This is a genomic window from Mesorhizobium sp. M0227 (assembly GCF_040321855.1).
In the GTDB taxonomy this organism is placed as follows: Bacteria; Pseudomonadota; Alphaproteobacteria; order Rhizobiales; family Rhizobiaceae; genus Mesorhizobium.
Map to the genome: position 1 here is coordinate 109,955 of NZ_JAMYSJ010000012.1, position 56,239 is coordinate 166,193.

Genomic DNA, 56,239 nt, shown 5'->3' on the forward strand with positions numbered 1-56,239 from the left:
AGTGGTGGCAGAAACGCATACGCGTGGAAAGTCTCGACATCGGCACCGCAAACAAGGACATTGGCCACGTGTCGAAGATGCTGACCACTGTCGACATGGCACATCAGCTGAATTTGCCGCCGGTGTTCAAGAAATTGCGGCTATCGGGACAGGTCGCGGTCCAACGAGCGGCTTTCGAAGCGGCTTTCGTCCAAGACAAGATCCTTGCCGACCGCGCGCTGGCGGAACTCAACGAGGAGGCCCGTCACCTTGTGCTGCTGATAGCGGACACCGGCATGCGTTTGTCGGAGGCGGCGAACCTTCTGCCGCACCGCATCTTGCTAGATCACGCGGTGCCACATGTGCAGGTGAGGCCCGATGGACGCGTGTTGAAGACAGACCACTCCCTGCGCGACATTCCGCTCGTGGGTTGCGCGCTCGCCGTAATGAAGCTCCACCCCAAAGGGTTTCCGCGCTATCTCGACAAGGCCGACTCGCTCTCTGCCTTGGTCAACAAGTTTCTTGACAATGCGAATCTCCTGCCGACTGATGACCACTCTCTCTACAGCCTGCGGCACACATACGAGGATCGGCTGACGGCCGTGGAGGCGCCCGAAAACGTCGTGGCCATGCTGATGGGCCACAAATGGCATCGGCCAAAATACGGTTCTGGCCCGACGCTCGAGCAAAAGCAGTTCTGGCTGAAGAAGATCGCGTTCAAACCGCCGGCGCATCTTTGACCTCCCGCGCATCATTGCGGTGAGGACCGCCGCGTTATCATCGTGGCGCGCTTGAGCTCGACGGCGCGCTCCAGATGCTCGAACAACGGCACGTATGCGCTCTCAGGGGTACAGTCACGCTTGTATATGCGGTGCTCTCCGATTAATGGCCGTGAGCCGAGAACAAATCCGAGAGGCCGAAGGATGTATGGCGATGTCGTTAGGGAAGAACTCAATCTCCAGCCTTCGGCCCTCATCCGCTCCGAAGCTGAGTACATCCTCGACTTCCGTGATGCTGACGCCCTCTGAGCTCGACTTGCTTCGGCAACAGTCGAAAGAGACGGGCGACTTCGCGCGAAAAGCCTTCGAGGGTCTACGCCCCAAGGCAGCGAAATCGGCCTATGCGGCTGGGGTGCCGTCGACGGTGACACCGAGCAGACGCGCCTGAGTTTGGAGCGACCGGACGGACACCGCCGGCGGCTACTACACGCCTAGAGACGCAATCGTACCGCGCTGGACAGCGGCCGGCCCAATGCGGCCTACCACGAGGCGTTCCACCGCCTGCAGGCGCTGTTTCTCACCGATGCCGAGCCTCGGCTAAGATTTCTACGACGCTGGACGGGATCGAAGCGGCCCGTGCTTTTGCCAGCTCTGGAGAGCCACCATTTTTACGTTTACCTGCTTACGTCTCCGTACCAGACCAGTGGGGGCTGCTGTCAGCTCCCCGATGCTCATGCCATTGCAGAGAGCCGCCTAAATGAAAAACAGCTGTCATTGGCTCGAACTGTCCTTATCGAAGATCGTTTTGTCATCTACGATCCAAAGACTGAAGAATATTTCATTATCGACTGGTTCAAAGATAACCCGCCGTGAAAAACATCGGCTTGGCGTGATAATGCAAATCGACAAGATTGTAAGCAAGCGAGTTCGTGGAGCGGCGCTATCCGAGCTTGAGCGGCTTTGCCCAGTAAAGCTAAAAGATGAATCAGAGGTACTCCCATTCAAATCGGGTATTCATAATACCGCAATCGTCCGAAATGCTGGGTCTTTGAAACGCTCTCAGTGAGCCATCCTATCGAGACCCTGTCGCTGCCCTACCCTATCGATACCTTATCCATACCCCATCGATACCCTATCGATACCCTATCGACACAGAGACAGAGATAGAGACCATACAAGACGGAAATCCAACGAAACAAAAAATCTTACCTAAACCATTTTGAAAAATGTTTGCCGCGAGCGGCGAAGCTACCCTGTTCCGCGTTGGAGCGAAGGATCGAACATGGAGGACAGAACCAGTTGGCCCAAGACTACACCGAGACATGCGAAGCTAAAACTAGGAGGGGGACGGAATGCAGAAACGCAGCTGTGCCTGGAAAGCTCAGATGTCGGTTTCATGGTGGGCTGAGTACAGGCCCCACATCCCAAGGAGGAAAGGATAGGATAGCCGAAGCGCAGCGGTATCGTTGGGAGAGGTGGAGAGCTGCGGCTGATTCCTAGCAAATTGGCTTGGCAATCGTCGGCGCTCAACGAATGACTTGACTCCTCAACGGACATATTCGGACGGGTTTGAATGGGTCAACAATCCGCTTGAATGAATCAAGATGCAAACGGTGCCGCTCCATGGGGTGTTACGATTATGTTGACTTTTGTTGACCTGAAAATCGTTTCGGTGAACGGGTTTCCAGGCACATGCTGAAGCGCACGTAGTGGCCAGGGGGCATTGAGGCGCGTGAGGCTTGCCCGGCGCAGCCAGGGCAAACCAGGCTCACGGACGTTTTGCACGGCAGACCAGGTCTCAATCATCTGCTGCTTTCGCGCGCTATGCCTTTGAATTGACCAACGATGGGGTTGGGGGTCAAAGCGAGATGGATCCCAAGCGCGGCCTTAGGGCCTCATAGAACTATCACCCTCATCTTTGTTGGGGTTTTGGCCAACTAAGCGAAGATCGGGCTAGGCCGAAGACGGCCGATCGAGGTCGACTCGCGCGACGGCGTAGGCGTCAAGCGAGATGAATTGGTCATCCAGCGGTCTTGCGGAAATTTCCATGAAGTTGGGATCGGTTGCCGCCTGCTCGAACTGCTCGGCGCCGAGAAGAGCAATACGGGCGCTGCTCGGCGCATCCGAAAGCCGCACAGATTGCGTCTTGGCGGTGAGGTTAGCGACCCACAGGGTCACGCCCCGATCGTTTTCAGCTGCGATCGTCACAACGCCGTCAGCGCCGAAAGTTCCTACGGACAGCAAGGTGGCTCCGCCGAGCTTTGAGAGACCAGCCAAGACATGGAAAGCGGGATAGACCGTTCGGGAATCCTGCTGGTCAAACCATGGCTGCACGAAATCAGCCTTCCTATGGATTTGGCCAAATGGACCGGTGAAGTCACCGAAGACGACGGCCTCGATGCCCTCGCGAGCGCATGCGGCGAAATAGCCGACGATCCAGGCCGCATTGAACAGCCCGCGCTGACGAGGATCGATGCGCGATAGGCAGACGCGACCATTCGCTTCGTTCTGCGCCGTGGAGGCACCGTAAGGGTTCTCGCGGCAGCCGAGCTGACTGGGACCCACACGCAGCGGCAACCCGCCCATGAAGGAACGGGCAGAGCGGATCAGGTGGGGAATGGCCTCAAGCGTCTCCATCACTGACACATCGTCGGCAGCGTGCACGCTTGGACAGGTGGTAAAGGTCGCGTAGTCGAGCGCCTCGCTTGGCGGGCGCTTGCGATTGAGCTCGGTGAAGTACGCGGCCATGCCGCCGCCGACCGGTACACCCGGGAAAGCCCGGCGCGCTGCCGAGTAGCTTTCCTGGAAGCTCGGCATGGCCGGCCATGCTGCTCCCGGCTGTACCGATTTCATGTCCTGCGCCGGAAAGACGCAGATAGCTTCTAGATTGAGGCCGAGGCGACGGACAGCATCCGCGACCGGCTTCAACTCGCCGAAGGGATCCAGCGTTCCCCTGGTTATGATCTCCAGCACGACGCTTGCACCAATCAACCGGGTCAGCGCTGCGTACCGTTCAAGTTCATCGTGGCCGTGCCCGAGACGGAGATCGACCTGGCAGGCTATCCACTGCGGAGCCAATTGCCGAATTAGATCGGAGTTTCCAAGGGCGTGCCTGGCCTCGTCGGCGGCGACGCCGACGCCAATGCGAGGCACTCGGCCGGCCGGTCCGCCAATCGTCACTTTGATCGGCGGGTCAGGATTTTCAGACATCGGCGCAAGAAGCGTCCCCGACATATGCAGCCGGACGGCCTGGGTGAATTTCTGGCCCTTGGGCAGTCTGTAGGGCCACGGGCGACGCAAGGGACGAACATAGGTTTTATAGGATGCGTCAGACCAATTGCGTTGATCCTCCATCTCAAAGGCATCACCATCCATGGTGCAGGTGGCCCAGATCCCAGGCGCGATCTCATGTGACAACGCGCGCACGTCGGTGAACGGACATTCCGGATCAATAAAGTCCGGAAAATGCGAAAGCCTTTCGAGACCATCTTGATGCAGGACCCGCACCGGCTTGCCGGCCAAATCTGCTATGGGATGCAGCACGACGAAGCCGGTCCGGTTGGTCAAAAGGTCGGTCTCAGGCTCTGCTTCTGTCACAAACGACAGCGCACCATCGCTACTGCCCGAGACGCGTGCCCGGTAAACCAGGCGGCCGGATGTTGCGGCACATGTTGCACGGTATTCAATGGCGAACGCATCCGGCCTCTCGTCGATCCGCAGATCATCGAGAACGGGGGTACATGTTCCCCAGTTTTCGTCCCGTACAAGAAACGAGATTCCGCGCAAGATCTCGATCGTCCCGATGCGGATGTAGCGCAACGCCCCATTGTCGAACGCGACCGACAAGGATCCGGCGCGCAGTGTGCGCAGCGGTGCCTCGTGCTGTTCGGTGCCACATAAGCGGACTGCCAGGGAAGCTGTCGAGGTCAAATTGCCCGCTCCGTCGTGGCGTCGAAGATCGAGGCCCGGTTCATGTTGATGTCGATCGCAAGCTTCTCGCCCGGACGGCTGACGTCGTGCGCCTGCAGCTCAGCCATCACCGGCGCGCCAGCCAGTCGGAATGTCGCGTAGCTGCGCGAGCCGGTCGGCTGCAGCAGGTCGATCGTTGCCTCATAGCGAAACGTGCCCTGCTCCGGTGTGGCAGTGTGCGCCCGAGTGAGATGTTCTGGCCTCAACCCGAGCAGCACCTGCTGTCCGTCTGCGACGCCCTTCAGCCCCCTGCCCGGCGCTAAGGGCAGCAGCGCGTCCGCGAGCCGGATGGCGGCGGCGCTTCCGTCCAAGGCAAGGTTGCCTGGCAGGAAGCTCATCCGCGGCGAACCCAGAAACCCAGCGACGAAGGTTGAGGCCGGGTGCTCGAACAACTCGAGTGGCGCGCCCTGCTGCTCTATCAACCCGTCGCGCATCAGCACGATGCGGTCAGCCAACGTCATCGCTTCGATCTGGTCATGGGTGACGTAGATCATCGTTGTGGCAATGTCCTGGTGAAGGCGTTTGATTTCGCCGCGCATTTCGTCGCGAAGCTGTGCGTCGAGATTGGACAGTGGCTCGTCGAACAAAAAGATGAGGGGGTTGCGGACTATGGCGCGGCCGATGGCGACGCGCTGACGCTGGCCACCGGACAGCTGACGCGGAAAACGCCCCAGCAAGGGAGTGATGCCAAGCATGCGTGCCGCCTCGGCCACGCGCACCTCGACCTCTGGCTTCGGCATCTTGCGAGCCTTGAGGCCGAAGCCAATGTTCTTGGCCACGCTCATATGCGGATAGAGCGCATAATCTTGAAACACCATTGCCACGTCGCGATCGCGCGGCCGGAAATCATTGACCACTTCGCCGCCAATCTCGATCGTGCCTTGTGAGCTCTCCTCCAGTCCTGCGATGGTCCTCAGCAGAGTGCTCTTGCCGCATCCGGAGGGTCCAACCAGGACAGTGAACTCGCCGTCGGGGATGTGGAGGTCAATGCCGCGCACCGCATGGAAGGCGCCGTAGCGCTTGTGCAAGCCGGTGATTCTGACTTCGGCCATGCCTTCCCTTCCTATCCGCGAACGGCGCCGAGCGTCAGCCCGCGCACGAGATGTCGTTGAGCAAGCACTCCAAGGGCGATCGATGGCACAAGGGAGACAATGGCAAGGGCTGCGGCTTCACCATATTGTGCGCCCTGGAAGCCGATGAAGGCTCGGAAGACCGTTGGCAGCGTAAAGGCAGTTCGGCTGGTCAAAATCAGAGCGAAGAAGAACTCCGTCCAGCAGGCAATGAAGGCGAAGACAGCCGCCGCGACGATGCCTGGTGCTGCGAGCGGCACGGCAACGCGCCAGAACGCCTCCCATCTCGTGCAGCCATCGACGAGGGCCGCCTCCTCCATCGACTTCGGCATGCCGCGGAAATAGGCAAACATCATCCAAACCGACACCGGTAGCGTGAAGACCGTGTAAGCTAGGATCAGCCCGATATGGGTGTCGTACAGCCCGACGCCACGATAGATAAGGAATACCGGCAGGACGATGCCTATCGGTGGCAGGAAGCGCTGCGACAGGACCCAGAAGGACAGATGCCGGCCGCCCGTGTTGTAGCGCGCCAGACTATAAGCCATCAGCGTGCCGATCAGTGCCGAAAGCACCGTCGCCGAAAGCGAAATAATCAGGCTGTTGATAAGCCCGTCGAGACCGCGATAGGTGAACAGCGCAGCTTCGTAGTGGACAAGCGTCGGTGCGGCAGGGAACCAGACAGGCGGTACGGTGAGGTAGTCGTCGCTGGGCTTGATGGAGGTGTTGAACATCCAGTAGAGCGGCCACAGCACAAACACCAGGAAGAACCCCAGCAGCAGAATTCGGCCGATCGGCAACGACCGGCGTTTCCTGCGGCGGGCGGGCGCGACGGCGGCCATTAGACCGGTTCTACCTTCAAGAGCCGACGCACCAGCAACGTCACGATGAGCGCCGTAAAGATCAGGAACAGCCAACTTCCTGCTGTTGCTTGCGATAGATGAAACTGCGTGAAGCCGACGGTATAGAGATAATAGGAGGCCGTGTAAGTTTGTGTTCCCGGGCCACCGCCTGTCATGATGAAAATGGTATCGAACATACGGATTGCGTCGAGCAGACGGAAGGTCAGGGCCAGCAGCATCATCGGCCCGAGATGCGGGAGCGTGATCGCCCAAAAAGCCTGCCAGGCGTTGACGCCGTCAAGTTCTGCCGCCTCATAGAGATTGGGTGGGATTGCGGTCAGCCCAGCGAGCAGGATGACGAACATGAACGGCGTCCACTGCCAGACATCGGCGATGATCAGCGAGATATAGAGCCACGGGCGCTCCGTCATCCATCCTATCGTAACCTCCTGCCCCAATAGTTGCGTCAGGATATAGTTGGTCGGTCCGAAAGGCCGCTGTAAAAGCAGCGTCCAGGCCTGGCCGACGATGACCGGGCTGATGAACAGCGGCACGATCAGGATCGACATGATCACACCGCGGCCCGGAAAGCTGCGCACCATTGTCAGCGCCACCAGGAGACCGAGCACGAATTCGATAGCGACGCTGATGCCCGACAGCCATGCTGTCAGCAACAGCGACCAACGTGCTACTGGATCGAACACGACCCGCTCAAAGTTCTTCAATCCGACAAAGGCGTGGCCCGGCACCTGGAAGTCGTAGTTGATGAAAGATACCACCAGCGAGAACAGAAGCGGATAGATCGAGAGCGCCAATATCAGCAGCACCGCGGGCGCCACCAGCAGCCACTTGAAGTGACGGTCTGCCCATTGGGCAAAGGCAGACAGCCGGGGCGGTGCGCCGGCGGCCTTCAAGCGACGGATCGTGGCGGTGGGCTGCATAGGCGTATCCAAAAATCGCCGCTTAGCGGGGAGGTGTTGCGAGCCAAGCGCCCGCAACACCAATTGCTCCAGACAGCATGCCTCCCCTCAGAGGGTGACCGCCATGCCAAGTTTTTCCACCGTGTTGTCGGCAGTGGCGCCAGGCAGTTTCAAGAACTCGGTGTAGAAGCCTTTCTGCGAATCCACACCCAGTCGGTCGGTCGTCTCGTTCCACTCGGCGGCGGCCGTTTCAAGCGACGCCTTCGCATCCGCCCCAGCCCACACCGCGGTGCACATGCGGTCGATGCTCAAGAAGTAGTCCTGCGCGCCTGGCATGATCGGATCGAGCAGACCGACATTTGCCGAGTTGTTGAGGTTGGCAAGGTACTCCTTGGCACTGGGGAAGAGCGCGCCGTAGAGCTCGGACTTGAAGTGCGAGATGCGGTATGGGTCGCGTAGCGCATAGGGCAGCATGCAACGTGCCAGCGAGACGGGTGGCGAGCATACCCATTGCATGAACAGATACGCCGCCTCTGGGTTGGGCGAATCCGCGGACAGTGCCTTGTTGTAGCCGGTCGCATGTTCCGGATTTCCCGGAACGACGGCATAGCCGACCTTGCCAGCGATCTGCGACTGCGGAATGAAGTTGATTGCCGTGGCGGATTGCGAATAGTTCGCCGCCATACGGCCGCTAGGAGGCCAGGAATAGATCATCGCGACTTTGCCGGTCAGGAAAGCCGCCCACAAGGAAACGGCGTCGAGCTCGTTGTTGCCGGGGATCGAGGCCTTGTTTGCGGCGAGCATGTTTGTCAGCGTCTTGACGCCGGCATCCGACACCAAGCCGGCCTTCATGTCGTCTCCGAACAGTTTTCCGCCGTTGGCGCGGTACTGCTGCAGAAAGTCGAACTGATTGCCAGGGCTGCCCGCCTTGCGGAAATGTCCCGCGCCATAAACCTTTGGCGCCATCTGGTCGGTAATGAACTGGGCGATCTGGGCATATTCTTCCCAGGTCTTCGGCGGTCCAAGCTTGGCGTTGAACTTCGCCTGGTAAGCCTCCACCATTTTCGGATCCTCGAAGATGTCCTTGCGGTAGTAGAGAGCGAACATGTCGCCGTCGTCGAAGAACCCCCAGATCTTTCCCTTGTAGGTCGGCAGCGCCTTGTACAGGGGATGATAGTCCTCGAGGTCTGCCGGGTTCATGTATTTGGCGATGTAGTCGTCTAGAGGGGCAATGACGCCGCCATCGGCAAGCGACGGTGTCCAGGCCGGCGAGATGTCGAGAACGTCATAGGCACCCGAGCCGGCGATGTGCTCGGCGACTGCCTTGGAGTACTGGTCAGGGTTCGACAGTTCGACGACATTCGACTTCATCCCGGTAAGCTGCTCCCACATCGGCCCACTGAAATTGCGCGGATCGAGTGCCTGCAGGCCAGCCTCGTAGGTCATGTTGAGGGTGACGCCCGAATGCGCCTTGGCCGCCTCCGCCGCGCGAAAGGCGGAACCGTCCGCCGGCCCTTCCTTCGATGCTTTTAGGGCTGCGGCCTGCGCCTGGCCGAGCGGCGACGTGGCGTCCGCCAATTCCAATGTTTGCTGCGCCATCGCCCAATCCGTCATCATCCCCAGCATCGGGCCGGACACGGCCAACATGCCGGTCATCTGACCGAAGCGGGTGATGAAAGTTCGGCGGGTGGTTTCGCCGCTCATGAAGGCGTCGACCTCTGCTTCGAGACCTGCCTGAAAGTCACGTTTTTCACGATCGTTCATAGTGCTTGGTCCTCCCATTTCCATTTGCTTCACTCGTCCGCCGGCGCTGCGGTCAAGCATTTCCTCCCGTAAGGTCGCCGCAAAGGGGCCGCGGCGGCGCGCCCAAAAATCAGTGTCCTCCTAGGTTCCGAAGCGGGCGGCGAGCCCCGACAGCCTGGTCTTCCACAGCTCGCTCGAAAGAACCTCGCGATTGACCACGCCGCGCGGCTCCCGACCGCGCTGCACCTCCATTACCGCTTTGACGTCGGCGGCACCGTTGCCGGCAAAGCACTGGTCGGTCCAGCAAAGTGCGTGCGGCGCCAGGATCACATTGTCGAGTTTGAGGATCGCATCGTCTGCGTCGGGAGGCTCTTGTTCCAGCACGTCGAGACCGGCGCCGGCGATGCGGCGCTCCTGCAGCGCTTGCGTCAGCGCTTTCTGGTCGACGATCGGGCCGCGCGCGGTGTTGATCAGGTAAGCTGTCGGCTTCATCAGGGCGATCCGCTCAGCGTTGACTATGTGGTGGGTCTGAGGCGACAGGGGGCAACTGACCGACAGCACGTCGGCGCGGCGAAACAGATCCTCCAGCCCGACCAGCTCGACGCCCAGGTCGGCAGCAACCCTCTTGTCGGCAAACGGGTCATGGGCAATGAATTGCATGTCAAAGGGCTTCGCCAAGCGGAAGACCTCGGCACCGATGTTGCCGATGCCCAGTGACCCAAGCGAACGCCCGACGAGGCCGACCCCCATGTGATCGGAGCGCTTCTCGAAACCAACAGACCCTTTGCGGGTGAGCGCGTCCTTTGTCAGCAGTTTGCCGGTCAGTGCCAGCATGAAGGTGATGACGGATACGGCGACGGGGCGTCGCACGCCATCGGGCGTGATGACCAAGGCAATGCCGGCTGCGGTGCAGGCCTCAACGTCGACAGTGTCGTAGCCGACCCCGAAGCGGGCAACGACGGCCAGGCGTCCGCTCCTGGGGACACTCGTGGCATCGAAGCGATGGGTGAGGAGGATCAGCGCATCGAAATCCTCAAGTTGGTCGGCGCGAAGCGGACTGTTTGACTCCAGGAACACCATCTCGACGCCCGTCGCATTGCGCAGTGGCACCAGATCGAAATCTGGGTAGGTCGGCGAGCCGTCCGGCTTGCGGAAATCACCGGAAAGCGCCACCCTGAATTTTACGCTGTCCATCGTCTCCTCCGCTCCTATTCGCACCCGGCGCGGATCTTGGAAACCGCGTCGGCGATCGCGTCGTGCAGAATCCAAACGTCGCCTGAATAACAAATAAAATCAAAGCCTTGTGCGTAGAAGTCGTGTCCCTGCGCGACGTTGGGAACCAAGCGTCCAAGCGATTTGTTGTGCTTCTTGGCGGCGGCAACGATTTTGGCCATTGCAGCAGAGAAAGTGGGGTGGGCGAAGTCGCCAGGAATGCCGAGCGAGACGGACAGGTCGAAATGTCCGACCCACAGACAATCGACCCCGTCCAGTCCCGCGATGCCGTCAATGTTCTTGACGCCGTCGGCGGTCTCGATCAGGCAGATGAATGTCGAGCGCTTGTTGGCGGCTGAGAATTTATCAGCGACCGAGCCCGGACGGTAGCGGTCATGAGCGATCTGCAGCGCGACGCCGCGGACGCCGGCAGGGTGATATTTCATGGAATTGATGATGTGCTGCGCCTGCTCGACGGTACTCACCATCGGGGCGATCAGGCCTTCGGCCCCCATGTCCATGGCGCGGGCAAGGAAATGGTAGTCCTGCGATGGCACACGCACCATAACCGGCAGGTCGGCCGCTTCGAAATAGCGGATCGCACTCTTCACCGTTTCCAGGCTGAAGCCCGAATGCTCCATATCGAAAAAGACGAAGTCACAGCCAGCGGACTTCAGGATGTGACCTATACCCGGCGTCGCGAACTCGGCGACGAGCGTACCAAGTTTGACCCGCCTGTGAGAAGTTAACGCCCTGAGACTTGGCTCTGACATGCACTTCCTCCCGTTCGCCCAAAAGGGCCAATCCGCCTAGTTCTCGTCAATGTGTGGCCTCAAGAACGAGGTCGCAGGTCATCACCAACTTGGTCACGACGAGCGGCGCGCTCTGCGTATTGAATTCGTCGAAGTGAGCGGTGCGGCAGTGCTCCTCGAATGCGGCCTCGCTATCGTAAATCTCATAGAGCAGGACCCGGTCCGGTTCGCCGCGCGCCTCCGTCACGTCAAAGCGGCGGCAGCCGGCCTCGCTGCGCATCGACGCGGTTGCATTGGCGTCCACAAGTTCGCGGAATCTGCCCCGGGCACCCGGCTTGAGGCGGAAATCGACCCAGACCACGAAGCCCCTCATCACTTGGCACCTGCAATTTCCAGATAGCGCCTGGACACATATTCCAGATGCCTGCGCATAGCCGCTTCGGAGGCGTCTGGATCGCGCGCGGCGACGGCATCAAAGATTTCGCGATGAGCCTCATAGGCCTTGCGGTCTTCACCTTTGGCCAAAGTCGTGCGCCGCTGTTCGAGCAGCCATTCGGCCAACGCCGCGTGGATAGCTGTGAAGATTCGATTGCGGGTGATCACCGCCAGCACGTAGTGGAAGTCCACGTCGGTGCGCTCGAAGCGCGTCAGGTCCCCGATCGACTGTCGGTTGATTTCAAGCGCCTCTTTGAGACTTTCAATATCTTCTGGGGTGGCATTGATGGCGGCGTTGCGGGCAAGACCGACTTCGAAAAACAAACGCGCGCTCTGGAAGTCATGAACCCCGCCGGGGGCCGAAATCATGTGACGCGCCGGCCCCGAGAGGGCGTCGATCACGAATTGGGGCGTTGGCCGAGTGACGCGGGCGCGCTCGCCGGATTTCACCTCGACAAGGCCCATCTTGCTCAGATGCAGCAGGGCTTCGCGGATTGAAGGGCGCCCGACCCCAAACTGCCGCATGAGTTCCCGTTCGGATGGGAGCCGGTCGGCTTCGGCCAGCTCTCCCTCGCGGATCATCCGCTCAAGGTGCGCTGCAACCTCGTCCGAAAGCTTCCGCGGCTTGATCAGAACTCCGATCATTGGCATACCTGTTATACCAATACGCTATGGCCCCAGAGCGCCTCTGTCAACGATCCTTCTACCAACAGACGCTCGGGACCAAGTGAGAACGGTCATTGTTCTTCCTGTCAAACGAGTATCTATCGGCGTTCGCCCAACTGAGACGCCGCACAAAGTTGGAACGAATCTGGCGTAAAATTGGCTGGGCGCATCGACGCCGGCATCGAGGAGGCGCTCGCCCGCTTTGGCATCGATACTCGTGGCGCAGCAGACGGCTGGGGAGCGACACTCGACAGCGTATATGACGGAGCGATTGAGGCGCTGACCTCCCTTGATGCTAGCTTTGCAAAGGCACTAGCGATCATCGCCGAGGGCTGAGCATGGCAGACATCGATGCTACACAGCGCGTCATCGAACATCTTTTGACGCATTTCGCCTGACCAAAAGCGGGCGCAAGCAGTCCGGCGGCAACGGCTGTAACCGACTGTCAGGTCTCGGCAGGCATTTGAGATAGCTGCCGTTCTCCATACGATCCCCAGTTGGACGATAAGACCAAGCGTCCCAACAGCCAGAAGCGGACATCGTCAACGAGTTTAATTTACGCAGCCAGGATCGACCTCGCAGTTCGGGCCGATGCGACACCCATCCGGAACGCCATAGCTCAAAACCCCTCAAGCGCTTCAGCGCAGCGTTGCAAAAGGTCAAGCTGCGTTGCGGACCTCGGGTCTGCCGTTCGTTCTCCTCCGTCACGGCTGGTATACGGAGAACCACACGCCTTCCGTGATCCCTGACCTCTCTGGGCAGCATGATCCCGACCGCTTCCTGCAACGGAGGGCGATCATTTCCACTAAATCCAATGCTTTATGAGGAAAGCCGGTGGTACCGTTGGCTGGGATCAGTTCGCCCATCAACCAACTGTTTTTGTCACGTTTTTCCTTCCTGCGGGGTGTTGTTTGTATCACAATATGTATCACAGCAGGCAGCACAATCTCGCCGCGGATATTCCGCCGGCGACACGGACAGACGGCAACTTGCATCGGCGTACGAGGGGGCTGCGCAATTTTTTGCAGAAGCAGGAACATAGCTGCATCGCCCAAGTTAAATACCGACGGCATTGGATCACGGCTTCATTCTCGCATTTCCAGTCTGCCAGAGTGCTCCGGGATTCTTTGATGCTCGAACGAATGGGCAGGACAATGTATCGCTGTCAGCTTTTGCTATCAGCCTTTGGTCTGGTGTTGTTGACGGGTGGCCTGTTCCCACAGGGCCAAGCCATGGCACAGGCGCCCTGCCCGGCCGACCACGATAAGCTGCTCGCTGTCCTCAAGGCCAATGTGAAAGCAAGCGGCGGACCTGCCAACGGTGGCTTTGAGACCAACGAATGGGCCGCTATCGTCGCCCGCGACGGCGCCGTATGCGCGATCGCTTTCAGCGGTCCCACCGCCGATTCGCAATGGCCAGGCAGTCGCCTCGTCGCGGCAGAGAAGGCCAACACGGCCAATGGACTCAGCCTGGCGCAGATGGCCCTATCGACGGCCAATCTCTACGCGGGGGCGCAGCCGGGCGGGCCGCTTTTCGGCTTGCAGGAGACCAATCCGGTCAACCAGGCCGCGGCCTATGCGGGCGATCCCAAAACGTTCGGAAGCGCCAGCGATCCCCTCGTCGGCAAGCCGATTGGAGGCGTCGTTGTGTTTGGCGGCGGGCTTGCCCTCTATGACGGCAAGAGCATCGTCGGAGGCATCGGAGTCTCCGGAGATTCCTCATGCGCCGATCACAATGTCGCCTGGCGTGTTCGCGCGGCGCTCGGCCTCGACAAGGTTCCAGCCGGGGTCAATCCCAATCGCAAGGACGCCATCGTCTACGATCTCGATCCCGGGGGCAAAAGCGCATCGGGCTGGGGCCATCCGCTTTGTGCCGGCACCGAGGCTGACATCGCGGCGGAGCTAGGCGCCGGCGTGGGAGGCTCGATCCACAAATGAAAGGCATGCTGCACCCGGCACCGGCGCGCGTTGACGCAGGACGAGGCGCCCGCGCATTGGCGATCTGGAATTCTTTTCGCACCTGCATATTCTCGGTGATGCTGCTGGCATGCGGCCCATTCCTGAGTGGTGCCTCGGAGCCCCCATCGGCAGCGGCTATTGCGCCGCCCGCCGCCGCAGCGCCACCCGACGACGGGCAATGGACGATGCCAGCCAAGAACTACGCGTCGACCCGCTTCAGCGACCTGACCGAGATCAACGAAGGCAATGTCAAGAACCTGCAGGTCGCCTTTACCTTCTCGACCGGCGTGAACAAGGGCCAGGAAGCAGCGCCGCTGGTTGTCGGCAACATCATGTACATCGTCACGCCCTTTCCCAACATCGTCTACGCGCTCGACCTTTCCAGGCCCGGCGCGCCGATGAAGTGGAAGTACGAGCCCAACCCCGAGCCGGCGGCACAAGGGGTGGCCTGCTGCGATGTCGTCAACCGCGGCGCGGCCTTCGCCGACGGGCGCATCTTCTTCAACACGCTGGACGGCCACACGATCGCGCTCGATGCCGATACGGGCAAGCCGATCTGGAACGCTCATATCGGCAACATCAACATCGGCGAGACAATCACCATGGCGCCGCTGGTGGTGAAGGGAAAAGTTCTGGTCGGCAATTCCGGTGGCGAAATGGGCGTCCGCGGCTGGGTGAAGGCGCTGGATGCCGGAAACGGGCATGTTGTCTGGACGGCTTATGGCACTGGACCCGACAAGGATGTGCTGATCGGCCCGGACTTCAAGCCCCACTATGACATGGACAAGGGCACAGACCTTGGCGTGACGACATGGCCGCCGGAAGCCTGGAAGATCGGCGGCGGCAATATGTGGGGCTGGATCTCCTACGATCCGGACTTGAACTTGATCTTCCACGGCACAGGCAATCCAGGACCGTGGAATCCGGATTTGCGGCCCGGCGACAACAAATGGACGTCCGGTATTTTCGCGCGTGATCCCGATACCGGAGCGGCGAAGTGGTTCTACCAGTGGAGCCCGCATGACCTCCATGACTATGACGGCATCAACGAGCAGATCCTTCTGGACATGACCTGGCAAGGCAAGCCGCGCAAGGTCCTGGTCCGACCGGAACGCAATGGCTACCTCTATATCCTCGATCGAACCACTGGCGAAGTGCTGTCTGCCACAGCCTATGGCCCGGTCAATTCCAGCAAGGGTGTCGATTTGAAGACCGGCCGGCTGATTGCAAACCCCGACAAGAGAACCGGCACCGGCAAGGTGGTCCGAGATATTTGCCCGACAGCGTCCGGCCTCAAGGACTGGCAACCATCGGCCTTTTCGCCGAAGACCGGCCTGCTCTACATCCCCCACAACAATCTCTGCATGGACGAAGAAGGCGTCGAGGTAAACTACATCGCAGGCACACCCTATGTCGGCATGAACGTACGCATGATCCCCGGGCCGGGGGGCAATCGGGGTGCCTTTACCGCTTGGGATGTTGCCGCGGCCAAGCCGGCCTGGGTCCTGAAAGAAAACTTCCCGGTGTGGAGTGGCACCGTCGTCACTGCCGGCGATGTCGTCTTTTACGGCACCATGGAAGGCTGGTTCAAGGCCGTCAGCGCCAGGACTGGCGATCTGCTTTGGCAGTTCAAGACATCGTCCGGCATCATCGGCCAGCCGATCACCTATCGCGGCCCCGATGGGCACCAATATGTCGCAATTCTGTCGGGCGTCGGTGGCTGGGCCGGCGCCATCGTTTCGGGCGACCTCGACCCACGCGATGCCACCGCGGCACTTGGCTTCGTCAACGCGATGAAGGATCTGAAGAACGCTACCACGGCGGGAGGCACGCTTTATGTGTTCCGGCTTCCTTGATGGATTGGACTTGACCGTCCGTCCGACGCGCAAGGCGTTCCAACGGGTGGCGATCGGCATGGCCGGGCTCGCCTTATTGCTCTTGCCGGCTATTGCCAATGCACGTGAGTTGAGAGTGTGCGCCGACCCGAACAACATGCCGTTTTCCAACGCGGCCGGTCAAGGCTTCGAGAACAGGATCGCGGAAATTATCGCCACTGATCTCGGCGCCAAGCTGACGTATACTTGGTGGGCGCAGCGCCGTGGCTTCATCCGCAACACGCTGAAGGCAGGTCTTTGCGATCTCGTGCCCGGCACGCCTGCCAATCTCGAAATGCTGCGCACCACCACGCCTTACTACCGTTCGTCCTATGTCTTCGTGACCCGCCAGGACGGCCCGGACGTGGCCTCATTCAACGACCCGCGGTTGCGAGAATTGCGCATCGGTGTTCAGCTCATCGGCGACGATGGCGCCAACTCGCCGCCTGTCCAAGCGCTTGGCCGCCGCGGCATCGTCGGACATCTGATCGGCTATCCCGTCTATGGCGACTACTCCGCTCCCAACCCTCCGGCGCGCATCGTCGAAGCTGTCGCGAACGGTGAGATTGATCTTGCCGTGGTCTGGGGTCCGCTCGCCGGCTATTTCGCCCAGAGGCAAAAGGTGTCGCTCCGGATCACGCCGGTCACGCCTCGCATCGACGGACCGCAACTGCCGCTGATGTACGACATCTCAATGGGTGTTCGGCGCGAGGACGATGCGCTGCATGGCGATGTGAATAGCGCGCTTGCCAGACACAAGGCGGAGATCGACGCGGTTCTGGCGCAATACGGCGTACCGCGTCTGGACATGGCCGGGAGTCCGGCGCGATGAGGCAGGCTCTGGCGATGTTGCTGCCCTTGACGCTGGCCCTGGTCGCCTGCCAGCGTGAGGAGCGCGATACCCGGCCACAATCGGCGCTCGGCTCAGGCGAACAGCCGACACCGGTGACCGCGCTTGAGCCCGGCGGCCAGCGGCCTTCCGCCAGTGACAACAAGGCGGCGAGCTTCGAGGCGAACGCCTTTCACCTTAGCGAGGGCAAGCGCCTGTTCGGCTGGTTCAACTGCTCGGGCTGTCACGCCAATGGCGGTGGCGGCATGGGCCCGGCGCTGATGGACGAAAAGTGGCTCTACGGCAGCTCGATCGAAAGCATCCATGCCACGATCCGCGACGGGCGACCAAACGGGATGCCGAGCTTCCGCCAGAAGATACCCGACGACCAAATCTGGGAACTTGCGGCCTTCGTACGCGCACTGAGCGGCAACGCGCCCTCCTCCGCCGCGCCGCAGCGCAACGACGATATGATGGTGCACCCGTCTGAAAACCGCCTGCCGGATGCCGCGACGCTGGGAAAGTCGCCGTGAAACGGCTCGCCTTCATGGCGCTTGCCCCCTTGTGTGTCCTGCTTCTGCAGGGATGCGCAGGCTGGCAGTCGGCGCTGGACCCGAAAGGCCCCGCGGCCGGCGAGTTGGCCTGGCTGATCTGGTTCTTCACCGCGCTTTGCGCGGTTGTGTGGGTGCTGGTGATGATCGCGCTCGCAGCACCGCTGGTCATGCGATCGCGTCCCGGCGATGAGCCGCTCTTACTCGACGAAGGGGCCGAACGCCGCAAGATGCGCGTGGTTGTCACCGCTGTTGGGCTGACCGCCATAATCCTGATCGGACTTACGCTGCTGAGCTTTTTCGCCAACAGGACGCTTGCCGCCATTGGCTCGGACGCCGCGCTGACAATCAGGGTAACCGGGCATCAGTGGTGGTGGGAGGTGCGTTACGAGAATGCTACGCCGAGCCGCATCCTGACGACGGCGAATGAGGTCCACATCCCCGCCGGCGAGCCGGTGAGGCTTCTTTTGACCTCGACGGATGTGATCCATTCGTTCTGGATTCCAAGCTTGGCCGGTAAGCTCGACCTTATACCGGGTCACATGAACGTGCTGGACATCAAGGCGGACAAGCCGGGCGTCTACCGTGGTCAATGCGCTGAATTCTGCGGCCCGCAGCATGCCAATATGGGCACCTTCATCATCGCTGAGCCGCGTCCGAAATTCGATGCCTGGCTGAACGACCAGTTGCAGCCGGCCGGCGCGCCGGCGAGCGGCGAAGCCAAGGCCGGCGCGGACCTGTTCCTCAAACGCCCCTGCGTGATGTGCCACAGGATCGGGGGAACGCCGGCCGGCGGAACGGTGGCTCCCGACCTCACCCACATCGCCAGCCGGAAAACATTGGCGGCCGGAACGCTGACGATGAGCCGCGGCAATCTCGCCGCCTGGATAGCCGACCCGCAAGGCATCAAACCGGGTTCCCACATGCCAGTGGCAGATCTCAACGGCGACGAGCTCAACGCAATCGTCGCTTATCTCGAGGGGCTGAAATGAGCAGCGCCGATGTCACAGGCGACCGCCACATCCCGGAACCAGACCCCGCCAAGGGCGACCTTGCTCCCGAACGTGACGGCCCCCGCGATACGGGCATGGATGATGCCAGCCTGCATCGCTGGCTCGAGCGCACCTGGCGGACGCCGTCCGGCATCGTCGGAGCGCTCTCGAGCGTCGATCACAAGGTAATCGCACGACGCTATTTGATCACCGCTTTCGTCTTCCTTGGTCTTGGCGGTCTCAACGCTGTCGCCATGCGTATCCAGCTTTCGGGACCGCAACGCGGCCTGATCGGGCCCGACCTCTACAACCAGCTGTTCACCATGCATGGCGTTACGATGATGTTTCTGTTCGCCGTGCCCATCGTGCAGGCGACCGGGATCTACCTGGTGCCGCTGATGGTGGGCACCCGCAACATCGCGTTTCCGCGCCTGAACGCGTTCAGCTATTGGATCTACGTCTCGGGCGGCGCTTTCGCCTGGGTGTCCTTTGCCCTCAACATGGCTCCTGATGTGGGCTGGTTCGCTTACGTGCCGCTGTCCGGCCCCGAATTCGCACCGGGCAAGCGCGCCGATGTCTGGGCGCAGATGATCACCTATACCGAAGTGTCGTCATTGGCCGTCGCGGTTGCGACCATCGTCACCGTGTTCAAGCAGCGAGCCCCCGGCATGTCGCTGGACAAGATCCCACTCTATGTCTGGGCGATGCTGGTCACTTCCTTCGTCGTCGTCTTCGCGATGCCGGCGGTGATGATCACCTCGACTTTCCTGATCCTTGACCGCCTGGTCGGCACGCACATCTTCAACCCGGCGGAAGGTGGGGATGCTCTGCTGTTCCAACATCTCTTCTGGTTCTTCGGCCATCCGGAAGTTTACATCATCTTCTTGCCGGCGACGGGCATGGTCTCTTCGATCATCCCGGCTTTCGCCAGGCGACCGACATTCGGCCATCTCGGGCTTGTCCTGTCACTCTTCGCTGTCGGCCTCCTGTCGTTCGGGCTCTGGGTCCATCACATGTTCGCCACCGGATTGCCGAAGCTCGGCGCAAGCTTCTTCACCGCGTCCAGCATGATGATCGCCATTCCGAACGGCGTGCAGATCTTCTGCTGGCTGGCAACATTATGGGATGGCAGACCGGTGATCCGGACCCCGCTGCTGTTTGTCTTCGGCTTCTTCTTCATCTTCGTCATCGGCGGGCTAACCGGCGTCATGCTCGCCTCGGTGCCACTGGATCTTCAGGTGCACGACACCTATTTCGTCGTCGCGCACTTCCATTACGTGCTGATCGGCGGCTCGGTGTTCCCGCTGCTTGGCGCGGCTTATTTCTGGTTCCCGAAGATCACCGGCCGCATGATGAGCGAACGCCTTGGGCGGTGCCATTTCTGGCTGGCCTTCATCGGGTTCAATGCGGCCTTTTTCCCGATGCATCTCGTCGGCCTATGGGGCATGCCACGACGGGTCTACACCTATCCGGCCGAGCTTGGCTGGGGCAACATCAACCTTTTCATCTCGGCAGGGGCGCTGCTCTTCTTCCTGAGCTTTGTCCTGTTCACTTTCAATCTTGTGCATGGCGCGTTGAAAGGCACCTCGGCCGGCAACAATCCGTGGGACGCAGGAACCTTGGAGTGGGCAACATCCTCGCCGCCGCCGAGCTATAATTTCGCACGCATTCCCATCGTCACCCATATCGAGCCGCTCTGGGCCGAGCGCGAGACGCTCCCTGTAGCGACCGGGCTCCGCGTCGATGCGCGCGAGCTCCTCATCTCCACCGTGGCGGAAGCTCATCCCGACATTCGTGAGAAATCGGCCACACCGTCGATCTGGCCTCTTTTCGCGGCGCTCGCCGTCGGTGGTACGTTTCTCTATTCGATTTTTACGCCTTGGGCCATCGTCTGGGGCGCCGCGCCGATCGCCATCACGTTGATCGGTTGGTTCTGGCCGAAGGGCGATCCGGAGGACCAGGAATGAAGCATCGAGTTGCCGCCGATCTTTCAGGACTGCCGACCTTCGGGCATGGTCCGCATAGCCCGACCTGGTGGGGCACGCTGGGCTTCATGGCGCTCGAAGGCACCGGTTTCGCGCTGGCGGCGGGCGCGTATCTCTACCTTGCGCTGTCATGGCCAGCATGGCGGCTTAGCGCACCGCAGCCGAACCATTGGCCCGGAACGATCGTGATGATTTTGTTTGTCGTCAGCCTTGTGCCCAACCACGTCCTCCACCGCCACGCCAAGCAATGCTCCATGATTCCGGTGCGGATCGGCCTGGTGGTCATGTCGCTGCTCGGCATCGCTCCGCTCGTCGTGCGCTGGTTCGAATTCCCCGCCCTCAACATCTATTGGGACACTAACGCCTATGGATCGATGCTTTGGGTGCTGCTTGGCCTGCACACCACGCACCTCATAACAGATGTCGGCGACACCATCGTGCTGACAGTGCTGATGTTCACGCGCCACGGCTATAGCGGCCGGCGCTTCGGCGATGTCGGCGACAATGTCTTCTACTGGGATTTCGTGGTCCTGACCTGGATTCCGATCTACGTGCTCATCTATTGGGCGCCGAGGCTAGGCTGAGATGCGAGCGTTGCGGTTGGGAACGTCTTGGGGTGGTCTTCTGTCAGGTCCGCTGGCCTGGGCGGTCTCGACACAGCTGAATTATGCGCTGGTGCCTTGGCAATGCAACCGCCAGGTGCCGGTCGTGCTTCCCGTGGCGCTGCTGCTCGTGTTGTTGTCGCTGCTCGGCGGGGCGCTGTCGTGGCGGGCGAAGCGGCGAGGCGGTGCCGGATTCAAACCGGAGCGTACGCGCGGCACAGAGCGCTTCGTCGCCAATCTCGGGATGTTGTCGGCGTTGCTGTTTGCGCTTGTGATCCTCATGCAAGGCAGCGCGGCGCTGATCCTGGATGAGTGCCTGCGATGAACCTGGACGCGCTGTTCCCTACTTCCATCTGCTACGGCGCCGGCGCGCCCGGGGCCGGGTGGACGTTCGCGCTGCCCATCACCCTGCCACTCGCCGTGCTTGCCTTGATATATGTCGTTGGCGCGAGCCGGCTTTGGCGGCGCAGCAGCCGCGGCAGGACGTTGCGGCTGCGCCAGGCTCTGCTGTTCACGGCCGGATGGGGCGTGTTGACAGCCGCATTGGTCAGCCCGATTCATATGCTCGGCGAGCAGGTCTTTGCGGCGCATATGATCGAGCATGAACTGCTGATGGCCGTGGCGGCGCCGCTGTTGGTCTCTGCCTGCCCGGCTGCGGCCTTGATGTGGGGCCTACCCATCCGGTTCCGGCGCATTCTGGGAATTGCAGGACACGCCAATTGGCTGAGGATGGTCTGGGCCTTCGCAACGCGGCCGATCAGCGCGACCATTATCCACGGCATTGCTATATGGATCTGGCACATTCCGGTGTTGTTCGAGGCCGCGCTCGAACGCGGCGTGCTGCACTATGCACAGCACGCGAGCTTCTTCGGAACAGGGCTGCTGTTCTGGTGGGTCCTCTTGCCGCGTCCCGGCCGCCAGCATGCCTATGGGAGCGCAGTGATGCACCTCTTTGTCACCTCGCTGCATACCGGGCTGCTCGGCGTCCTCCTGTTGCTCTCGCCGCGCCTCTGGTACCCGGAGAACGCCGTGGGAGCGGCACTGTGGAATTTGAGCCCCCTGGAGGACCAGCAACTTGCCGGGCTGGTGATGTGGGTTCCGGCTGGATTGATATATGGCGGCGCAGCGCTGCTGCTGGCCGCGTTGTGGATCAAGGCGAGCGGAAGGAGGGAGGCGGCGCATGCGTACGAGCTTGTCTAAACTGCTTGCCGCCGTCATCGCCGCGCTAGTGCTGCTCGTCGCGGCCGTGGCCGGAATGACTTGGTGGTCCGATCGGGCCGCGCGCGTCCGCCACGAGGCGGAGGCGGCCACGGGCGGTGACACTGCGAGGGCCTTGCCGATCATGACTGCGAATGGCTGTTCCGGCTGCCATACGATAACGGGCGTGCCGGGCGCGCAAGGGCAGGTGGGTCCTCGCCTGGATGCCAGTCTTGCTGGCCGCGTCTTTATCGGCGGCGGGCTGGCCAACAATCCAGAGAACCTGATCCGCTGGATACGATCGGCCAGGGAAATCGATCCGCACACGGCCATGCCATCGACACGGATCACGGAGCAGCAGGCGCGCGATATCGCGGCCTACCTCTACGCTCTGAAATGACTCGAGCGGTTCACCGTTCGACGGACAACGCCGACCCCTTTCTGGAAGAGACCGACTATCGTTGATCTATGATTACCAAGCTAGGTTTGGCGCTGAGACGGATCGGAAATCCGTTCCCGCACGGCACGCTCGGTCTTGTCTGCTGTGGACTTCACAATCTCGCCGAGCTGATCGGCCATCGTGCCTGCTTCCATATGTTGCCGGCCAGCTTCCTGCTTAATGGTCTCATAGGCGTCAGCGGCGACCTGCTTGGCCTCATCGAGACCCATGTCGAGCATGGTTTCGGCGGTGTCGCGAAGCTTGTCCCCATAGGCGCCTAGTTGCTCATCCTCCGTTGCCGTATGGGGCAGCATTGCACCTATAGCGGCACCGATGGCGAGACCGACGGCCGCTACGGCCAAGGGTTGGTCCTCCAACAGATATTGGGCGGAGCGGCTGGCTTTCGCCATGTCACCAGTCGTCGAGCTTGCATTGGCAGCGCTTCCCGTCAGACCCGCCGCAGCGGCTCTTGCGGTGCTCGATATGGTATCGCCGACGCTGGTAGCGCTCGATGAGAGCGATTCCGCGGCATCGGAGAGCGTGCCGCTGAAGCCGCCGCGCTCACCTTCATCATGTCGTGCCGGCGCTGAAGGCAATGGGTAACCAGCGGGACCGTGGGCCGTGTTTGATGTGCCGCTGCCGAACATCAGCCAAGCCAGACCCGCGCCCACCATGGTGACCGGCAAAGGATTGTCTCGGACCTGCGTTCTGAGATTGCTGAGCATGGCCGAGCTCTCCCCTCCCGAGAACAGCCCGGTGAACTCATCCAGCAATTGTCCCGGCGTCATCTTGCCTCGAATGGATTCGGCGGTCTCCATCACCCGGGCGCGAGCCGCCTCGGCCTCGCGTTCAAGTTCGGCTGCGGATTTCTCTTTCATCTCACCTGTTCCTTGATCACGCTCGCGTCGCGCTTGAGCTGTTCCTGGGTCCGGTCGGGGGTAAGTTCCGAAGGCGCCATGCTGGCCATCCCGGTCCGCAGCAGGATGACGCCGAGGACCGCCACGACCACACCGACCAGCAGAGAAGACCACCCCGCGCCAAGCCCTGCCCGCGTCAGTGCGATAACGAGTGCCTGCAGCAACACCAATAGCGCGGCGAGAAGGCAAATCGCGCCGCCCAGCACTTCCGCGGCACCTGCTCCGGCTTTGGTAAGCTTTTCAGAGAGCTCGGCCCGAAACAGCCTCGCCTCGGTCTGCACCAGAGTGGTGACATTCTGGGCCAAGTCGGTGATCAGTCCGGCAAGGCTGGGATTGTTCTGGGTGTTCATCTCTCCTGCTCCGCCTTCTGCATAGTCCCGTCATCGCCGACGAGGCCAAAATCCTGCGAATGATCAGCGGACCAACCCTGTGGCTGATCGGTGTGTGATTTGAGGTCTCCCAGAGCAGCCTGAGATTCCGGCCTTGCCGGCGGAGAAGCCTTGATGAACCGCCCGAGCGCCAAACCGGCCAACACGGATCCCGCAAGCAGGACACCGGGATTTTGCCGGCCAAAGGACTGCACCTCCTCAAGGACCTGGCCGAACGGTTTCTGTTTCAAGGACGATGAAAGCCGCTCAAGCCCACCGGCAGCATCCAAAGCGAACTTCGATGCGTTCCTTTCATCGTTGTTGGCCAGGTGATCGCTGGCCGCGCGCAGTGCACCGCCCAACGCCGCCAGGCTCGATCCGATGTCGCGTTGCGCCTCCTCCGCCTTGTCGGCGATGACCTCCCTGGCTTCAGATGCATAGTCGCCAGCCTTGCGGGTCACCGCATCACGCGCGTCGTGAAGCAACTCGCTGGCACGTTCCTCTTCCTGGCGAAGCCTGTCGGAAACTTCGCTTTTCGTCTTGTCGAAATCGGTGGGCTGTCCGCCCTGATCGTTCTCATGCTGCATGGGCCACCTAGTGAAAACCGAAGAAGGAGAGGACCGCGAGCACGACAACGATAAGGCCGATAAGATAGATGACACTGTTCATGTGCACGTCCTCCGTGGCTGCCCAACTTCGAGGAACCTGCGATGTTCCCTTAGGTGAAAGCATTTATGATCAGGCTGAAACGGAGAGCTCGTCAGGCACGCAACAGTCGCCAATGAGTTGCGCTGTCCCTCGAACGGAGCGCTCGGTACGACCGGGTGCGCGGGAGCCGCAAGCAGGAGACAGCCGAGTGCCGGCTGTCTCCGGTATTGCTATCTCTGCTTATTCGGCGGCCCGCCTGTCGATCATCTGCTCGCTCTGGGCGCCGGAACTTGGCCGTGGCGGCGAAAGCATGGGCTCCTCGCCCATTGGTGCACCGGCGACCAGGGAGAACTCTCCCTTGCCGTCCATCGAGGGTCCATCGCTCCAACGTCCCCGCGCTGGTTCGACACCTTCGACGAAGCAATTGATGAAGGCATAGGATACGTCCTGATGCTCCTTCTCCTGCGGGAAGGAGTTGGGGACCGGCAGAGACGCGTTCAGTCCGCCCATGTCTTCGATGGCCGCGAGCCACTGCTGTTGGTGCATGGTGTCGCGCGCAATAAGGAAGGACAGCATGTCCTTCATGCCGGGATCGTTGGTCATGTTGTACAGGCGGGTCGCAAGCACGCGGCCGCTTCCTTCCGCGGTGACGTTTGCGACCATATCCGCGGCAAGATTGCCGCTGGCATAGACATGCGAAGCATTGAAGGGAACGCCGTTGGCGTTTTCAGGCAGTGCGGCCAGGCCGGTCGACAAGATATGGCGGAAGTTCATCCCGTTGAGGACCGAGCCGCCGACCGTGTCCGACGAGATGTCCTCCTGCAGCGAAAGTGGTGCACCCTCTAGATTGAGGGCGACCGCAGTCGCCAGCATTTCGATATGGCCGAGTTCCTCGGTCGCCGTGTTTAACAACAGGTCGCGGTATTTGGCCGGTCCGCGGCATCCCCATGCCTGGAAGAAATACTGCAAGGCGACGCGGATCTCGCCTTCTACTCCACCTATGGCCTGCTGCAACGCGCGGGCAAAGACTGGATTCGGCGTTTCCACACGAACCGGGTACTGCAATTTCTTGTCGGTGTAATACATGGCTGACTCCTGGTTTGAAGTCAGCCGAACCTCAGCTCGGACGCATTGTTCCGTAGGAGGAACGTTTAATTCCGGCAGGCTTCCCGACGGAACGTCTCGAGCTACGGAAGCTCATTGCGCAATGCGAGCCGTCCAGTCGGTCTACGCCGTGGGTGCCCATTGGCACCGGGGATCATGCGACCTTGGAAAACAGGGCGACGTCGCATCTGGCCAGGCCGTAGCGCCACCGATGATCGGTCGTGGCGACCCGGCTTTGGTAAAACAACGATAGTTGGCTGCCTTCGATCATCACCGTGGAGTGGCCGTTCTCTCCCGGCTGGCCTGGCTCCAGCACCGGGCCGATCGATACGTAAGGTCCAGCAACGTCATCAGCGATAGCGAAGAACACGCGTTGCCGGTTCCCCCGAAGTCCATTCGGCAGAAAACAAGTGGCATTGAGAAGCACCCGACCGTCCGGCAACTCGACCAGCTGTGCGCCTTCTATGCCCCATTCATAGTCGGGATCCTCTCTCGTATTATGGTGAGGGACATCATTATGGTCGAGGATCTTGCCGATCCGCTTCCAGGGACCGAACCACGAGTCGGATTGGCTCCGTGCGAGGTAGATGTCGGGTTGCGGCACCCTGGTGAATTTTGGCATCGCGGAATAGACGAGGTAGCGCTTGCCGCCAATAACTGCGGGATGCGGATCGTAAATGCCGTCCTCCTCGGTGTCCGGGATGGCAAGGATCGCCGGGCTGAGAACCACCCACTGGAATCCGTCATTGGAAACCGCGTGCTCGCACCGGCCGCCAGACTTCATGAACTCGGTCTGGATGAACATATGAAAGACGCCGCTTTCGTGGATGACGCCGGGAGCCGCAACACCACTCCCGTTGATAGGAAGTTCGATCGGCGGATGCTCGGTCCACGGTCCATAGAGATCGGGCGCCGTGGCATGAAGGATCCTCCACGTCTCGGTGGTCACCGTGCCACTTGAGCCGAAGACGTGCCACAGACTGCCATCGAAGACAGGGCACGGGTCTTTGAGATCATCGACGCTTTGCGGATGAAACAGCGGAAAAACATTGGTCGCAAAGTCGATCTTCATATCAGCCCCGGAATCTTGCCCTGCCAAAACCGAATCGCCAGTCGTGCAGGCGAATCAACATGATGTTCTGCACATTTTATAGCCGACAAGTTCAACGCAAATACGGCAATGCCGTTCTCCACCAGCATTCCCCAGTCGCCCCGCGCCTCAAAGCCCGCCGACACACGATAGCCGTTCTCGACTCAGCGAGCGGATCTCGTTTTCGTCTATCGAGCGGCGACTGAAGGCGCTCCATTTCACCTTGGAACAACTCACCTCGTTGAAAGTTAGGAGACGGGAACGAAGTTTAGTTCTCTCCCGTCCGCGACTAACAAATGTTAGTCGGAACATAAACGACAGACTAAAGGAAGGAAATCTTCAATGGAAGCAGCCTTGGGTGGGGCAGTCGCCAGTAACCGCGCTGGCAGGGAAAATCTACTGGTTTGCTTCTCCCATTTGCGGTGGAATTTCGTTCATCAACGCCCGCAACATATCCTCAGTCTCGCCTCCATGCAGCAGAGAGTGGTCTACTTCGAAGAGCCTGTTTTCGAAGACCTGCCACAGCCGCTGATGCGGACGAGCGAGGCAGCGCCAAGCATTCTAATTGTGACGCCAGTGCTTCCGCTCGGCATGTCGGCCGCGAAAGCAGATGCCGTCCAGCGGAGATTTGTCCAGCAGATCATAGCTTCAATGCCGCACAGCCGGTTGATCGCTTGGTACTACACGCCGATGGCTCTGCGCTTCACCGAGCACCTCGACCCAGACATATGCATCTATGACTGCATGGACGAACTCTCCGCATTCAAGAATGCGCCGCCCGAGCTGGGGCAGATGGAAAAGGCCCTGCTGCGCCGCGCCGATCTCGTTTTCACCGGAGGCCTAAGCCTGTTCGAGACCAAGCGTCACCTGCATCACGCGATCTTCCCTTTTCCTAGCAGCATCGATGTGAAGCACTTTCACACTGCGAGACGCCCAGGAAAGGAGCCAACCGACCAGGCCGGCATTCCTCATCCGAGGGTCGGATATTTCGGAGTTATCGACGAGCGGCTGGACGTCGAGCTCGTAGCGCAGGCGGCGGAGACTATGTCGGACGTGCATTTCGTGATGCTTGGCCCGGTCGTCAAGATCGACCCCGCAACCCTGCCCAGAGCCGAAAACCTGCATTGGTTGGGCGCGAAGGCCTACTGCGACCTGCCCCACTATATGCGCCATTGGGATGCCGGTTGGATGCCGTTTGCACTCAACGAAGCGACCCGCTTCATCAGTCCGACCAAGACGCCAGAGTTCCTAGCGGCCGGTCTCCCGGTGATCTCGACGGCAATCGTTGACGTTGTGCGCAGCTACGGCGCTGCTGGACTGGTGGAAATCGCCGACAGTGACGATCTGGAAATCAAGCTGCGCTCCATTCTATTGCGACCTCGTGAGACGTTCCTGCCGCAAGTCGACGCCTATCTTGCGGACATGTCTTGGCAAAAGACATGGAGTGGCATGACCGCTCACATCGAGCGTGCCTATCGAGGTAAGAAGGTCATCCCTCTCCGCAGGAGTGCATAGCCATGTTCGATTGGCTGATCGTCGGCGCGGGATTTGCCGGCAGCGTGCTTGCTGAAAGGATAGCCTCCCAGCGCCACGAAAGTGTTCTCCTGGTCGACCGCCGCAGCCATGTCGGCGGCAACGCCTATGATTGCTATAATGAAGCCGGCATCCTCATCCATCGTTATGGGCCACATATTTTTCACACCAACAGCCAGTCGATCGTGGACTACCTCTCGCAGTTCACGGAATGGCGCACATACGAGCATAGGGTGCTGGCGGCCGTGGATGAGAAACTGCTTCCCATCCCGATCAATCTCGACACGGTAAATCGCCTTTACGGCCTCGACCTGAATTCCACACAGTTGGAGGAGTTCTTCGCGTCGCGGCGCGAAACCGTAGAGGACGTACGAACGGCCGAGGACGTCGTCGTCAGCACGGTGGGACGCGAACTCTATGAGAAATTCTTCCGTGGCTACACCAGGAAGCAATGGGGCGTCGATCCTAGCCAACTGAGCAAATCAGTGACGGCACGAGTGCCGACCAGAACCAACCGCGATGACCGCTATTTTAGCGACAGCTTCCAGAAGATGCCGGCCGGCGGGTACACGAGAATGTTCGAACGCATGCTCGACCATCCGAACATCAAGGTCATGTTGCAGACCGACTTCCGCGAAATTCGTGACGAGATACCATTCAACCACCTGATCTATACCGGCCCGATCGACGAATACTTCGGCTGGCAGCTCGGGCGTCTTCCTTATCGCTCGCTCCGTTTCGAGCACGTCACCCTCGACCAAGAGCAGTTTCAGCCGGTTGCCGTCGTCAACTACCCCCAGACGGAAAATTACACCCGCATCACCGAGTACAAACATCTGACCGGCCAGCAGAACGCGCGGACCAGCCTGACCTACGAATATCCCACCGATATCGGGGACCCGTACTATCCGGTGCCGCGGGCCGAAAACGAAGAGCTCTACAAGCGTTACGAAGCGCTCGGCGCAACCTGTCCCGACGTGTGGTTTGTCGGCCGCCTGGCAACCTACCGCTACTACAATATGGATCAAGTGGTCGGGCAGGCTCTGGCTACTTTCGCCCGCATCCAAAAGAGCGTCCCGGAATGGGCGAGCGCGAGGAAGGCGTCGTTGGCCGAAGGGGCGCTGTAGCTCCCCCACCTAGACGTACTTGGGAGCATCGGGCTTGGCAACGCGGCGCCAACAGCGCTCGCAACAGTCCCTTGTGCCGCTCATGTATTTAACGCGTCGGGTTCGCCGCGAACAAAGTTTGCTGGCGGGCCAATTCATCCGCGATGGGCGTGCGGACATGTCGGCTGCCGTTCGCCTGGATGACCGAAAACAATCCCACTTCCGCATGCCGCGAATTGTCCCAGCCCGGATAGGCGGTTATCGGGTATAGGCAAATACCTTCGATCGGCGCTTCGAGACCGATTGCGGCACGCACCTCGTCGCAGACATAATGGAGCCAAGCCGCCCCGCCCGATCCTTCGGAGCCGGTCTCGGCGATGAACATCGGCTTGCCGTATCGACGCGCGACCTCAATCAGCATCTCCGATAGGGCACGGTACTCGTGATGCCCCATCGGAATCGTCGGCCCGTTTAGGTACCACTGATTGTGTGGGTAGAAATTCAGGCCAACGACATCGACAACATCTTCGCTGCCCCCCAACTCTGGTTCTGCCCGGCCCAGCAGCATGTCGTAAGCTTCGAACTGTCCGAGACGGGCATTTTCGGCCCGGCGCCATTCGGCCCGCGTTCGGTCGCGAGGAGCAATGTGGATAAGCGGCTCGGCCCAGACAAATCTGCAAGCGGGATCGACCTCCCGCATTGCCCGAACGCCAGCTATTGCAGCTTTCACGAGGTGCCGCTTGAACCATCCCCGCTTCTTCGGGCCGACGCGCGGGAAATACCCGACCTCAACAGCCCAGGCGAAAAACGAAATTTCGTTGATTGGGCACAACAGAGGCGCTGTACCGGCGATTGAACGATGGACCCTCACAGCTTCCGCAGCGAACGAGGCATAGGCATCGATGAAATGCATCGACCCCTGTTCAACGTGGTCTGGAGATCCGTAGTGGAAAATGTCCCAGATGACCTGGACACCTGCCGATTGCGCTGCTTCGACCATCGGCGTCCAGCTTGACCAGTCATAGGTCCCAGGAGCGGTTTCGATGAGGTGCCAGCGCAAACCGTCGCGGATGGTACGAAGACCGAGTTCGGCGCAACCGCGGTAGTCGCCCAGGGCATGCAAATAATGCGACGTCGCGCGGATAAGATCGAGGCGAACGCCGTCCTTGCGCCGGTGCGACGAGCACTCAAAGCCAGCCATGAAAAAACTGGCGAACGCCGACGTGCCCGCAATCGAAGTCAAGCCATCGCTATCGCTTTGTGCTGCTTCGCTCATGCGGCAACCCCTTCTCATTTGCCATGCTGCACCATCGTCCAGTGTATTACTCAGGGCCAAACCCGGATGGTCGAGCCTTTGTTCCCCGATCGAGCCCACCGAGCCGGTGGAGCAGACAGGAGCCAGGGAACAAGGTGCGCCGAGGCAAGTTCGGGACCGAGCCGTCATCGATTGTCCAGCGGTTACAACGGAGGCAGGGAACAGCATGACCGTTCAGATTCGACTTTCCGACATCGACCATGCCAGGCGCGAGGATCGTGGCGACGGCGTCTGGAGCATCGCGCCGGATTTGGCCTATTTGCGGCTGACAATTGTGAATGTCGTGTTCTTCGGCGCTCCCGGCAGCGGAGATCGAAACTGGGTCCTGATCGATACGGGTTTGCCGACGTCGCGAAGCAGCATCCTGGCGGTCGCGGAAAAGCGCTTTGGAGCCGGCGCGCGGCCCGCCGCGATCATCTTGACCCATGGCCATTTCGACCATGTGGGAGCGGTTGTGGATCTGGCCGGCACATGGGATGCGCCCGTTTTCGCGCACCCGCTCGAGCGTCCCTATTTGGACGGAACCGGGTCCTATCCACCGCCTGATCCTTGGGTGGGGGGCGGCCTGATAGCGCTGCTTTCGCCACTCTTTCCTCGTGGCCCAATCGATCTCGGAGATCGCCTGCAACTCTTGCCGGCCGACGGATCGGTCCCCGGCATGCCCGGATGGCGCTGGCTGCACACGCCCGGGCATGCGCCGGGGCATGTCTCTCTCTGGCGCGAAGAAGACCGCTCGCTGATCGCTGGGGACGCCTTCATCACCACGGGTCAGGAGTCGGTCTATGAAGTCGCCGTTCAGGACTTGGAGATGCATGGTCCACCGCGCTACTTCACACCGGATTGGGATGCGGCGGAAAAATCCGTGAAACAACTGGCTGCGCTGAAGCCGCAGATGGTGATCAGCGGACACGGAGCGCCAGCTGCGGGAGTTGGCATGCGCCAAGCCCTCGACAGACTGGCTGAGCGGTTCACGGCATTCGCCGTGCCGCCGCGGATGAAGTTCGTGCGTGAGCCAGCCACTGTTTCAAATAGCGGAGCTTAGCGGAGCGCCAGGAGCTGTATTGCCGCTCCAAGTTGCTTGCAGATTGTCTCGGCGGAACAACCTCGTAGCGCCAGTTGGGGCATATGTTCCGTTGCGGACGTCAAAGCCTTGCCGAATTGGCGCCAATGGTTTTCTCAGCGACAATTTCGAACACAGCCCATGTCATAGGTTAATGCGTGGCTCCGCAGGCTCCCCTATGGGCGGCATAACTGCGGGTTCGATTGTGCGGCGGTCCAATCACCGTTCTCCGCCGCCGCTCTGTAATGTCACGGAACTTTCAGCGCGAATGCAAGTTCGATAAATAACATAAGCTAGGTAGCAAATTTGTCTCCCACCTCATCCTCGGATGTACTTATCCGCAAACTCCTGAGCAGCTCGGATGTTCGACAGACCGACATCGACGTTTTGAAGAGCATCCCGATCCAGGAGAAGGATTTTTTGCCCAACTACGACCTGGTGCGTGAGGGGGACCGTCCTGTCAGTTCGTTTGTCGTTTTGGATGGCCTGCTCGGTTCCACCAAACTTACCGGCGACGGCAAACGCCAGATTACATCCTTCTTTGTGGCTGGGGATATTCCGGATCTGCACGGACTGCATCTGTCGGTCATGGATTGCAATTTTACGACCCTCACAGCAGCTAGACTGGGCTTCATACGACATGACGCTCTTCGCGCCGTTTGCGAACAGCATCCTCGAATCGCGACGGCTTTTTGGCGGTCGACCCTGATCGATGCAGCTATTTACAGGGAATGGGTCACTAATGTGGGAAGACGCGAGGCATACACGCGCATGGCGCACATATTGTGCGAATTGATTTTTCGCTTGCGCTCGGTTGGACGCATCCAGGATCACGTCGCGGATCTTCCCATTACCCAGGCAGCCCTTGGCGATGCATTGGGCTTGTCCACAGTCCACGTCAACCGAATGCTTCAGGAACTTCGACGTAGAGGCCTCATCGCCACCACAGGATCAAGAGTGCATGTTCTGGATTGGCTTGGCCTCACTCATGCAGGTGATTTCGACACGACCTACCTGCACCAAAGGAACCCTGCAGTTTAGTGGTGACGGAAGCTCTCGCATGGCACGATTTTTCTTTGATAGTGGCGATCACGATCTGGTCTTCGAGGACCAAATCGGCATCGAATGTGCCGGTTTGGAGGAGGTGCGCCGCGTGGGCTTCGAGGGCCTTATCGACCTTACGAGAGATGCACTCACTGAGGTGGACGGGCAGCAAGTGTTTGTTGAAGTGCGGAACGAAAACGGCGACAGGATTCTGAGGCTGAGCATCTCGCTGCAGATCAAGTTGATGAGGTGACGTGCGCACCGGACTTGCCGCGTCAGAAAGCTGCCGAGCGACGGCACATAAACCCGAACGCCGCGTGATCGGACAGTCGCACGAAGATGTCGCCGCATTTGCGACCTACAGGCAAGCTTCGGTTCCCCGCAGGGAAGAAATCGGCAAGGCACAGCAGAAGGCCATGGCCCGTCCGATACTTGGCCCAACCCGACTGATTTTAATCGGTGTCGCGTATTTTTTGATGAAGTTCTGGAACGCGCACTTTCGGCGCTCGTTCATGTTGTCTCAGCAGTGGGTGTCGAAGTGCAACGAAAAGCGAACGAAGCAAGCCGGGTAGCGAAAGGCCAGGAACTTGAGGTCGAACATCTGGTCGAGCTCACGGACATTGACCCCAAGCAGGCCCGAACGCTGCTTCGCAAGCACGGCGCCGATTGGCCGAAGCTCAAAGACGAGGCGGAAGCTCTGAAGAAGGAAGACTAATCGTCACCTTCCCAGCGGTTGGCGAGAAAGCTGTTCTAACTCATCCTCGTCCGTGATCCCCGCCTGGTAGTAGGCCAGAATACGTGATGCCCGGCGTTCCCTCTCGGTTGCGGTTTCGTTTTTGATTTTGCTGCGTGCGAAGACGCGACTGAGTAGGGCAAGTTCTGATGGCGTGAAGGCGTCTCTATGCATCGCATCTCAACTCCGCGCGCCGCCCGTCTCGAGAGGGGCCGAGGCGGGCTGAAGCTGTGGTTGCAACCTCTGATGCCGGCCAGCAAGAGATCGCAGAACAGGTCGTCCGGCGCGCGCTAACGCTGGACGAGAAAGAATGTTCCACGTGTTCTCGGGAGGCAAACAAAATGGCGTCCGCTCGAACCAGCAACGGCCTTTTATCGGTCTACGGCGTGATCTGCCTCAACTACATCCGGAAAGCCTCTTCCGAGATGGAAAGCCCGCCCCGGACAAAGCCGAGACGGGCCGAAGCTGCTTCGGCAGCCTCAAGGCCCAGACAATGAGGGAGGATTGTAGGCCTGCAGCCAAACCTCGTGCCGCAGTGAATGTTCCGCGGCTGTAACTGTTGGCGGGATCATCTGCTGCGATTGCAGGGCGCGGCAACTTCTTGTCGGCCGGGGTCGAGACGTTCCGACGCGCCGTCAAGCGGCCGACATCCCGATCAGCCGCGTGGTCTCATGTTCATTGAGAAGGCTGATCTGCAAATCCAGTCCGCTCGGCGCTCTCCAGCTCTCTATGGGCATGCGACGCGGCAATGGCAGCCTGTCCAAAAGCGACGGCTATCTGGTTCAACGCTTTGACAACGTCACCGATGGCGTACATGCCGTGGATGGAAGTCTGCTGATGCTCGTCGACTGTGACATAGCCGTCTTCACAACATCTTGCGCCAACGGCCTCGGCGAGTTGAGAACGAACCTTGCATCCGAGTGCCAGATAAATGGCATCGAAGCGGTATGAAGTCCCATCTTTCAAAATCGCCTCGCAGCCGTCTGCTGCCGGACAGAGCGTGTCGAGAGCGTCACCGATGACTATGCCTCTTGCCCTCGCCGCACTACGAGTGCTGAGCGAAAAGTCGGATGCGTCGCTTCCAAGCATCGTTATGAGCGGTGTAAACCGACTGAGAAAAATGGCCTCTTTCAAGGCTCTCACGTCGTGCCCGACGACCGCAATCTTCTGGTCGATCGCCTCATACCCATCGCATACTGGGCAGAGTCGAATGACACCTGCGGCAATTGCCTCGCGTAGACGCGGAATGACGGGTGTCGTGTCGGTGATCCCTGTCGCCAAAAACACCTTGCGTGTCCGGATTGCGCCAATCGAGGTCTCAGTGACGAACCCTCCATAGGCAGGGGCGAGGGAATAGACCTGCCCTCCAACCAGAGTGGCTCCATACAAGGTGGCGTGACGTCGAAGGCGATCCAGGATATCGGCTCCACTTATCCCTTCGGGAAAGCCAGGACAGTTATGGCTCGTTGGGATCAAGGCGGCACGAGGATCGCCGGCATCGATCACCAGCACGCGATGGCGAAAACGGGCAAGATATTGAGCGGCGGTCAGTCCTGCCGGCCCGCCTCCGACGATCAGGACATCTTGGGTCTCGGCGGCCGGTCGACTGACGTGGCTATCGTGCATGGTTGGGCGCATCACCGGCGAACGATTTGGTTCGTGCGATGTTCCAAGGGCGGTCTTCGGGACATCTGGCTCGATGGCAACAGCGTAGACACCAGACTTCAACCCGACCGTAAGACGCCAGGCTCCTCTGTTTCCTTGAACTCTTCCGTATCCTTGGGCGCGGCGACCAGATCCTGGAATCCGAGAGTGGCGACGAGATAGCCTGCCTCATCGTAAACCTTCGTCACCCAACTGGTCGGGTCCACGCCGTCGACAATTCCGTCGAGCATGGCCTCTTTGGCAACGCGCTTCGCCTCCCTGACAGCCTCATCTCGATCAGCCATATCGGCGAAGATTGCAGGCTGCGACATGCCTTCGATAAACTCGAAGCGAAATTTCGGCATCGGTTGCTCCAGTCGGTGTGCCAGCGGATCGGCCATTTCTGGCAGGTTTGACGGTCAACGCGGCGGTGTCGAAAAGGATGCAGCGGATGGTGTTCGCATGACCATCCAACGTCAGGCAGCGTTGCTGCGTCCCATCTCCCAATCGTCCCGCCAACGTGCGCGCACGGCAATCATCAGCTTGGCCGCTTCCGTCATTCCTGTTTGGAACAGCCTGATCAACTCTCTTGCGACGGCATAGGCCGCCGCCGTGTCAGGCAAAATGGCAAATTCCTGGCACAGCGCGTCAAATGCCGCGCGAAGGATATTCAGGTCACTGGGGTAGAGAGCTTCTGTGTTCATGCGGATGGGTCGGTTAAGCATCAGGCTCCTCCAAACGGGCGAGAGTGCGATAGTCGCTCCAAGCAGCGAAACCCGTTACACAGCCGCTGACCACGGCTTTATGCGGCACAGCCCACCAGCTGTCATTAAACTATGATGCACTCGGCCGTTGTTCATGCGTGAAGATCGCCCCACGGCCCATTCATCGCTTAACCTTCGCGCAAGGGTGTAGACGGCGAAGCCCTATACTCCAGCGACTATAACTCTTCGCGGCGCGATTGATGGGGCACAACGTGCAGCAGAATTTACCAAGCGCAACCGCAGGTGCCGAAGCGGCTGAATCCAAATCGCCTCGTCGCCGATATGAGCGTTTGCTGAACCGAACGCTTGGCGAGACTATCCAAATCGAGACCGTTCTCGATGCCGGATGGCATGTGGGAGGGCCGACGCAGGACACCTGGAAAGCGTGCGCTGCTCAACTGTACCTTTTGTTGATTCATGGCGGGGGGATATAATGCCCCGCGGAACCAGGGGCACTGCCGCGAGTTCTTTGGAATGGCAAATCATCCGGTCACGAGCGCCCTTACCTCAATCGGCACATTGACTTCCCGTCCCGCAGCGTTCCTGGTGTTGCTGGCCTATGCAATCCTTTGGATGATTTCCGAGCGACAGAGCTTGGATTGGCATGGAGCCGCTACATTGTTTACTTGGGCGATGACGCTGTTCATCCAGCGCGCGGAGCACCGCGACACTCAAGCGATCCACGCCAAGCTTGACGAGATTCTGCGGTCAGATCACGCGGCTTCAAACATCACGCGGATCGACGATGAAGAGCCCGAGGAGATCGAAAAACATCGCCATCGCCGGCAGCGGGGCGATTGACGTGCAGCCTTTCGGTTCCGTTGCGTCAGGCGCCCGCAAGAAGACCTCCGGTATTGAGCTTTGGCGAAAGGTGCTCATCTATCTGGCCATTGCCACCATCGCCAGCCTGCTCACGGTGTTGATCATAAATCTCACTCCAGAGTCGCGCGTTCTACGATCAATCGTTCCCCATCGGTTCGACGCTACGGATCCCCAATTTTCCAAGACGATGAGCAGCTATTCGCAAGGGCAGATGTTCGGCTCCAATGCGGTCCAAACTCTCATCAACGGGGACGAAATATTTCCGTCAATGCTGCAAGCAATCGGGGCGGCTCGATCCAGCGTCGACATCGAGACATATATTTATTGGTCGGGAGCCATCGGCTACGAGTTCGCAATCGCATTGGCGGCCAAGGCCAGCGAAGGCGTCGAAGTCCGCGTGAACGTCGACGGGGTTGGCAGCCTTCCCTTCGACGAGGACTTGATCCACATCATGACCACGGCCGGTGTGAGGTTCGAACGCTATCGGCCGCTACGCTGGTATACGTTGGACCGTGTAAACAACCGAACTCATCGCAAGCTGCTGATCGTCGATGGCCGGGTCGCTTTCACTGGCGGGGTCGGCATTGCCGATAATTGGCGCGGGAACGCACGCAACTCAAATGAATGGCGCGACACGCACTACCGGATCGAAGGACCCGCCGTGGCCGCATTCCAGGCGGCGTTCGCCGAAAACTGGCTGGAGACGACCGGCGAGACATTGCAGGGCGCGAAGTTCTACCCTGCAGTTGCGCCCGCTGGTGGGCTCGATGCCCAACTAATACTTTCTTCGCAGCCAAACGGCTCGGAGAACATGGAGTTGATGATGTTGGCGGCAATAGCCGCGGCCAAGGACCATCTGCGCATCGGCATGGCCTACTTCGTGCCGGACGACATAGCCCTGCAGCAGATTCTTGATGCAAGGAGGCGAGGCGTCTCGGTCGATATCATCGTTCCCAATTGGCTGACGGATGTGCCTATAGTGCGAAAGGGTTCACGTTACTTCTGGGGCGAATTGCTCAAGGCCGGTGTGCGCATCTTTGAGTTTCAACCCACAATGTACCATCCGAAGCTTTTGATCGTCGACGATGTCTGGGTGAGCTTTGGCTCGGCTAATTTGGATGAGCGTTCCTTGCGCCTCAACGATGAGGCCACTCTGAATGTCTACGGCATGGAATTCGCGCGGACGCAAATAGACGTTTTCAACGAGGACCTGAAACGATCAAGGCAGGTCAGTGTGGAAGAATGGCAAGCTCGTCCGCTAAGCGAAAAGGTCACCGACTACTTTGCGAGCAGGTTTCGCTCCCAGCTTTAATGGCGAGGTGCGGAGATGCAAAGTCCCCGCGATTGCTCGCGATTGGTATTGATAGACGCTCTTGGTCGAAGTTAAACGCCGCGCCGCTTTACGGCTTCTCTTTTTGAGAGCCTGAATGGATTTCGATGAATTTGCGGTTGCGCCGGCGACGACTCCACCAGATGCTGTGCAAGCCTTGCTTGTCTCAGCCGCGCCGTCTTCTCGGCGCGTTCGGCTCGTTCAGCGTCCAGCATCTGTTGGCTGATACGTTTGGCGCGGTCGTATCTTTCCTTGTCGTGATTGCGAGTCACGGACACCTCCTAGCCAGCAACAAAAATCCTGCGAACCTTTTGGTGACACGCGGCTTGCGTTGGCTGGGACCGGGCGTGATGGCTTGTGCGAGGCGAGCCTCCTTCAACCGCGCCGTCTTGGCGGCGCGCTCAGCACGTTCCTTGTCGACAATGAGTGCTGCAGCTGATGTGGTCTTCTCGTTGCGACCGTCATCATTGGTCCGCGGCATCTCAGCGCCTCGCCTTAATTCTTATCGCCCGCGGTGCCATTTTGTACCCGGGTCGTGCTCTAACCTGGTCTATCGTCCTCTTGGCGGAGCTTTTGCCTGCATGAGCCGGCTTCTTGCGCAGGTGGTTGTCGTTGTCCGCTCGTGGGATGGCCATCTCGGTTCTCCTATGCGGGCCCAACTTCGAAATGGCGGAAGTGTTCCCAGCCAACTCGCAAGTTGCTGGGCTATTTTTCGGATGCAGCGGCGGATCCCAAGGCATGCGATCCGAGCCTGGCGTCGTTTGCCAACTCGCGTCCAGCGATTGATAACGACCCACCTTGCAGGTGCGCGAATGAGCAGCGGGACTGCTCGAGGCAGGTTCATAGCTGATTTCACGCTTGGAACACGTTGTCGGTCTTTAGGTTGTCCAAACGGCGTGATGCCGCAGGTGTCTACGATGAACTTTCCTCGCGACGCGATGGTTCAGACTTTGCTGCAGCAAGGGATCCCGCGGAAACGCATAAGCTCGGCATTGCAGGGAATTCGGCGCTAGGGTCGTTGAACCACTACCGGGTGTGTCTGCAGTCAACCTTACAGGCAGCCGCAAGTCCAGACGAGGAGCACGGTTCCAAGCGCATACGGGACAAGAAGCAAACCTATCGACACCCAGAAAGCCGGCTCTGCCAAGGCGGCCATGTCCTTGCGAAACTGCTCCATAGGGCTACCCCGACAACTTCGACAAACGAATAGAGCTAACCTGATAAAACCTATGGCCCGCTTTTGGCATCTTCGACCTCCAGCGCATCCATGACGGCTGCCACATCGCTGGCTTCTCCGTCGACGCCACCATGCACCCCAGTTCCGGCATTCTTTAGTGCTTGCTCGATCGCATCTTCAATGTTTCCAAGCTCGTCCTCACGCACCTCGCGACCATAACCGGCCGCTTCGGCATCCTGCTCGAATTGCTGGGCCAGCACGGCGAAGCTGACTTCCTCTTCGCCAGCCAGAGTGCCGACATTCTCCTGCAGCCAGTTTTCAAAAAATTCTTTGGTCGCGTTCATCTGATAACTCCTCCGCCGGGTTAAGCGCGGCGGCGATCCGAAGTTCCGCCATGCCGTCACTTTCCCAATCAGCAAGGGCTATGCTCAGGATAGGCTTGGCTGATCATCTTACGAAAAGACGCTCGTGCGCTGACATTCATGGAAGACAGCCTGAACTTTCAGGGGTTCACATGGACCGGCCGCTTCATTTGGTCTTTTGCGCATCCGGCGCAAACAGGGCCTGCCCCGCCAGCTTCGCGTGCAATGCGCGGGCCAGGTCAAGATGTTCCAGCACCGTCGGCAGCTTTTCGGAGGCGAAGCGCTGAAGCGCTGCATCCTCGCCCGAGCCTATCTCCCAAGCCAGGAGTTGCGCCGTCTTTTGGTGATCGACGATCTGCGCTCCCAGGTAAGCCAGCTCAAACGCGGTGCCGTCGAGTTTTTCGAGATCGGAACGGATTTTTTTGTGATCTGGGTCGAGCCCTTCGGGAAGTGGAATTTTGCTTTTATCTGCCACGGATTTCAGCTGCTCATTGGCCTTGTCGTGATCATCGACCATCCGATTTGCAAATTCCCGAACCCCATCGTGACTTGTCTTTCCAGCCGCGAGCCGACCTAGCTCTATCTCGGACCTGCCGCCTACCATAATCAGCTGGGCGAAAAGCCGATCCTGATAATTCGTCTGATGCGGTGCTGGAACTCCAGGCTTCTCCATACTCGTATCGGGAGCAAGGCCGGCTGGATTGCCGATTTGCGCCAGCGCACAGCAGGGCGACAATGCCAGGGCTACTGTCATTACGGCAGCACGCATGATGTCCTCCATTCAGTACCGAATTAACCTTCGGCCGCGGTTTCCCCGGTGCTCTAGAGCGTGAGCAGATAGGCCACCAATGCATCCTTTTCCGATTGGTCGAGCTTCGTTCCGAGCACCAGGTTGAAGAACTCTACGGTATCGCCCAGCGTCATTAGGCGGCCGTCATGAAGATAGGGCGGAGAATCCTTGATCCCGCGCAACGTGAAGGTCTTGATCGGTCCATCCGGTATGGCAACCTGATCGTTGAACGTCTGGCCAACTTTGTAGAATCGCTCAAGCTTCAGATCGTGCATGTTGTTGTCCATGAAGGACAGACTTGGAACATGACATTCGCCGCAGCGGCCCTTTCCCATGAACACCTGCTCGCCCTTGATCTCCAGCGCATTGGCGGCAGCCGGGTCAAGTCGTCCGAACGGATCGAGCTTCGGTGCCGGCGGAAAATCGACGATGTTCTGCATCTGCGCCATCATCGCAACCTGGTTGGGCCGATCCGGCAGATTCACGCCCTTGCGGGTGGCGCTCACGTGATCGCCGTTGAAATAGGCAGTGCGCTGTTCGAACTCCGTAAAGTCCTCCACGGAACGCAGCGAGCGTTTGGACCCGTGGATCTGCTGGTTGAACAAGCCGCGCAGACTGGTCGTGTCGAGCCGGAAGCGCTCGGCTTGCGGCCGCACGTCCGGGGTAAGGTGAAACGCCGCGTTGGTGTGGAAATTGGAATGGCAATCGAGGCACGCCACACCCGTGCTTTGCATCGCTACCTTCCTGTCCTCGGTCTGATTGAATTCCTCCTGCGGAAATGGCGTCAACAGCAGACGAAGCCCTTCCATCTGCACGGGCGTGATGATGCCGTTCATGTATTCATAGAAGTTGCGTATCGTCAGCAGATCACCTCGCGACACATCGCCAAGCTCCGGGTGCGTGGTGAGAAATATTGGAGGTGGAAATTCCGGCGTAAGATAATCCGGCAGGTCGAAATCGACATCGAAGCGACGCAGATCCCGTCCTTCATCAGCGCCGATCTCTCTTATCTGACTTTCAGGAAAGACCTGACCTCCAGTGGCCTGCTTGACGTGCGGCAACGGCAGGAAACCTTGCGGCAACAGACCACGATCACGAATTTCCTGAGGAGTTTTCGCTGCCAAGCTGCTCCAGGTTTCGCCTGCCGGGCAGTTTCACTCGCGAGCCTTCTTGCACAGCTTTGCGCCCGCCCGACATCATGACGCCCCGCATCGGCCGGTCAGCCAGATCGTAACGTCTCTCAAGCAGGCCGCGTTGCCGTTGTGTCACTGCCGGTTTTTGCGCTTCGTCAGTCTCCTTGACCGCGGAAAAAGGCAAGCTTGGCAATGGACGATATGTCAAATCCGGCGGCAGCGGGTCCGAAGCAACATTGAGCGCGAATGTCGCAGCCCCAAGCAGGACTGGCAAACCAAGATTGAAGATACGCGACATATCTCCTCCCCACAGCGTTGAATTTGACCCCAACCAGTGCGCGCCAGCTTTGTTCCCGAGCTTTGGAAAAAGCCGATCAGCCGCCGACTGGACAACGCAACGCATGATCGTCCCACGCTCGGCTTCTCGGTGATCACCGGTGTCGCTGTTTTGGAGATGCGTCGATCTGCGTGCCTGAACGCGGACCACGATTGTGCTGCTCGAACTATTGCCCGCGATCTCGCCATTTTCTGGCTGATGACTGCACGCCCGCCGATCGACTGGTGCCCTGTAACCCTGCGAAGCTATTCTATCCCGACAGTTCGGATTGAATAACCTCATCGGTTGGCGACCCATCAGACGTGACTGCGCTTTTGACCTGGTCCATCCCGAACTGAGCGACCTGAACCATCATAGCCTTGGCCTTTGCGATGAGTTCGTCGTCGGGAAGACTATGCCCGGCCTGCAGGGTGACTGTAATACACTCGCCTCCCTCCCCGCGGAATTCCACGACCGGTGCCTGGTCTCGGCTGACGACAATTTCCATCATCTGCATAAGAACCTCCTCCTCGCTTCGACTGTAGCGGCCAGCCGAAACTAAACGCACGGCCGTCTAATCCTTGACATAAGCCCCAGGCTGACGACCGCCTCTGGGCGCCTTGGCGTCTTTCGAACGCTCGGCGATCGCAGGACCTGCTCCAGAGGTTTTCTCTGCGGCCGGTGAAGGTGTCGCCTGCTTTGGCGGGGTCCTGCCGCCCGATTTTTCGGGGCGGGGTGATATGCCAACTGAAGAATTGTCTGAAGAAGTCATGGCCCGTTTCCTTGGCTGCGAAATTCCATTACCAACCTGCGAAACGCCGTGACGTTCCATCGTGAATAGATCTCCCGTGACGTTCCATCGTGAAAACAAGATCTCCGCTGGTGAACCTGGGGCCACGCTGAGGCGCATCAGCAACGAGCTGTTTTTCGCAAGATAAACGGTAAATGCAGACAGTTCGGGCAAGACACAGCTTGGCCTGACACATGGCAGCGTGGCAGCAGAATACGAGCCGACACGAAACTCTAGAGATACCCATCGCCGAACGCGGTGACGGCAACAGCTTCGGTCATTCTGCAGAATGCGTTTCAGCGCCGCGGCAATGCCCATCGCCCGAGGTCCAGGAGCCTGAATCCAGCGCCGACCAGCAAAAGGCTCGCGATACAGGCCGAGGCCGCAGCTCAACCGATGAGGAACAATATCTCCCTTTGAAAGTTCTGGCCGACCCGTGAAGGAGAATGAAAAATGTCAGAATCGCGCGAATGGCTTGTCCAATGGCTTAGGGATGCTCACGCTATGGAGGAGCAGGCCGAGACCATGTTGAATGGGCAGCTGAACCGAATTGAGAACTATCCTGAGCTCAGCGACCGGATTCGCCAGCACGTTCAGGAGACCAGACAGCAGGCTGCTCGGCTGGAAACTTGTCTCGACCGCATCGGACAAGGATCTTCCACATTGAAGGATGCCGGCGGCAAGCTGACGGCAATGGCGCAGTCGCTCAGTGGGGTCTTCGCCGGTGACGAAGTGATGAAAGGATCGCTTGCAAGCTACACGTTCGAGCACATGGAAATCGCCTCCTACACAATCCTTATCGCCGCTGCCAAATCGCTAGGTGAAGCAGAGGTCGCCCAGGTCTGCGAAGAGAACCTGCGTGAGGAAGTCGCGATGGCGGACTGGCTGAAAAGCCATATTCCAGCGACAACCGAACAGTTCCTCGCGCGGACCGACTCGGAGAGTGAGAACGCCAAGCGTTGATCGGTCGGTCATTTGCCGAATAAGAGATCGCGCGTTGCGCCGAGCTCGGCGCAACGCGCATTGAGGTTGAGGCGTTACCGGTGTGAAAGGCACTTCGAAGGAAAGGCAGTTTTCGTCAGTTTCTCCGTGCCGCGATTTAGCATCCCGACATGCAGGTCGAGCCAAGGACATCTCCATCTTACTCAAGAGCCAGGCGAAGCACGTCATGTGCGGCAAGATGTTGAGGGCCGGAATTGAACATTGAAATTCCGGACGGAGCTCTCTGCTATGCGGCCGTTTCTTGAGAGCTCGCCGAACTGCCGTTTACCCCGATAGTTCCTATTGCTCGCTGTTTTGCGACACTTCCCCATCCCCAACCATCTCCGCCAGCCGGCTGAGGAAGTCCATCAAAGCAGCTTGCGGCTCGTCGATTTCGCCGACGACGACCGAAATGCCCCAACGCCCAAGAACGGCCTCCTCCACAGGGTTTCGGCTGGTCATGAGGATGAACGAGGGCGGGCGATCTTTCTCATAGCCGGACCGATGCCACGTCTGCCAGAGACGGTGCAACAGCAACCGAATATTTGGGTCGGAAAGGCTATAGCCAATGAAGAGGATCGTGCTGCCGAGTGCATCCGAGCGAAAACGCACGTCCAGCGGAGAATTGAAGGACAGGCGATCGAGGTAGTCCGTTTCGGTGAGGACGAGGGACGAATCCTCGTCGAAATCACCATGGAACTTGACGATGTGGGTAACGCCTTGGCGGGCCTGCGCTACATCGCGTGCATTGGCCACTTTCACGTAGTCCCGGCCGTATATCTCATAAGCCAGTTCTAGGTTCCGGTCATAATTAGTTGTGTAGATGACAGGGAAGTCGAGCCTCACGATGAGACGATGCAACTCGGATTTCTCGATCCGGTCCTTGGGGACGGACCAGTTTCTGTCCATCCAACTGCGAAGTGGCCCGATGCTGCCATGCTTGATCCGATAGTACTCGGCCAGGGTTTGAAAGCGATCGCGTCGCGTGGAAAATTCGTCGTCGACGCCGAGCTCCTTTGCCATTCGCTCTATCAGCTTCTCCCAGGAGGGTAGTCCAACACTGATCGACACCCCTGCCCCAACAAACAGAATTGCGCTGCGATGGCGAATTGCGTTGGCGAGCGAATCTACAGGGTCATCGTTCATCAAGTCTTTTGAGGCCACCCGCGCAGGTCGACCCTCCTCCCTCACATCTGGTCGTTGTTAGGCTGCTTGGTGATCCCCACCTGCCTGGCCAGTTCGGAAAACGGTGGCACACTCGCTTCGAACTGCTTGGTGTTAGCCAGCCGCAAAAGACGCAAAGGGAAACACACTGCGTCGCGGTTAGCCGGCGACATATCCTCGAAGAGGCGCTCATCAACCGTGAACGAGGCTTCCGCGTTTTTCAACGCCGTGTCGATATCATCGACAGAGAGAAGGCCTTTGCGGACCAAGGCGTTATTAACGGCCGCGACCGCCATGAGCAAACCTTCCAATTGCAGGTTGGCGACGTTCATGGGCCATGTCCTTCATATCATTGGAAGCCCGTCGATAGATAATCCTGCTCCGGAGGCGTTGTGCCGTGCCGGTGATGGGGTTGCCGCTTGCCAGAGCGCTTCGGCTGCGCGGCGGCGCCGGGATCGGCATCTGGTGGCGCCATGGCTTGGATCTCCGCTGGGCTGCTGGACAACTCTCCACATGCCTCGAGGTTCCGGATCGCCATGGCAAGCTTGCAAGGTAGAGGCAAGGCTTCAGCGGGAGCCACCCAGCGTGTCTGCCGGCGAGCCATGCGCGGGAAAACTCGCGGATGGAACCGGAATACCACATCCGAACTCAGGGCTGTTGAAGTACCGTTCACCGTAGCCACGCGCAGGCCGAGCCGCCTTCGGCAAAAGATGCCGGCCGCGTGCCGCTCGTAGCCAAAAGCAACCGTTGCAAGGCGTTCGGCAACTTTAAAGCTCCGACTGTGCCTCCGGGATGGGCCATATAGAAACGACCAAGCTGATGCCTGCTAAGGTCTCGGGATCTCGTTTTATCGACGACATCAGGCTGCCGCGCTCGGCAGATCAGCAGATCCGATGGATGGGAACAACCCGGCACGGTGATGGTTCGGTGGCATCAAAGGTGATAGAGAACGATGGGTAAAAAGCCCAAACAGCACACAGAAGCCACGGCGGATCGTGAAAAGGCGATCGAAGCGCTCTACTTTGCGCGCAAGTGCGGCCTCACCAAGGAAGAGGCACTCAAGATGTTCAGGGAAGCCCAAATCAGGATCCATGATGGACCCAAAAGGCGCTCCGGCAAGCGAACTTAGAAGCGTTCGTCGAGCGCTCGTCTCAGCCAGCGGCGGCGCATGATCTTCTTCACCTCCGACACGCATTTCAACAATCCCCGCATTCTGCGGCTCGACCCCCGCCCCTTCAGTTCATTGGCGGCGCATGACCAGGCACTGACTGAACTTTGGAACGAGACTGTTGCTCCAAGCGACGAGGTTTGGCACCTCGGCGACTTTGCCAAGGGATCGGCGGAGACAGTGTCTTCGCTGCTGTCCTGCCTCCATGGCACCAAGCACCTGATCATCGGCAACAACGACGGCGTGGTAACGCTCCGCGCTTCGGCTTGGGCTAGCGTGCAACACTACAAGGAGCTGACGGTCGAGGGCCGTTTCTTGGTTCTTTGCCACTACCCGTTCCGCACCTGGAACCAGATCGGCAAGAAATCGATAAACCTGCACGGCCATTCTCATGGCCGGCTGAAGCCAATGACGCGGCAACACGACGTCGGCGTGGACGCCTGGGATTTTCGCCCCGTCACTTTTGCTGCCATACAGGCCAGGCGGCGCCGCCGAGGTTAGCGCAGCAGATGGTCGAACGATCGACGTCTTTACGTGGTGATGCTAGCCGCAAACAGGAATCCAGAAATCCTGCCCCTGGGGTATTGCAGCCTTGCCTGGAACGCACCGCGAGTAAACCGGACCGAGGAGCGCCCCACCCGTCTGCACAGCCGTCACAACCTTTGGGACAGGCGCCGACCCCCGTCGTCACCCCGGCGGCGCGCCACTGGCGCCCAATCGTTCATCCACCTCGCTTGAAACGAGCTTCAATCGCCGTCCTTGGCGATCTCAGTGCCACATTCTCTCTCTAAGCCACTTAAGAAACCTGTTCCCTCCAATCGACCGGCGGACTCTAGCGGCAGCCCACTGCCCTCTGAACGTGGTTCCGACATGGCAACTGCAGACGATGTCATGCAACTCACCGTCAGACAGTTCAAAGAAGCGCTTTGCTTCCCCATAGGTGTCGTCCTTCATGCCTAACGCACGCAGTAGCGGGTCCTCGAAGGCCACTGTAATTGGCGAGCCCTCACCGCGTGCTGCGTCGCGGGCTTCCCGCTTCAGATACTCAGTGCCGGTAAGGGCTCTCAGGCGTCGCTCGGGATGTTGTGCCAGCAACTCTGCCCAGCGCTCAATACGCTGTTGCCGGGTCATGATCGGGTATGTCGAGAGGGGTTCTACTTCTGCAATTGTCTGCAATTGACTTAGAGTTTGGTGTTCCATCGTCGGCTCCTTTTGATCGAAGTCCCTTCCCCACAAAAACTATCGCGCGCCTACGCACTGACAAGAGCCGGTAAGGCGGCCACTTGCCCGACATGGATTGCGAAATGACAAAAACAGCGCATTGCTCCGCCGGCGCGCGAAACGATATCTCATCCCAAATCAGACCGAAGCCGTTCAGAACGAACAGCTCGCCACCCGCCCACAACAACAATTTAAATTAGTAACGCCTTATGGAACTTTGGGGTTGGCGTTTCATTTCATCGGCATGGAGGCCACTGTAATCCAGTGAATTGGATCTCGAGACAGGCACAAGGCCGACAAGGCGCCCCTTCCACGTAGCTTGAGCCAACCAAAAGAAAGACCTGCTTCGCGGTTCGGCGCGTCCGCCATTTCTGACAAAATCGATGTCCGCTTCCAGGCCGGCAAACACACAACCCAAACGACAGGAATGAGGGCGCTTTGCGGACATTCGCATAAGCCCAAAACTGGACCTACATCGAGCCGGCCTATCAACCTGCTGCTGGGCATATTCAACAGCCTGTCGGAGCGCGTGCAGGGCAAGATCGGCGTCCCGTGCCGAAGGGCTTAAAGAAAGACAAGGCCGAGAGGATCAAGCCAGGCTTGGTCGGCCGGGTCAAGTTTTTCTGAAGGGCGAAGAAAAACTGCGCCATGCAAAGCTGCTGGACTACCGTGAAGAATAACTAACATTGGCGAGGGTACTGCCAACGTTGAGGAACAGAACCGTGTGCCTGACGTTGTGCCGGATCAACGTCTAGGAGAAACGGCATGGTGGCGCCACGCGCGGTCTGGAAGGGCTTTCTGAGGGTCGGTTCCGTGTCATGCGGGGTAAAGATAGTGGGTGCCACAAGCGAGGCAACCAAGATCGACTTCAAGATTTTGAACCGCAAGGACGGTTTACCCGTTAAAAGCGCCTATGTCGATGAAGAGACTGGCGACGTTGTCAAAGCCGAGGATCAGATCAAAGGGTATGAGGCGGACAAGGATGATTTCATCCACGTCGAGCCGGACGAGTTAAAGAAACTGAAGCTGACGTCACAGCATACACTTGACGTCGATTCCTTCGTTCCGGTTGCCGAGATCGACACACGTTATCTCGAGAAACCATACTACTTGATCCCGGCAGACGGCGCCTCCCTGGAGGCCTTTGCCGTCCTGCGCGATGCGATGGCCAAGAAACGCGTTGCGGCACGCTCCTGCGTCGTACTCTATCAGCGCGGGCGCGAAGTGTTGATACAGCCCCTTGGAAAAGGGATGTTGCTGACCGAGCTACGGACCCACAATGAGATGACATCGGAAGACACCGTCTTCGACGATGTGAAGAGCGCAAAATATGATTCGGATTTGCTCGAAATCGCGGGGCTTCTCATCGACAAGAAGGTGACAAAGTTCGATCCTTCGAAATTCGAGGACACCTACGAGGACGCGTTGATTGCCATGATTGACGCCAAGCGCAAGGGCAAAAAACCCCCGAAACCGGTACCGAAACCCAAGGAGAACGTGGTCGACTTGGCCTCAGTTCTTCGAAAGAGCCTCGCCAAGGAAGGGCTCGGCCAAGATCGGCCAAAGGCCAATAGCCGCAAATCAGCTTAGGTGCTGGAACCGGCACTCGTTCGTTGCTCATCCATATCGCTTGCCGAGAAGCGGAGCCTTGAGCGCGTCTAGCTGATCCTGAAGGCGGCCTTTCTCCACGATCATTCCCTCAGGGCCTTCGCAAACGGCACCGTGCACTGCTCCGTTGCCTCGCTAGACAGATTCACCACTAGCATTTTCGGGAAGGGCCGCGCTCGTGTCCGCACCGTCTGACTGGCGCGTAACATGCTGTGTAACAATCGATTCTTAGATTTCTTGATTTGCTTGGATCGGAGGCAAGAATCGAATCCCACTTCCTCCGCCAGACGTCGAATTGTCCAGCCCGGAGACATGGGTAGCGGTTTGTACCTAAGACATGATGACAACCTCGTGCCCAGCGGGTTGTCGATTGGTTGCAAGGTCCTCTGTTCCAAGTCGATATATCCGAACTGCGAGGTCATCGATCACGAGCGCCCTGTTGCGTCAGGCTGACTTTGAAGTTCGGATAGATGACGTCCATTTCCTCTCGGAAGCGCTCCGCCGAACATCTCCATGGTCCTTTCAATGAGGCGATAGATAGCCAGGCTGCGCCGACTGTAGTCGCGGCCAATGGATGGAGGAAGTGATCGTTGATGACGGCCGGCCGCCCTGCATTCAGGCGGCTCGTCTTGTGGGCGGGGGTGACCCGGCTCAGCATGTTGGCGCTGGATCGCTCAACGCTTTCGTCACCCCGCCCAGTTCAGCCGGCGGTGCTCGGCAAAGGCGTGTTGAGCAGTTGCTGCTCCCAGAGGTACGCGATGCCGCTGCCAGCGGCGTGCTGCTTGAGCACTTCCGTCAGCTCGCCGACGTGCTCGGTACGCGCCCAGTCGCGCTGCCACTCCGATGCCAGCGCCAGCTAGGTCATCATGTTTGCGCCGGCCGCGATCATGCGTTGGATGGCGACCTCGTGCGCTTCGACCGACGTGCCGCCCGAGGCGTCGGCGATGACCGTGACGTCCCAGCCTTCGCCCAACGCCTGGATAACCGGCATAGCGACGCAGATCTCGGTCCACAGGCCGGCGATGATGAGCTGCTTGCGGCCGGTCGCCTTGACCGCGTTCACGACCTTCCTGTCTTCCCAGGTGTTGATGAACGTCCGGTCGCCATCGTCACAAAGGCGATATCGCTGACGCCGATCTTTTTCCTCGGCTTCTCGGAAGCCTCGATCGCCGTCTTTTCGACCATCTACCTTGGACATACGCTGCTTGTGCATTCAAACGTGCGGATTCCGTTCGGCCCCTTGAAGTGGCTGATCGCCAGCCCGCAGTTCCATCGCTGGCGCCATGCCAACCAGCGCGAAGCCTATGACAAGAACTTCGCCGGGCAGTTGCCTTTCCTCGACATGCTGTTCGGCACCTACAATCCCACCGGTGACAAGGTGCCGGACAAGTACGGCGTCGACGATCCGATCCCTTCCACCTATTTCGGTCAGATCGGCTATCCGCTCCTGCGCCGCAGGAAGCTGCCGAACCGGGCAGTGCCGAACACCGAAGCCTGACAGCTGGCCCGACGGTGCGGTATCCACCCCGATCCGCTTTCGGGCCGTAGAACGCCGAACCACGGGAAGGCTTTTCGCGTCGAATCGGCTAAACCCTGCGGCATGAACGAGACGTCTCTCTATGCGCCGGTGAAGCGGTTCCTCGAAAGCCTCGACTTTGTCGTCAAAGGCGAGATCGACGGCTGCGATGTTGTTGCATTGCGCGAGGGGGAGCCGCCGGTTGTCGTCATCTGCGAGTTGAAGCTGCAGTTCAATCTCGAACTGGTGCTGCAAGGTGTCGATCGCGCGGCGTCCTGCGACGAGGTGTGGCTGGCCGCGCGCATGTCGGCCCGCGGCAAGGGCCGCGAAAGCGACGCCAGATTTCGCAATCTCTGCCGCCGTCTTGGCTTCGGCCTGCTCGGTGTGACCGCGACGGACCGGGTCGAGGTGCTTCTCAGCCCGATCGCGCTGGCGCCGCGCAAGAATGCCCGCCGGCGCTCTCGCCTGGTCGACGAGCACCAGCGCCGTCGCGGCGATCCCGTTGTGGGAGGAGGATCGCGCAATCCGATCATGACGGCCTATCGCCAAAGCGCCCTCGCCTGCGCTGCGGCCATGGTGGACGGACCCAGGCGGCCGCGAGATCTGAAGGCGGTGACGCCGATGGCGCCGAAAATCCTGCAGCACAATGTTTATGGCTGGTTCGCGCGCGTCGACCGCGGCCTTTACGATCTCACCGATGCCGGCCGTGCCTCTTTGGTCCGTTGGCCGCAGGCGTCGCACGACGAATCCCGACACGCAATTTTGAACGCACCGGCCATATGATTGAAGATTCCGGCGGCGCTCGCGGCGGTCCTCTCGGTTGATTTCTCCGACAAAATATGTTGCTTGTCCCGCCCATGAAGAAGCTCTGCATGACCGCCTTGGCGTCAGTGACACTGAGTTTTCCAGCCAGCGCAATGGACAATGCATTGCGCGCCGGTCTGATGAAACTCGATCCCCAAACCCGTCTTGAACAGCGTTGCGATGCCGAAGTGCTCGACCGCATCACCCATGACGATCGCAAGTTCAAAGCCGATCGCGTCGTCGCCTACGCCTTCGCCACGCCCGAGATGGGTGCCGATGCAATCAAGAGCCCAGGTGCTGCGTTTCGCAGCAAGGGGCAGTGGTACCGGCTGAAATTCAAGTGCCAGACCGCGCCGGACCATATGGAAGTTTTGCAGCTCCGCTACCGGATCGGGGACGAGATTCCAGAAGCCGACTGGGCAAAGTACAATCTCTACGATTAATTTGTGATCTGCCATGGTTTGCCTGGCTGTCGGCGAGTGCCGCGAGCCTTGGATCCGGCTTGACGTGACGATGCTTCGGTGATGCAGCCACGCGTGATCCCTTGACGCCAGGGGACCACCAAGTTAGGGCCTCTGGATAATCGACGAACACTCGGCAAATCAGCAAGGGCTTCCTGTCGATGGACATTTTTTTCAGCGCTGCCAGTCTGACCGCCCTGCTGCAGGTCATCGCCATCGACCTCGTGCTGGCCGGCGACAATGCGATCGTCATCGGCCTCGCCGCGGCCGGCTTGCCCGCCGAACAACGCAAGAAGGCGATTCTTCTCGGCGTGGTGGCGGCAACGGTGCTGCGCATCGGGTTTGCCGCAATTACCGTCAAGCTGCTGGCGATCGTCGGCCTGCTGCTCGCCGGCGGCATCCTGCTGCTGTGGGTCTGCTGGAAGATGTACCGCGAGTTGCGTACGTCGCATGCCGATGAATTGGAAGCGACCGAGGCACTGTCGAATTCGGACCTCAACAGCGACCAGGCGGTCGCCGGCAAGACCAAGCGCAAGACCCTTGGCCAGGCTGCCTTGCAGATTGTCGTCGCCGACGTGTCGATGTCGCTCGACAACGTGCTGGCGGTGGCTGGAGCGGCGCGCGATCATTTTCCGGTGCTGGTCATCGGCCTTGTGTTGTCGATCGCCCTGATGGGGCTGGCCGCGACTTTCATTGCCAAGCTGCTGCATCGCCACCGCTGGATTGCCTATGTCGGCCTGCTGATCATTTTCTATGTGGCTGTGGACATGGTCTATCGTGGCGCGGTGGAGGTCTGGCCGCATGTAAACGGTGCGGTCGGCTGAGGCTGGCGGACATCGGCATCTTCACTCAGTGGAAGCAAGACCGCCGTGCGTTTTGCCGCATCGCGGGTCTGCCCATACCAATGCCGCAATAAGTGTGGTACTGCGCCGGCAATCCTGAAAAGCCCGGAAACGCTCTATGTCCGCTCCACGCGTGAGTTTTGTCAGTCTTGGATGCCCGAAGGCCCTTGTGGATTCGGAGCGCATCATCACGCGCCTGCGCGCCGAAGCTTACGAAATCGCCCGCAAGCATGACGGCGCCGACCTTGTCGTCGTCAACACTTGCGGCTTTCTCGATTCCGCTCGCGACGAGTCGCTCAACGCCATCGGCTCCGCGCTTTCGGAAAACGGCCGGGTGATCGTCACCGGTTGCCTGGGTGCCGAGCCGGACGTCATTCGCGAAAAGCACCCCAATGTGCTGGCGATCACCGGGCCGCAGGCCTATGAGAGCGTGATGGCTGCCGTGCATGAGGCTGCGCCGCCTTCGCACGACCCTTATGTCGATCTTTTGCCGCCGCAGGGTGTCAAGCTGACGCCGCGCCACTACGCCTATCTGAAAATTTCCGAAGGCTGCAACAACCGCTGTACCTTCTGCATCATTCCGGCACTGCGTGGCGACCTCGTCTCGCGGCCGGCGGCCGATGTGCTGCGCGAGGCCGAGAAACTGGCCAAGGCCGGGGTCAAGGAACTTCTGGTCATCTCGCAGGACACCAGCGCCTACGGCATCGACATCAAGTACCAGACGTCGATGTTCGGCGACCGTGAGGTGCGCGCAAAATTCCTCGATCTGTCCGAGGAACTGGGCAAGCTCAGCATCTGGGTGCGCATGCACTATGTCTACCCCTACCCGCATGTCGCCGACGTCATCCCGCTGATGGCAGAGGGCAAGATCCTCCCTTACCTGGATATCCCCTTCCAGCACGCTTCGCCGCAGGTGTTGAAGAACATGCGCCGGCCGGCACACGGCGAAAAGACGCTCGAGCGCATTCGCGGCTGGCGTGAGGTCTGCCCGGATCTGGCCATCCGCTCGACCTTCATCGTCGGCTTCCCCGGCGAGACGGACGACGATTTCGAGATGCTGCTCGACTGGCTCGACGAGGCCAAGATCGATCGCGCCGGCTGCTTCAAATACGAGCCGGTCCGGGGCGCCCGCTCCAACGATCTCGGTCTCGAACAGGTTCCCCAAGAGATCAAGGAGGCGCGCTGGCACCGCTTCATGCAGCGCCAGCAGAAGATTTCGGCAACGCAACTGGCCAGGAAGGTCGGCAAGCGCCTGCCGGTGCTGATCGACGAGGCGCACGGCACGTCGGCAAAGGGCCGCACCAAATACGACGCGCCCGAGATCGACGGCTCGGTGCACATCCAGTCGCGCCGCCCGCTGCGCCAAGGCGACATCGTCACCGTCAAGATCGACCGTGCCGATGCCTATGACCTCTATGGTTCGGCGGTCTGACGGTCCGTATTTACTACATCTGGCGATAATTCAGCCGTCTTAACCCGCGCAGCCGCGATCCGCTCTATGGTTTGTGGACCGTAGATGCGGGAAATGCGGATGAACACCAGACCTGCGGAACAAAATTACATCGCGACGCTGGACCTGCTCAGGCTGGCGGCAGCACTTGCCGTCGTGTTCTTCCACTATTTCTTTCGCGGCGCTGCCGCCGAAGGCTACCTTGCGCAAGGCTATCCGCTTGCCGCACCATTCGCCCTCTACGGCTATCTCGGCGTCAACCTGTTCTTCCTGATCAGCGGTTTCGTCATTGCCTGGTCGGCGGAAAACCGGAGCTGGGATCAGTTTGCGATCGCGCGGTTCGTTCGCCTCTATCCGGGTTTTCTGTTCTGCATGACGATCACCTTCGCGATTGTCTTCCTTGTCGGGTCGCCGCTGCTTTCGGCCTCTTTCGTTCAGTATGCCGCCAATCTGTCGATGTTCGCGCCGGCCTTCGGCCAGCCCTTCATGGACGGCGTCTACTGGTCGATCGTGCTTGAACTGGTGTTCTACGGATGGATCACGCTGGCCCTGTTCACTGGGCTCTTCCAGAAACGCAAGCTGGAGCTGATCTTCATCTGGCTGGCGATCTCGGCCTTGAACGAGTTCTTCATCGGCAGCGGCGGAGCCAGGCTGCTGTTCCTCACCGAGTTCGGCCCGTTCTTCGCCGCCGGCGTGCTGGTCCACCAAATCCATTCGCATGGCCGTTCTGTGCCGGCCCTGCTGCTGCTTGCCGCCGCGTTCCTGATCTCCTGCGGAACGCTATCGGTGACGCAGCACTGGATGCTTGGCCACTACGGCATTGCCGTTGCCTCGGCCAATCTCGTCGTCGCCAACGTCGTCATGCACGCGGCCTTGATCGGCGCGGTGCTGCTGCGCGACCGTGTCAGGGCATCGGGGCTCACTCTGGCGCTGGGCGGGCTGACCTATCCGCTCTATTTGCTGCACCAGGACATCGGCTATCTCGCCATCAATGCGGCAACGCCCCTTGTCGGCAAATGGATTGCCGCTCTTGGTTGCGTCGTGCTCATGCTTTTCATTTCGTGGGCGATCTGGCGCACCTGCGAACAACCGGTACAGCGGTTGCTCAGGTTTTGGCTCGGCCGCGCGGTCGATGCCGGACGAACGCGGTTTCGTCGCCCCTCTGCCGGCGCACAGCCCGCCGAATGAAGAAGGGCGCCTCGCGGCGCCCCTCCGTCTCATGTCTCGCGCTGCTTATTTCGGCAGCTTGTCGTCGACGCCTTTCACATAAAAATTCATGCCGAGCAGCGTGCCGTCGTCGGCGACTTCACCATCCTTCAGCCACGGCGTGCCGTCCTGCTTGGCAACCGGTCCGGTGAAGGGATTCCAGCCGCCGGCGATCTTCTTTTCGGTGGCTTCGGCCATCGCCTTCACGTCGTCGGGCATGTTGGTGTAGGCCGACATCTTGACGGCGCCGTCCTTGATGCCGAGCCAGACATTGTCCGGCTTCCAGGTGCCGTCGAGCGCGGCCTGGACGCGGCTGATGTAATAGGGACCCCATTCGTCGGTGAGCGAGGTCAACTGCGCGTTCGGCGCGAACTTGATCATGTCTGAGGACTGGCCGAAGCCTTTCAGCTTGCGCTCCTCGGCCACCTGCAGGGCAGCGGTGGAATCGGTGTGCTGGACGATGATGTCGGCGCCCTGGTCGAACAGCGCCTTGGCAGCGTCGGCTTCCTTGCCCGGATCGAACCAGGAGTTCACCCAGACGATCTTGGCCTTGAAATTCGGGTTGATCGACTGCGCGCCGAGCATGAAGGAGTTGATGCCCATCACCACTTCGGGGATCGGGAAGGAAACGATATAGCCGGCGACCCCTGCCTTCGATTCCTTGGCGGCGATCTGGCCAAGAATGTAGCGGCCTTCGTAGAAGCGCGCATTGTAGATGCCGAGATTGTCAGCGGTCTTGTAACCGGTGGCGTGCTCGAACATCACTTTCGGGAATTTCTTGGCGACCTTCACTTCCGGGTCCATGAAGCCGAAGGAGGTGCCGAAGATGATCTTGCAGCCTTCGCGTGCCAGGCGCTCGAAAGCACGGTCGGCATCGGGGCCTTCCGAGACGTTTTCGAGATAGGCGGTCTCGACCTTGTCACCGAGCGCCTTCTCCACCTCGAGACGGCCCTGGTCGTGCTGGTAGGAGTAGCCGAAGTCGCCGATCGGGCCGGTGTAGACCCAGCAGGCCTTCAGCTTGTCCGCGGCCTCGGCCGT

56 protein-coding genes and 3 pseudogenes (2 of these 59 cut by a window edge) are annotated in these 56,239 nt (G+C 59.7%); 30 read left to right on the plus strand and 29 right to left on the minus strand.

Annotated features, from left to right (window positions below):
- Together NKJ00_RS18460 and NKJ00_RS18465 are read left to right on the plus strand one after the other, a co-directional pair.
- Positions 1–719 carry the 3' portion of an integrase gene (locus NKJ00_RS18460; protein WP_352630689.1) on the plus strand. The gene continues 649 nt to the left of window position 1, outside the view, so only the last 719 of its 1,368 coding nucleotides appear in the window; its start codon lies beyond the left edge, outside the window; its stop codon occupies positions 717–719.
- A 1,278-nt stretch (positions 720–1,997) separates the two neighbouring features.
- Positions 1,998–2,198, plus strand: coding sequence for an HGGxSTG domain-containing protein (locus NKJ00_RS18465; RefSeq protein ID WP_352461333.1), 201 nt, complete (start codon positions 1,998–2,000; stop codon positions 2,196–2,198).
- Positions 2,199–2,651: 453 nt separating this feature from the next.
- Here the strand turns inward: NKJ00_RS18465 and NKJ00_RS18470 are convergent, their stop codons facing one another.
- From NKJ00_RS18470 to nanR, 9 genes are all read right to left on the minus strand, one after another.
- Complete coding sequence (locus NKJ00_RS18470) at positions 2,652–4,628, minus strand: D-apionate lactonase family protein (RefSeq protein ID WP_352630691.1); 1,977 nt, start codon at positions 4,626–4,628, stop codon at positions 2,652–2,654.
- Positions 4,625–5,719, minus strand: a complete 1,095-nt coding sequence (locus NKJ00_RS18475) for an ABC transporter ATP-binding protein (protein WP_023811943.1) — start codon at positions 5,717–5,719, stop codon at positions 4,625–4,627. Before NKJ00_RS18475 ends, NKJ00_RS18470 begins: the two co-directional genes overlap by 4 nt.
- 11 nt (positions 5,720–5,730) lie before the next feature.
- A complete protein-coding gene (locus NKJ00_RS18480) occupies positions 5,731–6,579 on the minus strand; it encodes a carbohydrate ABC transporter permease (protein ID WP_031213481.1) in 849 nt (282 codons plus the stop codon).
- Entirely contained in the window at positions 6,579–7,580 is a 1,002-nt protein-coding gene (locus tag NKJ00_RS18485) for a carbohydrate ABC transporter permease (protein WP_245273236.1), read from the minus strand. Before NKJ00_RS18485 ends, NKJ00_RS18480 begins: the two co-directional genes overlap by 1 nt.
- A 27-nt stretch (positions 7,581–7,607) precedes the next feature.
- Complete coding sequence (locus tag NKJ00_RS18490; protein WP_127296120.1) at positions 7,608–9,263, minus strand: extracellular solute-binding protein; 1,656 nt, start codon at positions 9,261–9,263, stop codon at positions 7,608–7,610.
- Between the two features lie 120 nt (positions 9,264–9,383).
- A complete protein-coding gene (locus tag NKJ00_RS18495) occupies positions 9,384–10,436 on the minus strand; it encodes an NAD(P)-dependent oxidoreductase (RefSeq protein ID WP_352630693.1) in 1,053 nt (350 codons plus the stop codon).
- 14 nt (positions 10,437–10,450) lie between these two features.
- Positions 10,451–11,227: an HpcH/HpaI aldolase family protein gene (locus tag NKJ00_RS18500; protein ID WP_352613355.1), complete on the minus strand. Its 777-nt coding sequence runs from the start codon at positions 11,225–11,227 to the stop codon at positions 10,451–10,453.
- A gap of 46 nt (positions 11,228–11,273) precedes the next feature.
- Positions 11,274–11,579: a putative quinol monooxygenase gene (locus NKJ00_RS18505; RefSeq protein WP_023811937.1), complete on the minus strand. Its 306-nt coding sequence runs from the start codon at positions 11,577–11,579 to the stop codon at positions 11,274–11,276.
- A complete protein-coding gene (nanR, locus tag NKJ00_RS18510; RefSeq protein ID WP_023811936.1) occupies positions 11,579–12,286 on the minus strand; it encodes a transcriptional regulator NanR in 708 nt (235 codons plus the stop codon). Before nanR ends, NKJ00_RS18505 begins: the two co-directional genes overlap by 1 nt.
- Before the next feature lie 177 nt (positions 12,287–12,463).
- On the opposite strand from nanR, the gene NKJ00_RS18515 reads away from it, so the two are divergent.
- The 11 genes from NKJ00_RS18515 (at position 12,464) to NKJ00_RS18565 (ending at position 22,695) form a co-directional block, all read left to right on the plus strand.
- The gene (locus NKJ00_RS18515) at positions 12,464–12,643 is read left to right on the plus strand and encodes a hypothetical protein (protein ID WP_128304509.1); all 180 of its coding nucleotides are present in this window, start codon (positions 12,464–12,466) and stop codon (positions 12,641–12,643) included.
- 485 nt (positions 12,644–13,128) lie between these two features.
- Complete coding sequence (locus NKJ00_RS32235) at positions 13,129–14,244, plus strand: heme-binding protein (protein WP_502895870.1); 1,116 nt, start codon at positions 13,129–13,131, stop codon at positions 14,242–14,244.
- Positions 14,241–16,121, plus strand: coding sequence for a methanol/ethanol family PQQ-dependent dehydrogenase (locus NKJ00_RS18525; protein ID WP_352552135.1), 1,881 nt, complete (start codon positions 14,241–14,243; stop codon positions 16,119–16,121). The genes NKJ00_RS32235 and NKJ00_RS18525 overlap by 4 nt, the downstream gene beginning before the upstream one ends.
- Positions 16,102–16,971 (plus strand): substrate-binding domain-containing protein, encoded by an 870-nt coding sequence (locus tag NKJ00_RS18530; protein WP_352613352.1) that lies wholly within the window; start codon positions 16,102–16,104, stop codon positions 16,969–16,971. Before NKJ00_RS18525 ends, NKJ00_RS18530 begins: the two co-directional genes overlap by 20 nt.
- Positions 16,968–17,501 carry a c-type cytochrome gene (locus NKJ00_RS18535; RefSeq protein WP_128304512.1) on the plus strand — a complete coding sequence of 178 codons (534 nt, stop codon included), beginning with the start codon at positions 16,968–16,970 and terminating at the stop codon, positions 17,499–17,501. Before NKJ00_RS18530 ends, NKJ00_RS18535 begins: the two co-directional genes overlap by 4 nt.
- A 14-nt stretch (positions 17,502–17,515) precedes the next feature.
- Positions 17,516–18,511, plus strand: a complete 996-nt coding sequence (coxB, locus tag NKJ00_RS18540) for a cytochrome c oxidase subunit II (protein WP_352630755.1) — start codon at positions 17,516–17,518, stop codon at positions 18,509–18,511.
- Positions 18,508–20,478 (plus strand): cytochrome c oxidase subunit I, encoded by a 1,971-nt coding sequence (gene ctaD / locus NKJ00_RS18545; RefSeq protein WP_352442888.1) that lies wholly within the window; start codon positions 18,508–18,510, stop codon positions 20,476–20,478. Before coxB ends, ctaD begins: the two co-directional genes overlap by 4 nt.
- Complete coding sequence (locus NKJ00_RS18550; RefSeq protein WP_128305816.1) at positions 20,475–21,080, plus strand: cytochrome c oxidase subunit 3; 606 nt, start codon at positions 20,475–20,477, stop codon at positions 21,078–21,080. Before ctaD ends, NKJ00_RS18550 begins: the two co-directional genes overlap by 4 nt.
- Positions 21,081–21,213: 133 nt before the next feature.
- Positions 21,214–21,423 (plus strand): hypothetical protein, encoded by a 210-nt coding sequence (locus NKJ00_RS18555; RefSeq protein ID WP_352442890.1) that lies wholly within the window; start codon positions 21,214–21,216, stop codon positions 21,421–21,423.
- A complete protein-coding gene (locus NKJ00_RS18560; protein ID WP_023811926.1) occupies positions 21,420–22,298 on the plus strand; it encodes a cytochrome c oxidase assembly protein in 879 nt (292 codons plus the stop codon). Before NKJ00_RS18555 ends, NKJ00_RS18560 begins: the two co-directional genes overlap by 4 nt.
- A complete protein-coding gene (locus tag NKJ00_RS18565; RefSeq protein ID WP_023811925.1) occupies positions 22,279–22,695 on the plus strand; it encodes a c-type cytochrome in 417 nt (138 codons plus the stop codon). The genes NKJ00_RS18560 and NKJ00_RS18565 overlap by 20 nt, the downstream gene beginning before the upstream one ends.
- A gap of 80 nt (positions 22,696–22,775) precedes the next feature.
- Here the strand turns inward: NKJ00_RS18565 and NKJ00_RS18570 are convergent, their stop codons facing one another.
- The 5 genes from NKJ00_RS18570 to NKJ00_RS18590 form a co-directional block, all read right to left on the minus strand.
- Positions 22,776–23,612 carry a hypothetical protein gene (locus NKJ00_RS18570; RefSeq protein WP_352613349.1) on the minus strand — a complete coding sequence of 279 codons (837 nt, stop codon included), beginning with the start codon at positions 23,610–23,612 and terminating at the stop codon, positions 22,776–22,778.
- Complete coding sequence (locus tag NKJ00_RS18575; RefSeq protein WP_352613347.1) at positions 23,609–24,001, minus strand: phage holin family protein; 393 nt, start codon at positions 23,999–24,001, stop codon at positions 23,609–23,611. Before NKJ00_RS18575 ends, NKJ00_RS18570 begins: the two co-directional genes overlap by 4 nt.
- On the minus strand, positions 23,998–24,606 hold the full coding sequence (locus NKJ00_RS18580; protein ID WP_352613346.1) for a hypothetical protein: 609 nt from the start codon (positions 24,604–24,606) through the stop codon (positions 23,998–24,000). The genes NKJ00_RS18575 and NKJ00_RS18580 overlap by 4 nt, the downstream gene beginning before the upstream one ends.
- Before the next feature lie 301 nt (positions 24,607–24,907).
- The gene (locus tag NKJ00_RS18585; protein WP_352552153.1) at positions 24,908–25,753 is read right to left on the minus strand and encodes a manganese catalase family protein; all 846 of its coding nucleotides are present in this window, start codon (positions 25,751–25,753) and stop codon (positions 24,908–24,910) included.
- Positions 25,754–25,925: 172 nt separating this feature from the next.
- A complete protein-coding gene (locus NKJ00_RS18590; protein WP_352442897.1) occupies positions 25,926–26,843 on the minus strand; it encodes a glycoside hydrolase family protein in 918 nt (305 codons plus the stop codon).
- 360 nt (positions 26,844–27,203) lie between these two features.
- On the opposite strand from NKJ00_RS18590, the gene NKJ00_RS18595 reads away from it, so the two are divergent.
- Both NKJ00_RS18595 and glf read left to right on the plus strand, forming a co-directional pair.
- On the plus strand, positions 27,204–28,376 hold the full coding sequence (locus NKJ00_RS18595; protein ID WP_023811918.1) for a glycosyltransferase family protein: 1,173 nt from the start codon (positions 27,204–27,206) through the stop codon (positions 28,374–28,376).
- A 2-nt stretch (positions 28,377–28,378) separates the two neighbouring features.
- Positions 28,379–29,521: a UDP-galactopyranose mutase gene (gene glf, locus NKJ00_RS18600; RefSeq protein WP_352613341.1), complete on the plus strand. Its 1,143-nt coding sequence runs from the start codon at positions 28,379–28,381 to the stop codon at positions 29,519–29,521.
- Positions 29,522–29,609: 88 nt separating this feature from the next.
- Here glf and NKJ00_RS18605 read toward each other — a convergent pair whose 3' ends face one another.
- The gene (locus NKJ00_RS18605; protein WP_352630695.1) at positions 29,610–30,776 is read right to left on the minus strand and encodes a beta-glucosidase; all 1,167 of its coding nucleotides are present in this window, start codon (positions 30,774–30,776) and stop codon (positions 29,610–29,612) included.
- A gap of 205 nt (positions 30,777–30,981) precedes the next feature.
- Here NKJ00_RS18605 and NKJ00_RS18610 point away from each other — a divergent pair, with 205 nt between their 5' ends.
- The 4 genes from NKJ00_RS18610 (at position 30,982) to NKJ00_RS18625 (ending at position 33,491) form a co-directional block, all read left to right on the plus strand.
- Entirely contained in the window at positions 30,982–31,857 is an 876-nt protein-coding gene (locus NKJ00_RS18610) for an MBL fold metallo-hydrolase (RefSeq protein WP_128305823.1), read from the plus strand.
- 324 nt (positions 31,858–32,181) lie between these two features.
- The gene (locus NKJ00_RS18615; RefSeq protein WP_352630697.1) at positions 32,182–32,916 is read left to right on the plus strand and encodes a Crp/Fnr family transcriptional regulator; all 735 of its coding nucleotides are present in this window, start codon (positions 32,182–32,184) and stop codon (positions 32,914–32,916) included.
- Between the two features lie 19 nt (positions 32,917–32,935).
- Complete coding sequence (locus tag NKJ00_RS18620) at positions 32,936–33,172, plus strand: DUF6894 family protein (RefSeq protein WP_127296098.1); 237 nt, start codon at positions 32,936–32,938, stop codon at positions 33,170–33,172.
- Position 33,173: 1 nt separating this feature from the next.
- Positions 33,174–33,491 (plus strand): hypothetical protein, encoded by a 318-nt coding sequence (locus NKJ00_RS18625; RefSeq protein ID WP_352630699.1) that lies wholly within the window; start codon positions 33,174–33,176, stop codon positions 33,489–33,491.
- Positions 33,492–34,327: 836 nt separating this feature from the next.
- On the opposite strand, the gene NKJ00_RS18630 is transcribed toward NKJ00_RS18625, so the two are convergent.
- The 3 genes from NKJ00_RS18630 to NKJ00_RS18640 form a co-directional block, all read right to left on the minus strand.
- The gene (locus NKJ00_RS18630; RefSeq protein ID WP_352630701.1) at positions 34,328–35,380 is read right to left on the minus strand and encodes an NAD(P)/FAD-dependent oxidoreductase; all 1,053 of its coding nucleotides are present in this window, start codon (positions 35,378–35,380) and stop codon (positions 34,328–34,330) included.
- Positions 35,377–35,661 (minus strand): DUF6894 family protein, encoded by a 285-nt coding sequence (locus tag NKJ00_RS18635; protein ID WP_352613335.1) that lies wholly within the window; start codon positions 35,659–35,661, stop codon positions 35,377–35,379. The genes NKJ00_RS18630 and NKJ00_RS18635 overlap by 4 nt, the downstream gene beginning before the upstream one ends.
- A gap of 111 nt (positions 35,662–35,772) precedes the next feature.
- Positions 35,773–36,021 carry a hypothetical protein gene (locus NKJ00_RS18640; protein ID WP_352630703.1) on the minus strand — a complete coding sequence of 83 codons (249 nt, stop codon included), beginning with the start codon at positions 36,019–36,021 and terminating at the stop codon, positions 35,773–35,775.
- Between the two features lie 513 nt (positions 36,022–36,534).
- Between NKJ00_RS18640 and NKJ00_RS18645 the strand changes: the two genes are divergently transcribed.
- A complete protein-coding gene (locus NKJ00_RS18645) occupies positions 36,535–36,861 on the plus strand; it encodes a low affinity iron permease family protein (protein WP_352630705.1) in 327 nt (108 codons plus the stop codon).
- Positions 36,806–38,194, plus strand: a complete 1,389-nt coding sequence (locus NKJ00_RS18650; protein ID WP_352630707.1) for a phospholipase D-like domain-containing protein — start codon at positions 36,806–36,808, stop codon at positions 38,192–38,194. Before NKJ00_RS18645 ends, NKJ00_RS18650 begins: the two co-directional genes overlap by 56 nt.
- A 71-nt stretch (positions 38,195–38,265) precedes the next feature.
- On the opposite strand, the gene NKJ00_RS18655 is transcribed toward NKJ00_RS18650, so the two are convergent.
- The 5 genes and pseudogenes from NKJ00_RS18655 to NKJ00_RS18675 all read right to left on the minus strand — a co-directional run bounded on the left by NKJ00_RS18655 (position 38,266) and on the right by NKJ00_RS18675 (position 42,507).
- A complete protein-coding gene (locus tag NKJ00_RS18655; RefSeq protein ID WP_352630710.1) occupies positions 38,266–38,484 on the minus strand; it encodes a hypothetical protein in 219 nt (72 codons plus the stop codon).
- Positions 38,485–39,439: 955 nt separating this feature from the next.
- Positions 39,440–39,733: a DUF768 domain-containing protein gene (locus NKJ00_RS18660; protein ID WP_128305828.1), complete on the minus strand. Its 294-nt coding sequence runs from the start codon at positions 39,731–39,733 to the stop codon at positions 39,440–39,442.
- A 184-nt stretch (positions 39,734–39,917) separates the two neighbouring features.
- Complete coding sequence (locus tag NKJ00_RS18665; RefSeq protein WP_128305829.1) at positions 39,918–40,520, minus strand: DUF4142 domain-containing protein; 603 nt, start codon at positions 40,518–40,520, stop codon at positions 39,918–39,920.
- 53 nt (positions 40,521–40,573) lie between these two features.
- Positions 40,574–42,067, minus strand: a pseudogene (locus tag NKJ00_RS18670) (cytochrome B6).
- Positions 42,068–42,261: 194 nt separating this feature from the next.
- Positions 42,262–42,507, minus strand: a complete 246-nt coding sequence (locus NKJ00_RS18675; protein WP_352630712.1) for a hypothetical protein — start codon at positions 42,505–42,507, stop codon at positions 42,262–42,264.
- 726 nt (positions 42,508–43,233) lie between these two features.
- Between NKJ00_RS18675 and NKJ00_RS18680 the strand changes: the two genes are divergently transcribed.
- Complete coding sequence (locus NKJ00_RS18680) at positions 43,234–43,743, plus strand: ferritin-like domain-containing protein (protein WP_023811902.1); 510 nt, start codon at positions 43,234–43,236, stop codon at positions 43,741–43,743.
- 318 nt (positions 43,744–44,061) lie between these two features.
- Here NKJ00_RS18680 and NKJ00_RS18685 read toward each other — a convergent pair whose 3' ends face one another.
- The 3 genes from NKJ00_RS18685 to NKJ00_RS18695 form a co-directional block, all read right to left on the minus strand.
- The gene (locus NKJ00_RS18685; protein ID WP_050592710.1) at positions 44,062–44,907 is read right to left on the minus strand and encodes an SIR2 family NAD-dependent protein deacylase; all 846 of its coding nucleotides are present in this window, start codon (positions 44,905–44,907) and stop codon (positions 44,062–44,064) included.
- 41 nt (positions 44,908–44,948) lie between these two features.
- Positions 44,949–45,257, minus strand: a complete 309-nt coding sequence (locus NKJ00_RS18690) for a hypothetical protein (protein ID WP_352630714.1) — start codon at positions 45,255–45,257, stop codon at positions 44,949–44,951.
- A gap of 527 nt (positions 45,258–45,784) precedes the next feature.
- Complete coding sequence (locus tag NKJ00_RS18695) at positions 45,785–46,018, minus strand: hypothetical protein (protein WP_352630717.1); 234 nt, start codon at positions 46,016–46,018, stop codon at positions 45,785–45,787.
- 75 nt (positions 46,019–46,093) lie between these two features.
- Here NKJ00_RS18695 and NKJ00_RS18700 point away from each other — a divergent pair, with 75 nt between their 5' ends.
- Positions 46,094–46,594 carry a metallophosphoesterase family protein gene (locus NKJ00_RS18700; protein WP_352630718.1) on the plus strand — a complete coding sequence of 167 codons (501 nt, stop codon included), beginning with the start codon at positions 46,094–46,096 and terminating at the stop codon, positions 46,592–46,594.
- Positions 46,595–46,861: 267 nt separating this feature from the next.
- Here the strand turns inward: NKJ00_RS18700 and NKJ00_RS18705 are convergent, their stop codons facing one another.
- Positions 46,862–47,293, minus strand: coding sequence for a hypothetical protein (locus NKJ00_RS18705; RefSeq protein WP_352630721.1), 432 nt, complete (start codon positions 47,291–47,293; stop codon positions 46,862–46,864).
- A gap of 786 nt (positions 47,294–48,079) precedes the next feature.
- On the opposite strand from NKJ00_RS18705, the gene ku reads away from it, so the two are divergent.
- Positions 48,080–48,904: a non-homologous end joining protein Ku gene (gene ku / locus NKJ00_RS18710; RefSeq protein WP_352630724.1), complete on the plus strand. Its 825-nt coding sequence runs from the start codon at positions 48,080–48,082 to the stop codon at positions 48,902–48,904.
- A gap of 718 nt (positions 48,905–49,622) precedes the next feature.
- Here ku and NKJ00_RS18715 read toward each other — a convergent pair.
- Positions 49,623–50,024, minus strand: a pseudogene (locus tag NKJ00_RS18715) (isochorismatase family protein); the annotation flags it as partial.
- On the opposite strand from NKJ00_RS18715, the pseudogene NKJ00_RS18720 reads away from it, so the two are divergent.
- The 6 genes and pseudogenes from NKJ00_RS18720 to NKJ00_RS18745 form a co-directional block, all read left to right on the plus strand.
- Positions 50,025–50,420, plus strand: a pseudogene (locus NKJ00_RS18720) (sterol desaturase family protein); the annotation flags it as partial.
- A 102-nt stretch (positions 50,421–50,522) separates the two neighbouring features.
- Entirely contained in the window at positions 50,523–51,221 is a 699-nt protein-coding gene (locus NKJ00_RS18725) for a DUF2161 domain-containing phosphodiesterase (RefSeq protein ID WP_352630727.1), read from the plus strand.
- Between the two features lie 56 nt (positions 51,222–51,277).
- Positions 51,278–51,685 carry a DUF930 domain-containing protein gene (locus tag NKJ00_RS18730; RefSeq protein WP_032909322.1) on the plus strand — a complete coding sequence of 136 codons (408 nt, stop codon included), beginning with the start codon at positions 51,278–51,280 and terminating at the stop codon, positions 51,683–51,685.
- Positions 51,686–51,864: 179 nt separating this feature from the next.
- Positions 51,865–52,527 (plus strand): TerC family protein, encoded by a 663-nt coding sequence (locus tag NKJ00_RS18735; protein WP_023811892.1) that lies wholly within the window; start codon positions 51,865–51,867, stop codon positions 52,525–52,527.
- 136 nt (positions 52,528–52,663) lie between these two features.
- Positions 52,664–53,977, plus strand: a complete 1,314-nt coding sequence (gene rimO / locus NKJ00_RS18740; protein WP_352630730.1) for a 30S ribosomal protein S12 methylthiotransferase RimO — start codon at positions 52,664–52,666, stop codon at positions 53,975–53,977.
- Positions 53,978–54,076: 99 nt separating this feature from the next.
- A complete protein-coding gene (locus tag NKJ00_RS18745) occupies positions 54,077–55,183 on the plus strand; it encodes an acyltransferase family protein (protein WP_128305839.1) in 1,107 nt (368 codons plus the stop codon).
- Positions 55,184–55,228: 45 nt separating this feature from the next.
- Here NKJ00_RS18745 and NKJ00_RS18750 read toward each other — a convergent pair whose 3' ends face one another.
- Positions 55,229–56,239, minus strand: the 3' portion of a protein-coding gene (locus NKJ00_RS18750; RefSeq protein WP_023811889.1) for a BMP family ABC transporter substrate-binding protein. It continues 57 nt past the right edge of the window; only the last 1,011 of its 1,068 coding nucleotides appear in the window; its start codon lies off the right edge, out of view; its stop codon occupies positions 55,229–55,231.

Excerpts from the sequence above, each read along its gene's own strand:
- NKJ00_RS18475 (WP_023811943.1), bottom strand. The coding sequence starts at position 5,719 with ATGGCCGAAGTCAGAATCACCGGCTTGCACAAGCGCTACGGCGCCTTC.
- NKJ00_RS18480 (WP_031213481.1), bottom strand. The coding sequence starts at position 6,579 with ATGGCCGCCGTCGCGCCCGCCCGCCGCAGGAAACGCCGGTCGTTGCCG.
- NKJ00_RS18490 (WP_127296120.1), bottom strand. The coding sequence starts at position 9,263 with ATGAACGATCGTGAAAAACGTGACTTTCAGGCAGGTCTCGAAGCAGAG.
- NKJ00_RS18495 (WP_352630693.1), bottom strand. The coding sequence starts at position 10,436 with ATGGACAGCGTAAAATTCAGGGTGGCGCTTTCCGGTGATTTCCGCAAG.
- NKJ00_RS18500 (WP_352613355.1), bottom strand. The coding sequence starts at position 11,227 with ATGTCAGAGCCAAGTCTCAGGGCGTTAACTTCTCACAGGCGGGTCAAA.
- NKJ00_RS18505 (WP_023811937.1), bottom strand. The coding sequence starts at position 11,579 with ATGAGGGGCTTCGTGGTCTGGGTCGATTTCCGCCTCAAGCCGGGTGCC.
- nanR (WP_023811936.1), bottom strand. The coding sequence starts at position 12,286 with ATGATCGGAGTTCTGATCAAGCCGCGGAAGCTTTCGGACGAGGTTGCA.
- NKJ00_RS32235 (WP_502895870.1), top strand. The coding sequence starts at position 13,129 with ATGAGGAAAGCCGGTGGTACCGTTGGCTGGGATCAGTTCGCCCATCAA.
- NKJ00_RS18525 (WP_352552135.1), top strand. The coding sequence starts at position 14,241 with ATGAAAGGCATGCTGCACCCGGCACCGGCGCGCGTTGACGCAGGACGA.
- NKJ00_RS18530 (WP_352613352.1), top strand. The coding sequence starts at position 16,102 with ATGTGTTCCGGCTTCCTTGATGGATTGGACTTGACCGTCCGTCCGACG.
- NKJ00_RS18535 (WP_128304512.1), top strand. The coding sequence starts at position 16,968 with ATGAGGCAGGCTCTGGCGATGTTGCTGCCCTTGACGCTGGCCCTGGTC.
- coxB (WP_352630755.1), top strand. The coding sequence starts at position 17,516 with ATGGCGCTTGCCCCCTTGTGTGTCCTGCTTCTGCAGGGATGCGCAGGC.
- ctaD (WP_352442888.1), top strand. The coding sequence starts at position 18,508 with ATGAGCAGCGCCGATGTCACAGGCGACCGCCACATCCCGGAACCAGAC.
- NKJ00_RS18550 (WP_128305816.1), top strand. The coding sequence starts at position 20,475 with ATGAAGCATCGAGTTGCCGCCGATCTTTCAGGACTGCCGACCTTCGGG.
- NKJ00_RS18560 (WP_023811926.1), top strand. The coding sequence starts at position 21,420 with ATGAACCTGGACGCGCTGTTCCCTACTTCCATCTGCTACGGCGCCGGC.
- NKJ00_RS18565 (WP_023811925.1), top strand. The coding sequence starts at position 22,279 with ATGCGTACGAGCTTGTCTAAACTGCTTGCCGCCGTCATCGCCGCGCTA.
- NKJ00_RS18570 (WP_352613349.1), bottom strand. The coding sequence starts at position 23,612 with ATGAAAGAGAAATCCGCAGCCGAACTTGAACGCGAGGCCGAGGCGGCT.
- NKJ00_RS18575 (WP_352613347.1), bottom strand. The coding sequence starts at position 24,001 with ATGAACACCCAGAACAATCCCAGCCTTGCCGGACTGATCACCGACTTG.
- NKJ00_RS18580 (WP_352613346.1), bottom strand. The coding sequence starts at position 24,606 with ATGCAGCATGAGAACGATCAGGGCGGACAGCCCACCGATTTCGACAAG.
- NKJ00_RS18585 (WP_352552153.1), bottom strand. The coding sequence starts at position 25,753 with ATGTATTACACCGACAAGAAATTGCAGTACCCGGTTCGTGTGGAAACG.
- NKJ00_RS18590 (WP_352442897.1), bottom strand. The coding sequence starts at position 26,843 with ATGAAGATCGACTTTGCGACCAATGTTTTTCCGCTGTTTCATCCGCAA.
- NKJ00_RS18595 (WP_023811918.1), top strand. The coding sequence starts at position 27,204 with ATGGAAGCAGCCTTGGGTGGGGCAGTCGCCAGTAACCGCGCTGGCAGG.
- glf (WP_352613341.1), top strand. The coding sequence starts at position 28,379 with ATGTTCGATTGGCTGATCGTCGGCGCGGGATTTGCCGGCAGCGTGCTT.
- NKJ00_RS18605 (WP_352630695.1), bottom strand. The coding sequence starts at position 30,776 with ATGAGCGAAGCAGCACAAAGCGATAGCGATGGCTTGACTTCGATTGCG.
- NKJ00_RS18610 (WP_128305823.1), top strand. The coding sequence starts at position 30,982 with ATGACCGTTCAGATTCGACTTTCCGACATCGACCATGCCAGGCGCGAG.
- NKJ00_RS18620 (WP_127296098.1), top strand. The coding sequence starts at position 32,936 with ATGGCACGATTTTTCTTTGATAGTGGCGATCACGATCTGGTCTTCGAG.
- NKJ00_RS18635 (WP_352613335.1), bottom strand. The coding sequence starts at position 35,661 with ATGCCGAAATTTCGCTTCGAGTTTATCGAAGGCATGTCGCAGCCTGCA.
- NKJ00_RS18640 (WP_352630703.1), bottom strand. The coding sequence starts at position 36,021 with ATGCTTAACCGACCCATCCGCATGAACACAGAAGCTCTCTACCCCAGT.
- NKJ00_RS18645 (WP_352630705.1), top strand. The coding sequence starts at position 36,535 with ATGGCAAATCATCCGGTCACGAGCGCCCTTACCTCAATCGGCACATTG.
- NKJ00_RS18650 (WP_352630707.1), top strand. The coding sequence starts at position 36,806 with ATGAAGAGCCCGAGGAGATCGAAAAACATCGCCATCGCCGGCAGCGGG.
- NKJ00_RS18660 (WP_128305828.1), bottom strand. The coding sequence starts at position 39,733 with ATGAACGCGACCAAAGAATTTTTTGAAAACTGGCTGCAGGAGAATGTC.
- NKJ00_RS18665 (WP_128305829.1), bottom strand. The coding sequence starts at position 40,520 with ATGCGTGCTGCCGTAATGACAGTAGCCCTGGCATTGTCGCCCTGCTGT.
- NKJ00_RS18675 (WP_352630712.1), bottom strand. The coding sequence starts at position 42,507 with ATGCAGATGATGGAAATTGTCGTCAGCCGAGACCAGGCACCGGTCGTG.
- NKJ00_RS18680 (WP_023811902.1), top strand. The coding sequence starts at position 43,234 with ATGTCAGAATCGCGCGAATGGCTTGTCCAATGGCTTAGGGATGCTCAC.
- NKJ00_RS18685 (WP_050592710.1), bottom strand. The coding sequence starts at position 44,907 with ATGAACGATGACCCTGTAGATTCGCTCGCCAACGCAATTCGCCATCGC.
- NKJ00_RS18690 (WP_352630714.1), bottom strand. The coding sequence starts at position 45,257 with ATGAACGTCGCCAACCTGCAATTGGAAGGTTTGCTCATGGCGGTCGCG.
- NKJ00_RS18695 (WP_352630717.1), bottom strand. The coding sequence starts at position 46,018 with ATGGATCCTGATTTGGGCTTCCCTGAACATCTTGAGTGCCTCTTCCTT.
- NKJ00_RS18700 (WP_352630718.1), top strand. The coding sequence starts at position 46,094 with ATGATCTTCTTCACCTCCGACACGCATTTCAACAATCCCCGCATTCTG.
- NKJ00_RS18705 (WP_352630721.1), bottom strand. The coding sequence starts at position 47,293 with ATGGAACACCAAACTCTAAGTCAATTGCAGACAATTGCAGAAGTAGAA.
- ku (WP_352630724.1), top strand. The coding sequence starts at position 48,080 with ATGGTGGCGCCACGCGCGGTCTGGAAGGGCTTTCTGAGGGTCGGTTCC.
- NKJ00_RS18725 (WP_352630727.1), top strand. The coding sequence starts at position 50,523 with ATGAACGAGACGTCTCTCTATGCGCCGGTGAAGCGGTTCCTCGAAAGC.
- NKJ00_RS18730 (WP_032909322.1), top strand. The coding sequence starts at position 51,278 with ATGTTGCTTGTCCCGCCCATGAAGAAGCTCTGCATGACCGCCTTGGCG.
- NKJ00_RS18735 (WP_023811892.1), top strand. The coding sequence starts at position 51,865 with ATGGACATTTTTTTCAGCGCTGCCAGTCTGACCGCCCTGCTGCAGGTC.
- rimO (WP_352630730.1), top strand. The coding sequence starts at position 52,664 with ATGTCCGCTCCACGCGTGAGTTTTGTCAGTCTTGGATGCCCGAAGGCC.
- NKJ00_RS18745 (WP_128305839.1), top strand. The coding sequence starts at position 54,077 with ATGAACACCAGACCTGCGGAACAAAATTACATCGCGACGCTGGACCTG.